Source organism: Chthonomonas sp. (genome assembly GCA_016788115.1).
GTDB lineage: Bacteria > Armatimonadota > Fimbriimonadia > Fimbriimonadales > Fimbriimonadaceae > UBA2391.
The window spans coordinates 287,638-343,359 of the sequence record JAEURR010000007.1 but is presented as its reverse complement, the minus strand read 5'-3'; the positions used below and the strand labels follow the sequence as shown (position 1 = coordinate 343,359).

General features: G+C 59.7%; 60 protein-coding genes and 2 tRNA genes (1 of these 62 only partly in view). 29 read left to right on the top strand and 33 right to left on the bottom strand.

The window, feature by feature from the left end:
• Positions 1–395 precede the first annotated feature (395 nt).
• Together JNM85_09155 and JNM85_09150 are read left to right on the top strand one after the other, a co-directional pair.
• Entirely contained in the window at positions 396–920 is a 525-nt protein-coding gene (locus JNM85_09155) for a hypothetical protein (GenBank protein ID MBL8088219.1), read from the top strand.
• A gap of 740 nt (positions 921–1,660) precedes the next feature.
• Entirely contained in the window at positions 1,661–1,963 is a 303-nt protein-coding gene (locus JNM85_09150; protein MBL8088218.1) for a hypothetical protein, read from the top strand.
• Positions 1,964–2,187: 224 nt separating this feature from the next.
• Here JNM85_09150 and JNM85_09145 read toward each other — a convergent pair whose 3' ends face one another.
• The 4 genes from JNM85_09145 to JNM85_09130 form a co-directional block, all read right to left on the bottom strand.
• Positions 2,188–2,550, bottom strand: coding sequence for a hypothetical protein (locus JNM85_09145; GenBank protein ID MBL8088217.1), 363 nt, complete (start codon positions 2,548–2,550; stop codon positions 2,188–2,190).
• Between the two features lie 208 nt (positions 2,551–2,758).
• Positions 2,759–2,833, bottom strand: a tRNA-Ala gene (locus JNM85_09140).
• A 78-nt stretch (positions 2,834–2,911) separates the two neighbouring features.
• The gene (locus tag JNM85_09135; GenBank protein ID MBL8088216.1) at positions 2,912–3,637 is read right to left on the bottom strand and encodes a hypothetical protein; all 726 of its coding nucleotides are present in this window, start codon (positions 3,635–3,637) and stop codon (positions 2,912–2,914) included.
• A gap of 168 nt (positions 3,638–3,805) precedes the next feature.
• Positions 3,806–4,399, bottom strand: a complete 594-nt coding sequence (locus tag JNM85_09130) for an alpha-ketoglutarate-dependent dioxygenase AlkB (protein MBL8088215.1) — start codon at positions 4,397–4,399, stop codon at positions 3,806–3,808.
• A 169-nt stretch (positions 4,400–4,568) separates the two neighbouring features.
• Here JNM85_09130 and JNM85_09125 point away from each other — a divergent pair, with 169 nt between their 5' ends.
• The gene (locus tag JNM85_09125) at positions 4,569–4,931 is read left to right on the top strand and encodes a hypothetical protein (GenBank protein MBL8088214.1); all 363 of its coding nucleotides are present in this window, start codon (positions 4,569–4,571) and stop codon (positions 4,929–4,931) included.
• Here JNM85_09125 and JNM85_09120 read toward each other — a convergent pair.
• The 6 genes from JNM85_09120 to JNM85_09095 all read right to left on the bottom strand — a co-directional run bounded on the left by JNM85_09120 (position 4,920) and on the right by JNM85_09095 (position 9,397).
• Positions 4,920–5,525, bottom strand: coding sequence for an aminoacyl-tRNA hydrolase (locus tag JNM85_09120; GenBank protein ID MBL8088213.1), 606 nt, complete (start codon positions 5,523–5,525; stop codon positions 4,920–4,922). The genes JNM85_09125 and JNM85_09120 overlap by 12 nt on opposite strands.
• On the bottom strand, positions 5,506–6,372 hold the full coding sequence (locus JNM85_09115) for an undecaprenyl-diphosphate phosphatase (GenBank protein ID MBL8088212.1): 867 nt from the start codon (positions 6,370–6,372) through the stop codon (positions 5,506–5,508). The genes JNM85_09120 and JNM85_09115 overlap by 20 nt, the downstream gene beginning before the upstream one ends.
• Entirely contained in the window at positions 6,339–7,493 is a 1,155-nt protein-coding gene (wecB, locus tag JNM85_09110; protein ID MBL8088211.1) for a UDP-N-acetylglucosamine 2-epimerase (non-hydrolyzing), read from the bottom strand. The genes JNM85_09115 and wecB overlap by 34 nt, the downstream gene beginning before the upstream one ends.
• A complete protein-coding gene (locus JNM85_09105; GenBank protein ID MBL8088210.1) occupies positions 7,486–8,526 on the bottom strand; it encodes an undecaprenyl/decaprenyl-phosphate alpha-N-acetylglucosaminyl 1-phosphate transferase in 1,041 nt (346 codons plus the stop codon). Before JNM85_09105 ends, wecB begins: the two co-directional genes overlap by 8 nt.
• Positions 8,523–8,963, bottom strand: a complete 441-nt coding sequence (locus JNM85_09100) for a dCMP deaminase family protein (protein ID MBL8088209.1) — start codon at positions 8,961–8,963, stop codon at positions 8,523–8,525. The genes JNM85_09105 and JNM85_09100 overlap by 4 nt, the downstream gene beginning before the upstream one ends.
• Before the next feature lie 68 nt (positions 8,964–9,031).
• Positions 9,032–9,397: a hypothetical protein gene (locus JNM85_09095; GenBank protein MBL8088208.1), complete on the bottom strand. Its 366-nt coding sequence runs from the start codon at positions 9,395–9,397 to the stop codon at positions 9,032–9,034.
• 165 nt (positions 9,398–9,562) lie between these two features.
• On the opposite strand from JNM85_09095, the gene JNM85_09090 reads away from it, so the two are divergent.
• From JNM85_09090 to JNM85_09075, 4 genes are all read left to right on the top strand, one after another.
• Positions 9,563–10,159, top strand: a complete 597-nt coding sequence (locus tag JNM85_09090; GenBank protein MBL8088207.1) for a sigma-70 family RNA polymerase sigma factor — start codon at positions 9,563–9,565, stop codon at positions 10,157–10,159.
• A 113-nt stretch (positions 10,160–10,272) separates the two neighbouring features.
• Entirely contained in the window at positions 10,273–10,458 is a 186-nt protein-coding gene (locus JNM85_09085; protein MBL8088206.1) for a YjfB family protein, read from the top strand.
• A 105-nt stretch (positions 10,459–10,563) separates the two neighbouring features.
• The gene (locus tag JNM85_09080; protein MBL8088205.1) at positions 10,564–11,718 is read left to right on the top strand and encodes a serine protease; all 1,155 of its coding nucleotides are present in this window, start codon (positions 10,564–10,566) and stop codon (positions 11,716–11,718) included.
• A 22-nt stretch (positions 11,719–11,740) separates the two neighbouring features.
• Positions 11,741–12,289, top strand: coding sequence for a GNAT family N-acetyltransferase (locus tag JNM85_09075; protein ID MBL8088204.1), 549 nt, complete (start codon positions 11,741–11,743; stop codon positions 12,287–12,289).
• A gap of 14 nt (positions 12,290–12,303) precedes the next feature.
• Here JNM85_09075 and JNM85_09070 read toward each other — a convergent pair.
• Together JNM85_09070 and JNM85_09065 are read right to left on the bottom strand one after the other, a co-directional pair.
• Positions 12,304–12,391: transfer RNA gene (locus JNM85_09070), tRNA-Ser, on the bottom strand.
• Positions 12,392–12,406: 15 nt separating this feature from the next.
• Positions 12,407–14,470, bottom strand: a complete 2,064-nt coding sequence (locus tag JNM85_09065) for a DUF255 domain-containing protein (GenBank protein ID MBL8088203.1) — start codon at positions 14,468–14,470, stop codon at positions 12,407–12,409.
• A gap of 35 nt (positions 14,471–14,505) precedes the next feature.
• Between JNM85_09065 and gatC the strand changes: the two genes are divergently transcribed.
• The 5 genes from gatC to JNM85_09040 are packed head-to-tail and all read left to right on the top strand — an operon-like array spanning position 14,506 to position 18,584.
• The gene (gene gatC / locus JNM85_09060; GenBank protein MBL8088202.1) at positions 14,506–14,796 is read left to right on the top strand and encodes an Asp-tRNA(Asn)/Glu-tRNA(Gln) amidotransferase subunit GatC; all 291 of its coding nucleotides are present in this window, start codon (positions 14,506–14,508) and stop codon (positions 14,794–14,796) included.
• A 10-nt stretch (positions 14,797–14,806) separates the two neighbouring features.
• A complete protein-coding gene (gene gatA, locus JNM85_09055; protein MBL8088201.1) occupies positions 14,807–16,255 on the top strand; it encodes an Asp-tRNA(Asn)/Glu-tRNA(Gln) amidotransferase subunit GatA in 1,449 nt (482 codons plus the stop codon).
• Between the two features lie 4 nt (positions 16,256–16,259).
• Positions 16,260–17,066, top strand: a complete 807-nt coding sequence (locus JNM85_09050; protein MBL8088200.1) for a hypothetical protein — start codon at positions 16,260–16,262, stop codon at positions 17,064–17,066.
• The gene (ispE, locus tag JNM85_09045; GenBank protein MBL8088199.1) at positions 17,056–17,868 is read left to right on the top strand and encodes a 4-(cytidine 5'-diphospho)-2-C-methyl-D-erythritol kinase; all 813 of its coding nucleotides are present in this window, start codon (positions 17,056–17,058) and stop codon (positions 17,866–17,868) included. The genes JNM85_09050 and ispE overlap by 11 nt, the downstream gene beginning before the upstream one ends.
• The gene (locus tag JNM85_09040; GenBank protein MBL8088198.1) at positions 17,856–18,584 is read left to right on the top strand and encodes an NTP transferase domain-containing protein; all 729 of its coding nucleotides are present in this window, start codon (positions 17,856–17,858) and stop codon (positions 18,582–18,584) included. The genes ispE and JNM85_09040 overlap by 13 nt, the downstream gene beginning before the upstream one ends.
• A gap of 294 nt (positions 18,585–18,878) precedes the next feature.
• Here JNM85_09040 and JNM85_09035 read toward each other — a convergent pair whose 3' ends face one another.
• From JNM85_09035 to JNM85_09025, 3 genes are read right to left on the bottom strand one after another with little or no spacing between them, the layout of a single operon-like run.
• Positions 18,879–19,088 carry a hypothetical protein gene (locus JNM85_09035; protein MBL8088197.1) on the bottom strand — a complete coding sequence of 70 codons (210 nt, stop codon included), beginning with the start codon at positions 19,086–19,088 and terminating at the stop codon, positions 18,879–18,881.
• An 8-nt stretch (positions 19,089–19,096) separates the two neighbouring features.
• A complete protein-coding gene (locus JNM85_09030; protein ID MBL8088196.1) occupies positions 19,097–19,417 on the bottom strand; it encodes a hypothetical protein in 321 nt (106 codons plus the stop codon).
• Positions 19,418–19,423: 6 nt separating this feature from the next.
• Positions 19,424–20,818, bottom strand: a complete 1,395-nt coding sequence (locus tag JNM85_09025) for a hypothetical protein (protein ID MBL8088195.1) — start codon at positions 20,816–20,818, stop codon at positions 19,424–19,426.
• Between the two features lie 100 nt (positions 20,819–20,918).
• Here JNM85_09025 and JNM85_09020 point away from each other — a divergent pair, with 100 nt between their 5' ends.
• Entirely contained in the window at positions 20,919–21,851 is a 933-nt protein-coding gene (locus tag JNM85_09020; GenBank protein MBL8088194.1) for an HD domain-containing protein, read from the top strand.
• Here the strand turns inward: JNM85_09020 and JNM85_09015 are convergent.
• The 5 genes from JNM85_09015 to JNM85_08995 all read right to left on the bottom strand — a co-directional run bounded on the left by JNM85_09015 (position 21,848) and on the right by JNM85_08995 (position 26,233).
• Positions 21,848–22,276: a winged helix DNA-binding protein gene (locus tag JNM85_09015; protein MBL8088193.1), complete on the bottom strand. Its 429-nt coding sequence runs from the start codon at positions 22,274–22,276 to the stop codon at positions 21,848–21,850. The genes JNM85_09020 and JNM85_09015 overlap by 4 nt on opposite strands.
• A 66-nt stretch (positions 22,277–22,342) precedes the next feature.
• A complete protein-coding gene (locus JNM85_09010; protein MBL8088192.1) occupies positions 22,343–22,558 on the bottom strand; it encodes a hypothetical protein in 216 nt (71 codons plus the stop codon).
• 106 nt (positions 22,559–22,664) lie between these two features.
• Positions 22,665–23,549: a hypothetical protein gene (locus JNM85_09005; GenBank protein MBL8088191.1), complete on the bottom strand. Its 885-nt coding sequence runs from the start codon at positions 23,547–23,549 to the stop codon at positions 22,665–22,667.
• Positions 23,542–24,270, bottom strand: coding sequence for an MTAP family purine nucleoside phosphorylase (locus JNM85_09000; GenBank protein MBL8088190.1), 729 nt, complete (start codon positions 24,268–24,270; stop codon positions 23,542–23,544). Before JNM85_09000 ends, JNM85_09005 begins: the two co-directional genes overlap by 8 nt.
• 16 nt (positions 24,271–24,286) lie before the next feature.
• On the bottom strand, positions 24,287–26,233 hold the full coding sequence (locus tag JNM85_08995) for a thioredoxin domain-containing protein (GenBank protein ID MBL8088189.1): 1,947 nt from the start codon (positions 26,231–26,233) through the stop codon (positions 24,287–24,289).
• 72 nt (positions 26,234–26,305) lie between these two features.
• Here JNM85_08995 and JNM85_08990 point away from each other — a divergent pair, with 72 nt between their 5' ends.
• Together JNM85_08990 and JNM85_08985 are read left to right on the top strand one after the other, a co-directional pair.
• The gene (locus JNM85_08990) at positions 26,306–27,838 is read left to right on the top strand and encodes a GAF domain-containing protein (GenBank protein ID MBL8088188.1); all 1,533 of its coding nucleotides are present in this window, start codon (positions 26,306–26,308) and stop codon (positions 27,836–27,838) included.
• The gene (locus JNM85_08985; GenBank protein MBL8088187.1) at positions 27,835–29,013 is read left to right on the top strand and encodes a sigma-54-dependent Fis family transcriptional regulator; all 1,179 of its coding nucleotides are present in this window, start codon (positions 27,835–27,837) and stop codon (positions 29,011–29,013) included. The genes JNM85_08990 and JNM85_08985 overlap by 4 nt, the downstream gene beginning before the upstream one ends.
• Positions 29,014–29,068: 55 nt before the next feature.
• Here JNM85_08985 and tig read toward each other — a convergent pair whose 3' ends face one another.
• From tig to JNM85_08945, 8 genes are all read right to left on the bottom strand, one after another.
• Positions 29,069–30,487, bottom strand: a complete 1,419-nt coding sequence (gene tig, locus JNM85_08980; GenBank protein MBL8088186.1) for a trigger factor — start codon at positions 30,485–30,487, stop codon at positions 29,069–29,071.
• A gap of 101 nt (positions 30,488–30,588) precedes the next feature.
• Positions 30,589–31,608 carry a TerC family protein gene (locus tag JNM85_08975; GenBank protein MBL8088185.1) on the bottom strand — a complete coding sequence of 340 codons (1,020 nt, stop codon included), beginning with the start codon at positions 31,606–31,608 and terminating at the stop codon, positions 30,589–30,591.
• An 83-nt stretch (positions 31,609–31,691) separates the two neighbouring features.
• Positions 31,692–32,000, bottom strand: coding sequence for a zf-TFIIB domain-containing protein (locus JNM85_08970; protein ID MBL8088184.1), 309 nt, complete (start codon positions 31,998–32,000; stop codon positions 31,692–31,694).
• Positions 32,001–32,017: 17 nt separating this feature from the next.
• Positions 32,018–32,863 (bottom strand): zinc metalloprotease HtpX, encoded by an 846-nt coding sequence (locus JNM85_08965; GenBank protein MBL8088183.1) that lies wholly within the window; start codon positions 32,861–32,863, stop codon positions 32,018–32,020.
• Between the two features lie 217 nt (positions 32,864–33,080).
• Complete coding sequence (locus JNM85_08960) at positions 33,081–33,989, bottom strand: TIGR01777 family oxidoreductase (GenBank protein ID MBL8088182.1); 909 nt, start codon at positions 33,987–33,989, stop codon at positions 33,081–33,083.
• The gene (locus JNM85_08955) at positions 33,986–34,588 is read right to left on the bottom strand and encodes a UbiX family flavin prenyltransferase (protein MBL8088181.1); all 603 of its coding nucleotides are present in this window, start codon (positions 34,586–34,588) and stop codon (positions 33,986–33,988) included. The genes JNM85_08960 and JNM85_08955 overlap by 4 nt, the downstream gene beginning before the upstream one ends.
• Before the next feature lie 107 nt (positions 34,589–34,695).
• Positions 34,696–35,283, bottom strand: coding sequence for a flagellar basal body-associated FliL family protein (locus JNM85_08950; protein MBL8088180.1), 588 nt, complete (start codon positions 35,281–35,283; stop codon positions 34,696–34,698).
• Between the two features lie 61 nt (positions 35,284–35,344).
• Positions 35,345–36,061, bottom strand: coding sequence for a hypothetical protein (locus tag JNM85_08945; protein ID MBL8088179.1), 717 nt, complete (start codon positions 36,059–36,061; stop codon positions 35,345–35,347).
• A gap of 47 nt (positions 36,062–36,108) precedes the next feature.
• On the opposite strand from JNM85_08945, the gene JNM85_08940 reads away from it, so the two are divergent.
• From JNM85_08940 to JNM85_08920, 5 genes are read left to right on the top strand one after another with little or no spacing between them, the layout of a single operon-like run.
• Positions 36,109–37,173 carry a hypothetical protein gene (locus JNM85_08940; protein ID MBL8088178.1) on the top strand — a complete coding sequence of 355 codons (1,065 nt, stop codon included), beginning with the start codon at positions 36,109–36,111 and terminating at the stop codon, positions 37,171–37,173.
• Entirely contained in the window at positions 37,133–38,071 is a 939-nt protein-coding gene (locus tag JNM85_08935) for a hypothetical protein (GenBank protein ID MBL8088177.1), read from the top strand. The genes JNM85_08940 and JNM85_08935 overlap by 41 nt, the downstream gene beginning before the upstream one ends.
• The gene (locus JNM85_08930; protein ID MBL8088176.1) at positions 38,068–39,246 is read left to right on the top strand and encodes a hypothetical protein; all 1,179 of its coding nucleotides are present in this window, start codon (positions 38,068–38,070) and stop codon (positions 39,244–39,246) included. The genes JNM85_08935 and JNM85_08930 overlap by 4 nt, the downstream gene beginning before the upstream one ends.
• A gap of 15 nt (positions 39,247–39,261) precedes the next feature.
• The gene (locus JNM85_08925) at positions 39,262–39,642 is read left to right on the top strand and encodes a hypothetical protein (GenBank protein MBL8088175.1); all 381 of its coding nucleotides are present in this window, start codon (positions 39,262–39,264) and stop codon (positions 39,640–39,642) included.
• Between the two features lie 14 nt (positions 39,643–39,656).
• Positions 39,657–41,480 (top strand): hypothetical protein, encoded by a 1,824-nt coding sequence (locus JNM85_08920; protein ID MBL8088174.1) that lies wholly within the window; start codon positions 39,657–39,659, stop codon positions 41,478–41,480.
• Here JNM85_08920 and JNM85_08915 read toward each other — a convergent pair.
• Positions 41,458–42,840 (bottom strand): VanW family protein, encoded by a 1,383-nt coding sequence (locus JNM85_08915; protein ID MBL8088173.1) that lies wholly within the window; start codon positions 42,838–42,840, stop codon positions 41,458–41,460. The genes JNM85_08920 and JNM85_08915 overlap by 23 nt on opposite strands.
• Before the next feature lie 146 nt (positions 42,841–42,986).
• On the opposite strand from JNM85_08915, the gene ilvE reads away from it, so the two are divergent.
• Both ilvE and JNM85_08905 read left to right on the top strand, forming a co-directional pair.
• Entirely contained in the window at positions 42,987–43,862 is an 876-nt protein-coding gene (ilvE, locus tag JNM85_08910; GenBank protein MBL8088172.1) for a branched-chain-amino-acid transaminase, read from the top strand.
• A gap of 237 nt (positions 43,863–44,099) precedes the next feature.
• Positions 44,100–44,891: a DUF4397 domain-containing protein gene (locus tag JNM85_08905; GenBank protein ID MBL8088171.1), complete on the top strand. Its 792-nt coding sequence runs from the start codon at positions 44,100–44,102 to the stop codon at positions 44,889–44,891.
• Here JNM85_08905 and JNM85_08900 read toward each other — a convergent pair.
• Together JNM85_08900 and JNM85_08895 are read right to left on the bottom strand one after the other, a co-directional pair.
• Complete coding sequence (locus tag JNM85_08900) at positions 44,888–45,970, bottom strand: DUF935 family protein (GenBank protein MBL8088170.1); 1,083 nt, start codon at positions 45,968–45,970, stop codon at positions 44,888–44,890. The two genes, JNM85_08905 and JNM85_08900, sit on opposite strands and share 4 nt — an antisense overlap.
• On the bottom strand, positions 45,967–47,244 hold the full coding sequence (locus JNM85_08895; GenBank protein ID MBL8088169.1) for a terminase family protein: 1,278 nt from the start codon (positions 47,242–47,244) through the stop codon (positions 45,967–45,969). Before JNM85_08895 ends, JNM85_08900 begins: the two co-directional genes overlap by 4 nt.
• 95 nt (positions 47,245–47,339) lie before the next feature.
• Here JNM85_08895 and JNM85_08890 point away from each other — a divergent pair, with 95 nt between their 5' ends.
• From JNM85_08890 to JNM85_08875, 4 genes are all read left to right on the top strand, one after another.
• Entirely contained in the window at positions 47,340–48,416 is a 1,077-nt protein-coding gene (locus JNM85_08890) for a fatty acid desaturase (GenBank protein MBL8088168.1), read from the top strand.
• A 27-nt stretch (positions 48,417–48,443) separates the two neighbouring features.
• Entirely contained in the window at positions 48,444–49,832 is a 1,389-nt protein-coding gene (gene miaB, locus JNM85_08885; protein MBL8088167.1) for a tRNA (N6-isopentenyl adenosine(37)-C2)-methylthiotransferase MiaB, read from the top strand.
• Between the two features lie 125 nt (positions 49,833–49,957).
• Positions 49,958–50,509: a hypothetical protein gene (locus JNM85_08880; protein ID MBL8088166.1), complete on the top strand. Its 552-nt coding sequence runs from the start codon at positions 49,958–49,960 to the stop codon at positions 50,507–50,509.
• Between the two features lie 88 nt (positions 50,510–50,597).
• On the top strand, positions 50,598–51,119 hold the full coding sequence (locus JNM85_08875) for an inorganic diphosphatase (GenBank protein MBL8088165.1): 522 nt from the start codon (positions 50,598–50,600) through the stop codon (positions 51,117–51,119).
• On the opposite strand, the gene hrcA is transcribed toward JNM85_08875, so the two are convergent.
• Both hrcA and JNM85_08865 read right to left on the bottom strand, forming a co-directional pair.
• Positions 51,116–52,144 carry a heat-inducible transcription repressor HrcA gene (hrcA, locus tag JNM85_08870; GenBank protein MBL8088164.1) on the bottom strand — a complete coding sequence of 343 codons (1,029 nt, stop codon included), beginning with the start codon at positions 52,142–52,144 and terminating at the stop codon, positions 51,116–51,118. The two genes, JNM85_08875 and hrcA, sit on opposite strands and share 4 nt — an antisense overlap.
• 6 nt (positions 52,145–52,150) lie before the next feature.
• Positions 52,151–53,533 carry an MBL fold metallo-hydrolase gene (locus JNM85_08865; protein ID MBL8088163.1) on the bottom strand — a complete coding sequence of 461 codons (1,383 nt, stop codon included), beginning with the start codon at positions 53,531–53,533 and terminating at the stop codon, positions 52,151–52,153.
• Positions 53,534–53,609: 76 nt separating this feature from the next.
• Between JNM85_08865 and JNM85_08860 the strand changes: the two genes are divergently transcribed.
• The 3 genes from JNM85_08860 to JNM85_08850 all read left to right on the top strand — a co-directional run.
• Positions 53,610–54,287, top strand: coding sequence for an aquaporin (locus tag JNM85_08860; GenBank protein ID MBL8088162.1), 678 nt, complete (start codon positions 53,610–53,612; stop codon positions 54,285–54,287).
• A gap of 78 nt (positions 54,288–54,365) precedes the next feature.
• Positions 54,366–54,614, top strand: coding sequence for a hypothetical protein (locus JNM85_08855; GenBank protein ID MBL8088161.1), 249 nt, complete (start codon positions 54,366–54,368; stop codon positions 54,612–54,614).
• Positions 54,611–55,722, top strand: the 5' portion of a protein-coding gene (locus JNM85_08850) for an FAD-dependent oxidoreductase (protein ID MBL8088160.1). It continues 172 nt past the right edge of the window; 1,112 of the gene's 1,284 nt are visible here — the first part of the coding sequence; its start codon is at positions 54,611–54,613; its stop codon lies off the right edge, out of view. The genes JNM85_08855 and JNM85_08850 overlap by 4 nt, the downstream gene beginning before the upstream one ends.

Here is a 55,722-nt window from a genome sequence, read left to right as displayed (position 1 = left end):
TTAAAGCTGATGCAGGAAGCGAAGCTAGCGGATACGGCGAGCGGAAAATGGATTCCTTTGTGCAGTAACGCCAAGAATCTGGCGGCATTCAAGTTCGCCGAGTGATCATTGACTCGGCTCCTGTTCATCTTGTACGTTTGGCTCGGGTTTGAGCCGACGGCGGGTCTAGATTGTCGAATCCTGAATCGAGAGTTTGAGCGGTTCTGCAAGATCGGCACGGGCAAATCCGGGGTGGAGATTCAGGGACGGTTTTCGCACTCAAACTTGAGTAGCCAACCGCATGGAACAAGGCGCAGGAGAGGAACTCCAAGCACAGCCAGGTACCATGTCAGCCGATGCCAGATTCGGGTTTGCACAGCTATTGGTAGCGGAGAATCGGCATTCCATTCGAGAGCATGATCCTCATATCGACCACTCATCAACCTGCGACGGATCTTGGTTTTCTGCTTCATAAGAACCCGGATCGGATTTTCGAGCGCGAAACGAATTTCGGGCGGGTACTAGCTGCCTATCCGGAAGCTTCTGCGACTCGGACAACGGTGGCCTTAGTCGCCAATGTTGATCCAGTGAAGTTGTCCAGAAAGAAAGGCAATGCAAGCGGCACGGCAGAGCAGTATGTCAACGACCGCCCCTATACAGCGAATAGTTTTTCTTCGGTTGCGTTGGTGGTAGCGTTTCGCACGGCGATGTCCGGGCAGAGTAAAGAACATCAGGCCCTTGCAGAACTGCCGATCCCCCTTGAAATTACAATCCCGGTCGTTCGATCGGCAAGCGGCAAAGAAGTGATGGACCTTACACGAGAATGGGGAAACGGCAAGCCTATGACAGTAATCGTAGATTACGGTTACGGTCCACATATGCCTGTACCTGGAACATTGAGAACGCCTATCTCATGGAGAGGGGGATCAATGAGGCAATGATTGGGCGGGCTATCGGACTTGGTACACTCCTTGGTGTTACTTTAACCATTGCCTTTTACGACCTTCCAACTTTATTTCATCAAGGAAATGCATTAGGTTATGCGTGGCCGATGTCGATGCCTGTTGGAGTGCAGTGGGTGGCTCGCCTTCTTGTTGTTGGAGAGGTCTTTATTTGGGTTCGGCAGAATAGCAGAGCAGGAGCTGTTTTCTGGATAGCGGCGGCGGCGGTTCACCTACTGGTTATAACTCTCGCATCGGCAGTAGGCAAGGACTTGGAGGGGTGGCCCATTAATCTGTCCCGCTTCGGTGAATCGTTCATCGGGACCGCTCCCCAAGGACTACTCCAACTCGGTTTAGTCGGAGCTATTGGGTGGGTGTTTAAAGTCACCAAGCTTACTGTTGCGAGGAGATATTTCTTGCCTAAACTGCGTAGGTAGCATCGGTTTTGCCAAAATGAAAGTGGTCTGCCCCCATTGTTGAAGACAGTCTAGGCTGAGACCTCCGGGGTTGACGAACGGGGTTCTACCTCAAGTTTGGTATGAAGGGAGGGCGTAGCCCGACTGGAAGTCCATTCCTCAAAGGACCACCTATGGCATATAGAAACGCTAGGCCGAATCGCCGATGAAGATCCGAGAATCTTGATTCGGACGCCATACCGCGAAGTTGATCTAACCGATGAAGCAGCCTGTGCCTCGGCCATCGCTTGGTGGGAAGATCTTACGAAGGGTGGAGGCGATGGGATGGTCGTTAAGCCAAAGAACTTCCTCGAGTTTCACAAAGGACGCCTGGTTCAGCCAGCGATCAAATGCAGGGGTACGGAGTATTTGCGGATCATTTATGGCCCCGACTATATGCGGCCCGAGAATTCTTCCCGACTGCGGAAACGAAGCCTAACCCGCAAGCGCTCGCTGGCAAGCCGGGAGTTTGTTCCAGGGCTGGAAGGACTTAGTCGCTTTGTGAATCGCGACTCACTTATAGAGGTTCATGAATGTGTTTTTGGAGTTTTAGCCCTGGAAAGCGAACCCGTTGACGCACGGCAATAAATTCGAGCAGAGCCGAGCTTTCCGTCATCTGTTCACTCTGCGTGAACAGGGGACGGCACTTCAAGTGTTCGCTGGAGAGTTGAACGCCCGAGGCTTCTGAAGTCAGGCAGGGGGGAGTTCTCCCATGTCCAAGTGTTGCGCGTCCAAAATCGAGAGGCGTCCTATCGCGACCAAGGTCTCATCGCTCGAAGTGTCGAACTGGGTGCTCTGGGAGCATTGAGGACTTACAAGAAGCTTTGATCAGTGTCAAAGCGCAAATGGAGACGGCCCAAATCACAGGGCAATGGCACGATGCTGATGATCTCGACCTTTCCGGCAACACAATCGATCAAGCACTCAAAGTCTTCTTCAACCGAATAGAGTGAAACCTTCCCGGACAGAGTCGTTCGCAGCTGGTCCACTTCATGCGCAAATCGATTTAGGTTGTCTATCGCGATGCTTGCCGATGAGTGAATGACCCCGATGCCAGTAGCCTCAAAATCCACCCGGCATGAAATTGCACCTACATCATCAGGTTGTAACTCTAAAGGAAGAATAGTGAGCGATACTGAATCTGAGCGGAGAATGATGGGAGTCGCCTTATCCATACAGAAACAGTACTCGCAGCGTTGAGCGTTGGCTACTTGTGAAAGATGCTTGTCGAAGTCTGCGCCCGGTACCAGCCCGACGCTAGGGCAGATGTAGCGCGGCGAGCGTCTGGGGAATAGGTGCCTTTTTGGGTGCTTATGATTCGGATTTTCACGAACCTGAATCTGGAATCTGAGTACTATTGCAGGTTCAAAAGGGGCAATTCTATGGTGGAGGCAAGGGGACTCGAACCCCTAACCCCCTGCTTGCAAAGCAGGTGCTCTCCCATTGAGCTATGCCCCCACGGTTGGTGCGGTTACCCGCGAGCGGTTAGGATACCACCGTTGGGCGGGGCGATGCTAGCCCGCCTCCAAGGTCGTCTTAGAACCGCAAGGTGACCCCGGCGGTGACATAGTTCAGCCACGCGAAGTTTCGGACTTTCGGTACGTCCGCGCCTCCTTCGAGAATGCGCACTCCCACAAACGCCTCGGACTTTGCGTTCAGGGGGCGGGTGAGTCGGAAGGTCGCATCAACGGCCCGGCCGGGACCTCCCGCGAGGCCATCCACTTCCAATTCGTAGTTCAGTCCGCGCGCCAGCGTGCCCGTCTTGTGCACGTGGAGCAGCGGGACGAATCCAACGTTCTTCTCGCTCGCCCCGGTCGCACCTTGGCTCAGCCGGATCTCGGCATCGCGGACCTTGAGAGTGCCACCCACGGACCAGCCCGATCTCCACGGCTTGCGGTAAGTCAGGCGGTAGCTATTGAACTGATAGAGCCCGTTTACATTTCCTGCAGCGAACGACTGACCCGCGAACTTAGCTGGGCCGGTGAGCGTCCCCGAGGTGGCACGACGCAGAGGTGCGAGCATCAGTTTCCATTCGCCATCATGATGGTCTCGGTAGGACAGCGCGACTCGGTAGGTGGGCTGCGCCTTGCGCCCGAGTAATCGTCCGAGGTCAATTTTTGAGCCGGTGGCCTTGGGCACCTGGGCGGTGTTGTAGCGAGTGGATACCCAACCCCCTTCCAGATCCAGGGTCCAACGGTCGGGCTCGGCGGCGGCCCACGCGGGAATCGCGACCAGGGTGGCTATGGCGAGAACGCGGTGCATGAAGCACTCTACGAGACGGAGGGCAGGGGGATCGCTGGGGCAAGGCGAATACAGTTTCGTAATCTGCGGTGAGTATCCAACGCCATCGCCCCCTCGCTGGCCACTCGCCTTGACCACCCTATCGAAGCGGCCGCTGCCGGAATCTCCACGACGGTACTCAAGGAACGGCTACGTGCCACGAACCCTGGTCACGGTTCGGAACGTGACGGAGACTCTTCGCTTCCGCTGCTTGCGTGCTCCGCTCAAGGCATCGGATTTGCGCTTGGCGATCTCGTGCCGCCATTCGTATCGGGCTGGTCCGGACATGATGCACACTGAGCGTTGCGGAAGCCAGATCTCGAAGGCGTCCCCCGATGCGACGTGGGTGAAGCGCATCGGATAGTCGTCGCCGAGCGACAGCGTTGCAAGCTGCGGTCCGAAGCACGGCTCGCAGTCGATATGGGCCGCGATGCCTTGACCGGGCAGGTACTCGTTGACGATGGCTTGGTCCGGGATGGACGCCATCCGCCCTTCGTCGTGCAAACGGACGGCGAGAACCTGAAGGAATTCGGGCAGGGGGCCGAGGTAAGCATGCTGGTCGACCGCCCGCGATCGATAGTCGTATCGCCAGCCGTAGTGTTGCACCCGGCGCGTCAGATCGGTGATCCACGATTGCGTGTCAATGGTATGCAACAACTCGGTCTGATGCTGCACGAAGTTCGGAACGAGGTCCAGCCCTTCAGCCGGGAGCGGGTCATCGAAGAGGGAGCGCATCGGTTTCATTTTGGTCCTGGTGAACCTCGGCTAGGCGCATGACACTTCATTCCCGAACCGTTCCATCTTCCCCCGCCGCATTGCTCTGTCCCTCCGGTTGACCAGCTTCCTTTGAACCCGAAATTTCTGAATCACTTCTGCGCATCGTCCCGTCCGTCCTGTTAGGGATACCGGGGACATGATTCGAATCGTAGGCGTACAGCGGAGCGATCAAGTAGAGGGCGAGTTTGTTCTCTTGCAGAACCAGGGTGCCATGCGGCAGCACTTGCGAGGGCATCTCGTGCTCAGCGAGTTGGCCTACGAGGGTCAGGCGGGGAGCCACCTCTTCAACGACGATGTCCACATCGGTCCCAGCCAGTTCGTGATGCTCAAGTCTGGCGCGGGGCGTTCGGGCTGGCGACAGTCCCGCGATGGACAACTCATGTACATCGCCTTTGCGGGTCAGTGTCAGCGGATCTGGGGTCCCGAGTGCCGGGCCGTGCATGTCTTGCACGTGCAGCACAGCTACTGCGAACGGCAGCGCGAACCGCTAGTGGTTTGAAGCAGTATTGACCTTCGTCAGAGCATGATTCATGCCTTGCTGGACAAGGATTTCGATCCCTTCGCAGAGGGTTTGCATCGCCTCGCGCAGCAGCGCACGTTCGTCCGGGGTGAAAGTGCTCAGCACGTGGTCCCGGCCCGAGTGATCACCTTTGCCGATACCGACTTTGATGCGTGCGTATCGATCCGTCCCCAGGCTGCTGATGATGCTGCGGTGGCCGTTGTGGCCGCCCGCGCCTCCGTGTGGCTTCATTCGAACACGGCCTGGGTCAAGGTCAAGGTCGTCGGTGATAACCACCAGACGGTCGGGGGTTAGATTGGTGTGGCGCAGCAGCGCGGCAACTGCCTGGCCACTGAGGTTCATATAAGTCATCGGCTTGGCGAGCATGATCGGGCTGCCACCAACGTTACCGACGCCAAAAACCGCTTGAAATCTACGGTCGGCGATCCGGATTTTGGCGCGCTCGGCGAGCTGGTCGATCGCCTCGAATCCTACGTTGTGACGGGTGCCGCTGTACTGCGGTCCAGGGTTGCCCAGTCCGACGATCAGCCACTCGGGCTGCGCGGCAGGCTCCTTAACGCGTCGTCGAAACACTAGGGACCTCTGGGGCGATTCCGGCGTTCGGGTCGAGCTTTCCAGCGCTGATGAGCGCGAGGAGCAAGATGCCGAGCGCGATGCGATAGGCCACGAAGATGCCGGTGGAGCGCCGTTGCAGGTAACCGATGAGCCACGCTATGCTGGCGTAACCGACGATGAACGAGACGATGGTGGCGACGACGATCGGGCCGAGCATCGGACCCGCGATGTCGTGGCGGATCTCCCACAGCTCCTTTAGCCCGGCGGCGAAGATGCTGGGAACGCTCAGTAGGAACGAGAAACGGGCCGCGGTGCCGCGGTCAAATCCGCTGAAGAGGCTTCCGCTGATGGTGCTACCGCTGCGGCTCGCACCTGGGATCAACGCGACGGCTTGCCACAACCCGACGATGATGCCGTCCTTGACGGTGACGTCCTCGATGCCGCGCCGCTGCTTGCCGAACCGCTCGGCGATAAGCATGACGATGCCCACGACGATTAGCATGACGGCAACTACGTTCAAGGAGCGTAGCGAACCCTTGATATCGTGCTGGAAGAGGAGTCCGCAGATGACAATCGGCAGGGTGCCAAAGAAGATGGCCCATCCCATCTTTCCTTCGACGGTGCGGCGCTGAGCCGGGTCGCCGATGGATCGGACCCAGGCCATGAGTGCCTTGCCCAGATCGTTTCTGAAGTAGATCAGCACCGCCAGGAGCGTGCCCAACTGGATGACAGCCGTGAACGCAGCACCAGGATCGGGCCAACCAAGCAGGGCAGGCACGACGCGCAAGTGCGCGGTGCTGCTGATCGGCAGCCATTCGGCGATGCCCTGAACTATGCCGTAGACGATGGCTTGGAAGAATCCCACATGGCCTCCGGTTCCGCGTCGATTCCCAGGAACCGAAGGACAAGATACCGAATTCGTTGTGCGGCACGCCCATCGCCATAGGGGCTCTGGGCCTGGGACATGGCGGCGTAAGCGGTAGGATCGGACAGGAGTTCCGAGCCGCTCCGAACAATGGTGTCGTAGTCTGCGCCCACGAGTTTGGCGACTCCAGCATCGACACCCTCGGGCCGCTCGGTCGTTTCGCGCAGCACCAGTACTGGTCGACCGAACGCGGGTGCCTCCTCTTGAACTCCGCCGGAGTCGGTGAGGATCAGGTGGGCGCGCTGCATGAGCTTCACAAAGTCGGCGTACTCGGGCGGCTCGATGAGCTGGGCGCGCGGGTGGGCTCCTAGCTCGTCGCGCAGAATCTCACGCACGGCGGGGTTGCGGTGCATGGCGGCGATCAGGAGCGTGTCGGGGAAAGCATCGAGGAGCGCGCGCGCAGCGCGCGCGATGGCCCGTTGGGGCGCACCCCAGTTTTCGCGACGATGGGTGGTGAGCAGGATGACCCGGCCTGGGTGGTCGTCGGCCCACTGCGCGGTGGAGCGCTCCGCGACCTGGCGTACGGCATCAATCCCCGTGTTCCCGGTGACGTGCAGTCCGGCAGTGATGCCCTCTTTGCGCAAATTGTCCGCGGATTCGGTGGTGGGAGCGAAGTGGAGGGCAGCGAACATCCCCACTGCGCGGCGGTTGAACTCCTCGGGGAACGGGCTCCAGATGGTTGGCGTGCGAAGACCCGCCTCGATATGGCCGAACGGTATCTGGCGGTAAAACGCTGCGAGGCCGGCGACGAAGGTGGTGGTGGTGTCGCCCTGAGCAAGCACGATCTGGGCTTCGTGCTCGGCGAGGTAGCGATCCAGCTGCGAGAGCGTTCGGGTGGTAATGTCGGCGAGCGTCTGGCCCGGTGTCATAACCGCGAAGTCCACGTTCGGGACGATGTCGAAGGTTTCTAGCGCTTGGGCGAGCATCTCTCGGTGCTGGCCGGTGGCGATGACGACGGTCTCGCAAACGTGCTGGTAGCGCCGAAGCTCTTGGATGACCGGCGCAGACTTGATCGTGTCCGGGCGGGTGCCCACGACGCAGACAATGCGTGGCTTAGCCAAGAGTTCTCACCGTGACGAGCAGGATCGCGCACAGCAGCATGGCGAGTGAGTACAGAATCCACACTGTTTGGCGCTGGTTCAGCCCGCGGCTCATCAGCGTATGGTGCAGGTGCCGTTTGTCGGCCTGCGTGATCGGCTGGCGGTGCAGGATGCGGCGGAAGACCACAAATGCGGCATCGAAGACGGGGACTCCGAAGACCAGGACAGGAATGATGAGTGCGACCGCCGCGGCGGTCTTGATCGCGCCGACAATCGTGAGCGAGGCGAGCATGAACCCGAGCAGTTGCGCGCCGCCTGTGCCCATGAAGATGCGTGCGGGATTGTAGTTGTGGCGCAGAAAACCGAGTGCGGCCCCGCCGGTGGCGGCGCAGACCAGCGCGACCCGCGGTTGTTCGCTAAAGACGGCGATGATCGCCAGAGTCGAGCTTGAGATCGCAGCGATGCCCGCTGCCAGGCCGTCGATCCCGTCGATGGTGTCCATCGTCTTGGTGATCAAGAAGATGTAGATGGCGGTCAGCGGGACGGTGGCCCAAGCGAAATCGACCCACGGCAAATCCTTGCCCCAGAACGGTTGGAACCCGTGGATTTGAACCTGACCCGCAGGCCCAATGAAGAACTGGACGGCGACGGCGAGGCCAATGATGTAGAGCAGTTGGACCTTGGCTGAGTATTTGTATAGGTCATCGAGCGCTCCCATGACCACGATGACCGCGCCGCACACTAGGATGCCCACGAGATAGACGGGGAACGGTTTGTGGGGATAGGCAAACGGGAGCACCGCGGCGAGCGACGCGAGGATGCCCGCGTAGATAGCGATGCCACCCCAGCGAGGGATCGGCTCGGTGTGGACCCGGCGGTCGTCAGCCTTGGGGTCATCAATGACTCCGCGGTCAATGGCGACTTTGCGCACGAGCGGCGTCAGGAACCAGGCGACGGTAGCCGCGATAACCAGAGCCAGGAACGGATAGCGAAAGCCGTCGAGAAACCGGTCGCGGGGTGTGGCAGCAGCCAGGAGTTGGACGAGGGAACTCACGAGAGCGCCACCTTGGTTAGCGTGTCGTCGCCGAATTGATAGAGCTCAAGGTTCGCATCGCGGAAGAGCTCGATAGAGAACTCATCGGGGTACTCGCCTTCGTAGATGACCTTTGTGATGCCCGCGTTAATGATCATTTTTGCGCAGGTGTTGCACGGTTGGCAGGTGACGTACATGGAAGCGCCTTCGCAAGCGATCCCGATCATGGCAGCTTGGAGCAGGGCGTTCTGCTCGGCGTGGAGCGAACGGATGCAGTGTCCGGCGCGCATGCAGCCCAGGGGCCAGTCGTGCAGGGGTCCTTCGGAAGGGCAGTGACCGAGGCCTCGTGGTGCGCCGTTGTAGCCGGTGGCGAGGATGCGTTTCTCGCGGACGATTACCGCACCGACCGATCGGCGCTGGCAGGTCGCTCGGGTCGCGACCAGATGCGCGATCTGCATAAAGTAGGAGTCCCAGGATGGCCGGTCCACGAGCACGCTCACATTATGGCGAACCTGGGTGTCGCCTGTCAGATATACGTGACGACTCGCCGAAAGATCTTTTCATTGACCGGCTTGCGGATGTGGGTGAAGACGAAATCGGGCCAGCCCGCCATGAAGTCCAACTCGTATTCGGGCTCGGGCGCGATGAGCACTAGGGGAACCTTGCTCGCAACCGGGTGGGCCATTTTGGCGGCTGCGAACTGCTCGTAGCCCGCAATCTTGTGGGGATCGGCCAAGGTCGTCACGAGGTCAACGAAGATCATGTCGGCACCGTCGCACGCGTCCAAACCGGCGTGCCAATCTGCGTGAATGACCACCTCCTCACCCAAACGGTATGCGTCCTTGGTGGTCTTGATGACTTCATTGTCGTCGGTGATGAATACGAGCTTCAACGGATCCTCCCTGATGCCCCCTTGCGGGAACAGCAGACGTGTACCCTCATCGAAGGCAATCGCGCGCCAGGTAAAAATACTAGTCATCGATAAATATCATCGTATCATCATAAATTTTTGCATTTAATCACTGATTCTTGATATATTAGAGAAAGAGGGACACTGATGACCAACTCTGCAAGCCTCGACCAGTCTGGAATCGTTATTCGATCTGAATCGGAATTTCGCCGATTCGAATCGTTGTACGAACGTACGCGTCGCCGAGCTTTCAGCATGGCCCTCCAACTCACGCGAAACCACGTCGAAGCGGAGGACCTGGTGCAGGACACGTACGTGAAGGCTTGGCGCGCCTTCGACTCGTACGCCGATGGCCGACCGTTCCTGAACTGGCTGCTCCGCATCATGCAGCGAGCTTTCCTGGACCTGCGCCGACGCGAAAATCCGATTCGCCGAGCCGAGTCGTTGAACTCCATGGTGAGCCCAGTCGACGGCGACGTGCAGGAGATCATCGTTGCCGACGATTCGGCGACTCCTGACCAAGACTACATTCTTCAGGAGTTCCGGGCCGAACTGCATCGCGCACTGGCCGATTTGCCCGATGTGTATCGCGATGCAATCACGATGTGCGATCTGGAAGAGCTGAGCTACGGCGAGATCGCCGAACGCCAGCGCACCACGATCGGTACCGTCCGTTCGCGCATCCACCGCGGCCGCAAGCTGCTTCGCACGGCAGTCCTGAAGCGCGGCATACAAATTCCATAACACACCTAGCGACTCAGTCGCAGCAGCAACGATAGACAGAAGACCAAGCACTCGGAGGTTCAGCCCCATCTGGACCTCCATTTTTTGTGTCAGGTACCGACATTCAAAGATGGATGAGAATCGATGGCGCGAATCAGGCAGCGATCCAGGCGCTGAGTCAGACGGGTAGCTCGGAAGAGCTCCGTCAGCGGCTCCAGGCCGCGGTCTTGAAGAAGTCTTTGGACATGCAGAAGGACCAAGCTGCAGAGCTTCTTCGACAGACCGAGGGAAGAGGCCAGGTTCTCGACATTCGCGTTTAGCGGTGCAATTCTGGCAATTCTGGCATGGGGAAACTGGCATGGATGCCGCTGTAAAGGATAGTGCTATGCCGCACCCTTTGCTGGTGCGAGCTCAGGAGAGACCCCATGATCCACCGAGCCCTGCTATCCGCAAGTCTGCTGTTCATTACCGTCGCGTCGGCTCAGGCCCTCAATGCCGAAGAGATCTACCGCAAGTCCAGCGGCTCAGTCATGACCCTGATCGTGAATGATGTCAAAGGTCAACGCGTCGGCAACGGCACAGGCTTCTTCATCTCCAGTGACGGACTGGCCTTGACGGCCTATCACGTCATCCGCGATGCGGCATCCATTCAAGCGCGGTTTGAGGACGGCACGGTCGCGACGGTCCAGGGAGTGATTGACACCGACGAGACGCGCGATCTTGCGCTGCTGAAGGTCACGGGCTCACGATTTTCTTTCTTGACACTGCGCGATGCTCTGCCATCGGTGGGGGCTGAGGCGTTCGTGATCGGAGCACCCAAGGGGCTGGAGTTCTCCATCACGTCGGGGATCGTGAATCAGGTGCGGCGCGAAGACGGCATGCAGACGATCCAATTCAGTGCGCCGGTCTCGCCGGGCAACAGTGGTTCGCCGCTGATCAACAGCGCAGGCGAAGCGGTGGGGGTCGTGAGCTACCAGCGGACGGACGGGCAGAACCTGAATTTCGCCGTCCCGACGACGTACGTTTCGCAACTCAACCGCCTGGGGGCAATCGCCAAGCTCCCGCTCAAGCACGCCGCCCAAACGGTCAGTGCTACAGAGAAGTGGAAGCCGACGGACTTTGCCGATACGGGGCTGACCTTGAGCTTGCCGAGACCACTTGGAGTCGTGGATACCACGCTGGACAAAGACCTCGAGGTCATTGCGACGTCATACCGCAGCTCGCGCATCAAGACCGACGAGCTCTCCCTTGCGATCACGTTTTTTGGGTTCAAGAAGGGACAATGCCCGACGGTGCACGACATCGCAGCCGAGATCCAATTGGACCGCAAGGCGGGTGCCATGCAACTGGACGGCTCGGTGGTGGAGAATCCAGCGCTCGTGGCGGTCGAAGTGCCTGGGGCCGACGAGGCGCAGAGCGTCATCACGACGAGCCGCATGGGCCGCGATGTCGAGATCGAATGCGCCACGGTGATCCGCAAGGGGACAAAGCTCTGGCTGGTCGTCGCCACCACTCAGGTCGATTCGCGGGCGGGGATGCAACAACTCGATACCATCTCCAAATCGCTGAAGATCAAGTAGCCGCCGTGGGGTAGAACGCGGCATGGCCGACGGGTTGGAGGGTGAGAGAATTAGGCTGGTGCCGCTCAGTCGCGAGCGTCACTTCGAGAACTGCCTTCGTTGGGTGAACGATCTGGACGTCACCGAGTGGCTGCTCATCAGCGACGAGCCGACCTCGCACGAGGCCGAATCGGAGTGGTTTGACCGGATGCTCGCGAGCGACGGGCGTGACATCATCTTCGGGGTCGAACTTCTGGACGGTACCCACATTGGCCAGTCCGCGCTCCATCAAGTGAGCAAGCAGAATCGGACCGCCCAATGCGGCACGCTCCTCGACAAAGCCTTTTGGGGCAAGGGGTTCGGTACCGAGGCGTCCCTGCTGCGGGCGCGATACGCGTTCGACGTGCTCGACCTGCGGATGCTCATCAGCGGTTATCTGGAAGGGAATGCCAGGACTCCGCGGATGCTTGCCAAGCAGGGCTTTGAGATCACGGGTCGGATCCCGCAAGAGCTCTGGAAACGCGGGGCATACCGCGATCACGTGCTGGCGGTGCTGACTGCAGAGAAGTTCCGCGAACTGCACGGCGGGTGAGCTCGGGGTCGGAGTGGCGGAGAGGGTGGGATTCGAACCCACGGTACCTTGCGATACACCGCATTTCGAGTGCGGCGCACTAGACCACTATGCGACCTCTCCGCCGGAGATTATGCCTCAAAGTGCGGGCGTGGCGCGAGTGGGGGTGAATGACTTCACCCGGACCCCGTTGGGATCGAACTCCACCTGATAGACGCCCGGCTTTTGCAACTTGGGGGCAGCCTCGCCCGCCGAATAGATGGGGATGACGTACTGCGTAGGGTGAGCACGATGCGCGGCGGCAATCGCGGCGGTATCGTTCGGTTGGACCACTGCCACCCAGGAGGGCTGCTCGTCCACCAGAGCGGAGCCAAAGAACCCGGAAACGCGATTCTGCAGTTCCGCGGCGATGGGAGCGAAGCGGTCGACCAGCGCATTGGCGGTCGCCACGAGGTTGACGGGCTCGGTCGGCGAAGGGATCTTCATGCAGCGCTCCGCCCGACCGTACAGTCCGCAGAGCCGAACTGCGGCGGCAATGCTCGATTCGCCCATGGAGTCGTGCAGCGCAACCGAAGGGACGTTTGGGATAGACGGCTCGCCAAAGGTCCAGAGCCCATCCTTGAGGACACCGCTCTGCTTGTCCAGGAACAGATTAATTGCTCGGCGCAGCACGCTCAGGCCATCGGATAAGGCGTCGATGCGACCCGTCACCGCATACTCCTGCCACCGTGCATCGGCGTAGGCCAAGTAGTCGGCCAGGCACGAATCGCCGCTGCCATTCTCGGGCAAGCGGTGCAGGACATCGTTTACACCGCTCTTGAACGCATCGAGTGAGACGGTGAGGCGCAGCGCTGCATTGAGCCGCTCTTTGTCATTGACGAGCGCGGCGGTCTCGATCATTCGGGCGAGGGCGGAGCCAGTGACGTCGAGGCGACCCTTCGAAGTGAGCATGGGGCTCGACCGATCACGCAGGTCGCGAAGTCGATCGCGGAACCGCCTGAATTCCGCACTGAAGACTTCCTCTGGGTGCGGGAGATACACCAGCATTTGCGGATTGTCTTCGACGCGCAGACCGAAGTGGGTGCGCAGCCACTCGCGCTCTTCGCCGCTGAAGTTCTCCCGCAGCACACGCACGGGAAACGAGGAGAGCTTCGAGCGACCCACGCGCGTGCCATCGCCCACGCGGAACCCGACGAAGCTGTCGCCCTCGTGCATTTCGTTCATCAGCCAATCGAACGTTAGTTTCGCGACTTCGATGTACTCTGGCTTGCCCAGGACTTGGCCGGCGATGGCGACGGTGAGCATCATCGCGGCGTTCTGTTGCGTAGACTTATCGACCTCGACCTGCCGCCAAGACCTATCATTGCACTCGCGGAAAAACCCGCCGTCGAGCCAGTCGGTCATCGGTGAGGCAATGCAGGGGCGCATGCTTGCGAGCAACTCTTCGGTGTAGCCTGTGAGCGCGAGGTACCGCCACGACATGGGGCGGAGGAGTTGGCGGTCGTCGCGGACGATCCCGCCGAATTTCGGATCGCGCATCGATTCGATGAACTTGGCGTGACCGTCGAAATCGAGCATGACCGGCGGGCGGTTCAGCATTTCGATGTCACTGGCCTGCAGATCGAACGGGGTCTGATCGGCCTTGAGCTTGTTCCATCGGACGCGCAGGTTATTGAGAGTCGTGACCGCCCAATTCGCTTCGGGAATCCGAAAAGCGTTGGCGATGAACATGCCGTCCAGAAGTGAGCCCGCGGGGTCTACAAACCAGACTTGAAACAGCGGGTCGAGGCCGCGGCTGGTACGCCTAAAGGGCATGAATGAAGTCGTCATCGCTGGATACTGGTCCGGGTCGATGCGAATCGCGATGAATTCAGCATTCATCGTGTCGATAAGATCGCGGTCAGTGAACCAGTAACGATCGGCGAATCGGTAGGCCGCGCTGGCGCGATCTCCGATGAGGATCATCATGAGGCGATTCGTGCGGCGCGCTTCGGCGATGGCTTGAGGGCCGAATTCCCTCCAGCGGATGCGTTCATCCGAAAGGCGCAGTCCTGGTTGGGTGGGGTCAAGTACTTCCACGCCGTCGGTCACGACTGGGGGGATCAGGGGCTTGAACTCACGTGCGGCCAGACCCATGAGCGTCACCACAGTGACGACTGCGGCGACCGCTGGGTACGACGCACGTGGACCCGTAGTCGGCATAGTTCGTATTATGCGCTTCGGATATACTGCGGCGTATGCCGATCTCGTTTGATGAGGTCCAGCACGTTGCGCGTCTCGCACGCCTGGATTTGACCGAAGAAGAGTTAAAGAGTTTTCAAGTTGAACTGAACGCTCTACTCGGCCATGCCCAAGACATTGCTGCGGTAGACGTGAGCGCTTTTGAGCCGAAACCCCATGCGGTGGCTTTGTACAACGTGCTCTCAGACGACGAGCCTCGCCACGGCCTGAGCCGAGAGGCAGCGCTGGCCAACGCACCCAAGAGCCGAGCAGGCCTCTTCGTTGTGCCCGCCATCATCGAGGATTGACCACGAACGCATGACCAACCTGACCGCCGCGGAACTTGCGGCCAAACTCCGTGCGAAAGAGGTTTCCGTCCGCGAAGTGGCCGAGTCGTATCTTCAGCGTATCGAATCAGAAGATTCCAAGTACTTCGCGTACCTGACTGTGGACCGTGATAAGACGCTCGCGGAAGCCGAAGCGGCTCAGAGCTTGATAGATGCTGGCGAGGGCGGTCCGCTGGCGGGAGTTCCCATCGCGCTCAAGGACAACATCTCGACCTTGGGAGTACGGACGACGTGTGCATCCAAGGTTCTGGAGAACTACATTCCGCCTTATGACGCGACGGTCGTGCAGCGGCTGAAGGCCCACGGATGCGTCGGGCTAGGCAAGACGAACTTGGACGAGTTTGCCATGGGGACCTCGTGCGAGAACTCCGCGTTCGGCCCGTCCAAGAATCCCTGGGATCCCACTCGGTCGCCCGGAGGGTCATCTGGCGGCTCGGCGGCGGCAGTCGCGGCAAACCTCGCTCCCATCAGCCTCGGTTCGGATACCGGGGGCTCGATTCGAATGCCCGCGTCTCTGTGCGGCCTAGTGGGTTACAAACCGACTTACGGACGCGTGTCGCGGTACGGGCTTGTGGCGTTCGCCTCTTCGCTGGACCAGATCGGTCCATTCGGCCGGACGGTCGAAGATTGCGCTCTACTCGCGCAAGCGATTTCCGGCAACGATCCGCTCGACAGTACCTCGCTCCCGGATTCGCAGATTCGAGTCGATGGGTTGAAGCACGGCAGCCTGAAGGGGTTGCGCGTGGCGCTGCCAGATGAGATGTTCAGCGATGACAGCCAGCCGGGCGTCCTCGCGGCAGTGAACGAAGCGATCGAGACTTTGGCGAAGGAAGGAGTGGAGTTCACTCGCGTCAAGATGCCCAGTATCCAGCTTGGAGTGACGACCTACTACATCATCGCCCCGAGCGAAGCGTCGTCCAACCTGGCGCGATTCGACGGCGTACGGTACGGCAACCATGTAGACGGTGCCGGGCACATTGGAGCGGTAGCCTCGACTCGCGGCAAGCTGTTTGGTCACGAAGTCAAGGCGCGCATCATGATGGGTACCTATGCCCTGTCCGCTGGGTACTACGATGCCTACTATCTACGAGCTCAGCAAGTGCGCGCGATGATGGCGTCCGAGTTTGAAGCGACTTTCCAGCAGTTCGACGCGATCATGTCTCCGTGCAGCCCGGTGGTGGCATTTAAGCTTGGCGAGTTGATGGCGGACCCCATGGCGCTGAAGCTGCTCGACACGTGTACGATCCCCGCCAACATGGGCGGATTCCCCGGCTTGTCGCTCAATTGTGGTTTTTCAGATGGCCTGCCGGTTGGCCTGCAAATCATGACGCCTGTGATGGCCGACGAGAAGTTGCTTCAGATCGCCTATGCGTGTGAGCGGGCCCTTCCGCATGCGGGAGCCCGGCCACAACTGGGGTGATCGCTTGAACGAGGTCGAAGCAAGAGATCGGCTCCTGTACCGAAAGCACCTCTTCGGAGCCGATAATTGGCTCCGCCCCGGCATCGCGTACGTGGCGTGCTCGGCGGTCATGGGAGGCTTGCTGCTCTCAGCAGGAATCCAGTTTGCTTGGGTGTTGTCTGCGGTCACATTCGCGCCGGCGCTGGGGTTTGTCTTGCATCATCGCGCCAAGCTGATGGCGAAGCGGGACGCGTTCATTCATCCGAGCCTAGGTCATTTGTGGCGCACTTGCGAGGAGCGGCTGAAATCAGTACAGGACGGAGCGGAGAGCCTGCGCAAGAGTCAGATCGCGGATCTGCAGGAGATGCCTGGCACCGTCGAGCGGGTGGCGTCGGCGTTGTACCTTGCGTTGCGACGCGCGGACATTGTCCTCAAGGAGATCGGCGACAGCGAAGGGAAGATGCAGCCCGTACCGGGCCGAACGGCCCTGCCATCGTCGCACGACGCGCAAACAGATCAGCTCTTCCAGATCGCGGACCGGAACTTGGCGGAGTACCGGCAACAGTACAGTGCGGTCCTGGCGATGGTCACCCGCACCGAGGCGCAGGCGAACGTGTTCATCACGACTCTGGATGGCCTGAGAATCAAGATGCTGGGGCACCGACTGGTGGGTCGAGAACCGGGCATGGTCAACGGCGACTTTTTGTCGGCGATGGGCGAGGCCAGAGCCCAACTCGATACTATCGACAAGGCCCTCGACGAACTCGATATGAACCCTTTTGCGGCGTTGACCAGCCCGCCCGCGACTGAGGAGGAGCACCTTGATACGTAATCTTCGGTGCCCCGCCAAGGTCAATACCTTTTTGTCGGTTGGACAACCCGATGCAAGCGGCTACCATCCGATTCGGTCGATCTTTCAGGCAGTAGGACTCTACGACACCTTGACGATCACGAGTGGCGTCGCACAAACGGAGATACTCTGTGACTGGCGGGGCCTGCCCGAGCGAAATACGCTGTCGAAGACGCTGCAGCTTGTGCGTGAGCTCGTCGATGTGCCGCCACTGCGCATCGAGCTACGCAAAGGGATCCCCGTCGAAAGCGGCTTGGGCGGCGGCAGTTCGGATGCGGCAGGATTGCTACGCGCGCTTCCTCAGTTTGTGGGCGAGTTGCCGTGGGGGCACGCCACAATGGTCGCCGAAGCGGTCGGGGCGGATGTGCCGTTCTTCCTGGTCGGAGGGCGAGCCCGAGCCGAGGGGTACGGCGAGAAGTTGACCGCGCTGGAGAATGTGCCGCGAGAGTGGCTGGTGATCGTCAAACCCGACGTCGGGGTCTCGAGCGCCCAAGCCTATGGACAGCTCGATGCAAAGCCGCGAGAGTGGCGTGCGTTTCCAGTGGATGATCGCGAGCTTTACAACGACTTTGAGCGGGTCGCGCCGTGCGCATGCCTGGAGATCGTGGACAGGATGCTCGGGTTGGGGGCAGATGGCGCGTTGCTGAGCGGGAGCGGGTCGGCGGTCTTCGGCAGATTCGCGACGGAAGAGGAAGCGCGGAAGGTCGCGATGCACATGGCGGGCGCGGGGAACGTGTTCGTAGCTCCGACGCTGAGCCGGGAGGAGAGCTTATGGATGTCGTAATTTTGGCGGGAGGCGAGGCCGAACACGCGCTGCAAATCCAGTACGGAATCAAGTTTCGCGCGAGCCTGCCGGCGAAAGGCAAAACGATGGTGGAGCTCGTGGCCGATGCGGTGCAGCATCTGGGCGAGCCGATCCTGGTGGGTGAGGCTCAGTTGGCAGGGGTGCGCCATGTCCCGGCGGGGAATAGCTTCATCCTGAGCCTGGCCAATGGCCTAGAGGCTGTGCAGACCGATCAGTTTATGATGGTCACCGCCGATTTGCCGTTCCTGGGCCGGGCGGCTGTGGACGACTTTGTGCGACGCTCGGATCCGACAGCAGCACTCAACTATCCGATCATTCCGGTCGCGCGGTGCGAATCGGAGTTTCCAGGGATGAAGCGGACGACTCTGCGTCTGGCGGAGGGGGTTTTCACGGGCGGCAATGTCGCGGTCGTCAACACGCAGAAGATGCGAAGGCTGTTGCCGAATCTAGAGCTCGCCTATGCCAACCGCAAGAGCCCGCTGAAGCTCGCGAGTCAGGTGGGGGCGAAGACGCTTTTCGCCCTGCTTTGGGGGCGGTTTGTTCCGTCCTCGTTGTCCATCCGAAAGCTTGAGCAGAACGTGTCAAAGATGCTGGGCGGGCCGGTGCGCGGAGTCATCACCGAGTACGCATCGATCGGCACGGATATCGACAACGCGGAGCAGTATCAACTTGCTCGGACATACGGCTGGCTCTGACCAGAGAACCCCGAGAAATCTGCTTAAGAAGTGGGGGCGGCATGCCAACGATTAAGGTATGCCACTCATGCCCCGCTCAATCGACCCAAAGCGCACGGAACGGTACCTTCTCGGCATCGCAGATGTGATGGACGCTTCGGTCTGGTGGCACGAGGATGAGCTTGTGGCGTGCGTCGCCGTTGCCGCTGACGGTCACCTGAATGGAAAAGCCCTCCAGCTACAGTGTCTGGAAGGCCTTGGTCTGCATCAGACCCCACGAAAGATAACGCTCATGGGGACAGTGGACGCCGAAGCTCATTCTTCGTCGTCGGGATCTTCTTCAAGCGCGTCCATTTTGCCCAGGTTCGCTGCTGCCGCGCGGGCAGCCTGACTCTCTTCCTGCGCTAGCTGGGAAATTGGCTTGATCTGGCGGTTCGGGCAATTGTTGCAAACGAACTCGACATTCACTGTCTGAAGCCAGTTAGGGACACGCTCAATCGTCTTTCCGCACGAACAGTTGACCATCTAAATTCTTACTCCTCGGTTTTCGGCCGCTCTTCTTCTACGCTGGGCTCATTGACTTTCGACGGCTCGGAGTGCTCATCGTCGTACTCCAGCGCCTCTGTGTAGTGGTGCACGGTCTGTCGGTGACTCAGCCAGCCATTGACCGCCATGAGAGCGGCTCCCAGCCAGTAGATCCAAACCAATCCGGATTCGTCCTTCTGGCCGGGATCACGAATCGCCTTTTCGCCGGATATCAACCCGATCACGCCTACCACCAGCAGGATGCCGGCGATCCAAAAGTAGGTGTTCTTCCATGCCGCAGGCTTGGCGAGAGGTTTCTGGGCTGACACAGTTCGCTATTGTACCGGATCGACGGTCTGAGAAGCTTGTGGCGGGGCGATCCGCACGGAGATGTCCTTGGCCCCGACTAGGCGATTTGACCCGTCCAGCGCCTCGACGCGAAGGACTCGCCGCCCGGGTTGGAAGCTGCCAGGTTCGAGGGTAACGGAAGCGACGGCGCGGGCACTTGCCGTGTGGATGACGTCTCCGTCCAGCAGGAATCGGATACGGCGCGTGTCGGTGCCCACCGGAAGCCGCGCGGTGACGAACGCGGGGCTTTCAAAGAGCATCCCCTTCGTCACGCGGATGTCGGCGTCGATGCTCGGTCGCACGGGAACGTCCGACGCGTTGGCGATGAAGTACGGCGACTTGATCGCTTCGCGGTAGGCATCGAGGACGGTGGGCAACTCTTGCACGAGATAGTTATTGTTCCTTCGGTGCGAAAGCAGCAGGTTGTTGCAGTTGAAATAATTGATCGCCTTGACGCGCGGATAGTCAGTGCGGATGGAACGGTAGAGCGAGGAGATGTTCTGTGCCGCCCACTCCGGATACGCCTTGTCTTCCAGCGGAGAATAGTGGGTCGTGGCGTACTCCCCGATCATGATGGGCTTGCGCTCTGAGAAGTTCTCGTACACGTACTTCAGCATGACTTGCGGGGTCACGTGCTTCGCGGGCTTCTTGGGGTTCTGATCAAAATAGGTGACGTTGTACATGTTCACGCCAACCCAATCGACCCAATTATCGCCAGGATAGTAGTCTTTGATGGGTCGGCGAGGCGTCGTGTATGGACACCAGACCATGGCGACTTTGGGCGCACGGCGGCGGAAGACTTCCGTCACCATCCGAAACTTCTCGATGTACTGTTTGGGGCTGCCATGATAGCGGACCCAAGGACCATTCATCTCGCTCGCAAAACGCAGAAAGATACGCGCACCGGTGGCGTTCAGCTTGTCCGCAAGGTTTTCTAAGTACGCATCGTCTTGGACCATGTCCAGGCCATCGTTCGGTTCGAGCGCGATGTGGACGAATCGGTCTTCCTCGGCGAGTCTGCGGATCCAGTCGCGCGGTGGCTCGTACCCGTACCCCAGATAGAAGAAGTACATCCCGTGCTTGCGCCCGACAGTTTGTTCGAAGGCCCGTGGGAGCTTTCGGGTGCGTCCGACCTCGTCGCGGAAGATATCTTTGATCGTCGGATCGAGATCGATATACGCCCCCAGAATGCACCCCTCTTTCGGCTCGTGCTTGGCGAGCTGGGTGCCAATTGTGTCTGCAGACATTGCCGTGACATCAATGTCCACGAACTCGCGTGAGACGGCGACGGCATTGGAGGATAAACAGCCTTGCCCAAGCACGATCAACGCGACCGTCGCGCTTGCGCAGATACACAGCCCGGGGATGCTCCATCGTGCCATGAGAGGGACTCTCAAGATACCCGGCGATGACGCTGGCTGAGCACGATTATGGGGACTAACTATGTGTTGTTGCGAAGCCGACATTTCTACTGGGCACGGTATGAAGTCGACGATAATTTTGGGTCTGCTGCGATCACGGACACCTGCGGGCATTGGAATGCTCATCACGCGGGTGTACGTCCTGTTTGGAGTGTTGCTGGTCCTGTCTGTCCAGTGGGCGATGGGTGCTACCGAGAAGGTCTCGCTCGTGGGCCTCATCTCGAGCTCATGGGCCGCGCTTTCGATCATCGCTGCCTCGAGCATGGGTCTGTACCATCTTGCCAAGGGCGTTGCGCAAGAGGTGTTTTCGCTCCATGAGGACATCATTGAGTCGCAGATGGAGATCCTCAATCGATTGACCATCGCCTCAGAATTCCGCGATGGCTCGACTCGGGCGCACACACTGCGTGTTGGGCACTACTGCCAGCTGATAGCGGCCGAACTAGGCATTGACCCGGCGCGAGGCAAGCTGCTCTATCTAGCGGCTCAGCTGCACGATATCGGAAAGGTCGGAATCCCCGATGCGGTCTTGCTGAAGCCCGGAGCGCTCAGCACAGAGGAGCGTCAGACCATGCAAACCCACGTGGAGATCGGTGGGCGACTGCTGAGTGGCGGCGGGACGAACCTGATGAAGATGTGCGAGGACGTGATCTGGTCGCACCACGAGCGATGGGACGGCAGTGGCTATCCCAACCAACTGCGAGGTGAAGAGATCCCGATCGAGGGCCGGATTGTGGCGGTCGCCGACGTCTTCGATGCACTGTGCAGCGCACGGCCTTACAAGAGCTCTTGGAGCATGGACGACGCGGCTGCGCGGATCGCGATCGAGTCGGGTACGCACTTCGACCCAGGCGTGGTCGAAGCGTTCGAGCGTGCGTTACCGAAGCTCAAGCTCATCGCCGCGAAGTCGACTGAGGACGATCGTCCCGACCTCGAGGTTTTGCCCGAAGTGACGCGAGCCGAGCTGATGCAGGCGATGCGCGAAGCGGCTTAGGCGGTCGGTTCGACCGAGTCGATGCACTGATCGAGCAGCTTGAGGAGTCCGGCAAGGTCCTTCTTGGAGAGGTCTGCGACCATCTTCTCCTCGACGACACTGGCTTCTTCCAGGACTGCGTTCAAGATCTTCTTGGCCCGTCCGGTCAGCGCGAGCAGCTTCACCCGACGGTCGCGACCGCTCGGGACCTGCTCCAGCAGGCCGCGCTTGGTATGGGCAGTAACCGCTTCGCTGAGCGTCGCAGGAGTGACTCCGAGACGGCGCGCGACATCGGCCTGGCTGGCCTCGTCACCTGCCCCGCGAACCGCACTCAACAGCTGGAATGTGGACCAGCCGATACCGAGCTTCTTCAGCTTGGGCTCCATGAACGCAGCTTGAAGGTCGTACAGCGCGGCAATCCGAGGCGTCAAATCGAGCGAAGCCATGCCTTTAGGTTACCTAACGGTTGTCCCATAATGAAAGTCGCCCCGCGAACGACTCCGCAGGGCGAATTACGCTAGGACGTCAAGGCTCGAGCTCATGATGGCCGACTGAGCGACCCGGATTGCTCGTGCATTCTGTTGTTCTATTTCTGCGAGCTTCCGTCTTCGGTCCTCGCTTATCTGGGCAGCTTCCTCGCTCACACGGCTCCGCTGCAGTGTCCTCTCTATGCGATACATCGAGATCAAGTTCGATGCGACCGCCCGGTTGAATGCCATGACGTTCATCGTCTTACCTCACGATTCTTTGATTCCTTAGTGGGGAGCGCGCGTGTCCCGGTAAGGTTGCGATTTTTAGCCGACCACCGGGTCAAACTTGGCGATAACGCTTGATCTAGGTAAGCGGTTGTGCGCCAGATCGGTAGTATTCACGGGCCTCGGGGTTCAGGTCGCTAATGCGAACCGGGCGTCCAGCAGCCAGCGTTGCCCGGACGAGTTGCGCCATGTTGCCTTCGGGCGAGACTTGGGCGAAGTCCACGCGCAATGAAAGCGCGGCGACGAGTCGGTCACGGTCTCGATTCGCATTGCGGTGGTAGTCTCGGAGCGGATTGACTGCCGAAAGCGCGAGGTCCGTCTTCGGGTCGAACTGGAACCGCCACAGCCGGGCGGCGCGGAACGGCTCGTCGGTCAGGTCCTTGCCCAGGGCTTGGAAGAAGCCGCGGTCCAAGACGATGATGCGAGGTGCGCCCCAGCGAAGCGGGACGATAGCGCTACGCTGGTACTCCGGAGTGTCGTGCCCGGCGACGAGCACTTCTCCTCGGAGCACACCCTCTTCGGCGGCCCGTTCGATCTGATCGAGGAATGCAGTAGGCGATTTGCGGGAGCTCATCACGGCAAACGTGGCCGATTCGATCAGCTTTGTGTTGCCGTAAAAGAACAGGATGCCGGGGGTCTCGGCGGTGAACTCCTCGATGCGTGCGGGGTAGTGCGCATCGACGGTAGTGGCGAAGCTGATTCCGGCGGTTCGAAGGTGGTCTAGGACCCGCGCGGCGGTGTCCATCGCCTCGGTTCGGGTGCTCACCCAAAGATCGGCGAGCTTGGGCGGCAGACCGTAGTCTTCGATGAGAACCTCGCGGGAAAGGGCGAGAAACTCTTTGGGCTCCCGACCGAGCAAGACGTTGCGGGTGACAATCCGGGAGAGGGTCTTGCCGCCGACGCCTTGGAGGAGCGCAAGCGCCAAGGTGAGCTGACGGCTGGAAGCGTCGGAGCTGCTACGCATCGACCACGTGATCGGCCGCTGCTGTGAGCAATCGCAGTACGTCGTCTCCCCGAGTTTTCATCACGTCTACGACTTCCGAGTGGTCCAGAACGTGGTCAGCGATGCCTGCGGCGAGGTTTGTCACGATGGCAAGGCAGGCGTATGGGATGCCCGCTTCGACCATCACTTCAGCTTCGGTACTTGCGGTCATGCCGACCACATCGCCTCCGAGCTTGGCCACAAGTAGCACCTCGGACGGCGTCTCGTAGCGCGGGCCGTCGAGGCCCATGTAGACGCCGTCGTCGATCACGTTGATGCCTTGGCCGTGCGCAACAGCGAGGATGTGGCTGCGCGCGCTCATCGGAGTCGAGAAATCAATATGTCGAACCTGTTGGTCGTACATCGTAACCTGACGATCGGTGTGGTCGATAAAATCTTTGCACGCGACCAGCGTTCCTGGCTGCCACTCGGGGCGGAGGCATCCGACAGCGGCGGTGGCGAAGCACGCTCTCACGCCGAGGCGGCGCGCCCCGTCGGCGATGGCACGGTAGTTGATGAGGTGCGGCGGCGTCTTGTGTCCTGCTGAGTGGCGCTGCACACAGAAGAGGTTCGCGCGACCGATTTTGCCCGCATAGCCACGCAGGAGCCCAAACTGGGTGGGTACGTGAACCGCTTGAAGGCCCAACGCAGGCAATCGGTCCCCAATGCCGGTCCCGCCGATGATCATGACGTCGCAGTGCATAGCTCTGGGTGAGATGCTACCTGTCACTTTCGACCAGTGGCACGATTTGGGGAGCAAGGCACTCGGTCTCCGTGCACCACTCGATGTGCAGGCGATCGCCTAGTCCATCGAAATGCAGGAACAGCTTGTTGCTGTTCTGCTCCCAGTGTGTGCATTGTGTTGCGGTCCCGTCGTCAAAGAGCATCGCTGATGCATCTCCTTTGTTGATTTGCATGTGATAGCCCGGAGGGATTGGAACGGTCACAATCGAGCGGCCGTTCTCTCGACGAACCGTTGCGGGCGTACGCGGCAAGAGGCCTAGCGCCGCGTGCCAGGTGGCGGTAGAGCCTGGCACCCGCGCCATCCAGGCGCTTGCGCCATCGATGAGCCTCGGCGCATGCTCAGGGCGGGCAAGTGCGTACCAAGCGGCGGCACTCGGAACTGCCTGGTCCAGCAGGTCACGCGCTCGACCGAACAGATCGCCGTGCGCCGAGGTCCATTTGCGGAAGGAGCGACCATCGGCATCCAGAAAGTCGCTGTGCGCCTGGGACTCCAAGCGGTCGGCGAACGCGCGGTTCTCCTCTTGATCATCGGAGAGCTGCGAAGAGGCGAGCTGCGCTGCTGAGTGCATGAAAAGAAGGTCGTCCAGGAACGGGGTTCCCTCTGGCTTGCCATCGACGATCTGGTGCGGAAACCGCTCAAACTGCCGCCATGTGCGGAGTGCTTGGAGAGCATCCTGACCCGCGCCGGCGCGGATCATCGCCTCGATCATCAGCCCGTTCGCGTTCGCCACGCACTTCGTGTCGACCATGGGCTGAGGGCGTATCGCACGGGCCTGAAGCAGGATCGCCAGGCAGTCCGAGAGCGGGTCTGCGGTGACGTCGGTGAGGTGAAGGACATTGAGCCCGGTCTTCTGGCGGGTCGCTTCGTCGAAGTAATTGCCCAGCTCCTCCATTCCGTAAGTGGCGATGAATGACTCCGCCCTGTCGCCAAGGAGCTTCCGAATCTCGTCGCAGCTCCACAGGTAGGTCAGCCCCTCTTCGCCCTCGGTGTCGGCGTCAACTGCGGTGTAGAACAGGCCCTCCGGTGAAGTCATCTCGCTCCGAACCCAGTTCAAAATGCCATCAACACAACGGGAACCATACGATTCGGTACACGAACTGTATTGCATCAAGAAAAGAGCATTGTCGCTCAGCATCTTCTCGAAATGGGGGAGTAGCCAGTAGCCGTCCGTGCTGTATCGGTGGAACCCGCCAGCGACGTGGTCGTGAATCCCCCCAGCAGCGATGCATCGTAAGGTGGTCTCCACCATTGGGTGCTCCCCGGCTCCAAGTCGCTGCAACGCCAGGATCGAGGAGTGCGGTGGGAACTTGGGAGCGCCACCGAACCCACCGTCTTCGGGGTCGAATGACTCGCTCAGGTCGGCCAGGAGCATCTGCAAGGGTTCCAAGGGGAGTGGTTCGCTCGGCGGCGCAGGGCGGTCCAAGACTTCGCGGAGCGATTTACCGAACTCGTCCGCAGCCTGTTGGATGCCCTCGGGCGAGTTCTCGCTGATGCTCACGATCTGTCGGCACAGGTCCAGGAATCCAGGGTGACCGCCTCGGCCCTCACGCGGGAAGTACGTCCCGGCGAAGAACGGTTGCTTGTCCGGCGTGAGAAAGAGCGTCATGGGCCAGCCGCCGCGTCCGGTGGAAAGCTGCACCGCAGTCATGTAGATTTCGTCAATGTCTGGGCGCTCTTCGCGGTCGACTTTGATGCTAACAAAGTGCTGGGTCAACACCTCGGCGACCGCCGGGTCTTCAAAGGACTCGTGCGCCATGACGTGGCACCAGTGGCAGGCGCTGTACCCAATGGATAGGAAAACAAGCTTATGTTCTTCTCGCGCGCGTGCGAAGGCGTCCTCGGACCACTCCACCCAATGGATCGGATTCGAGGCGTGTTGACGCAAATACGGCGAGGATGCGGAAGCCAGCTGATTCTTCATAGGGTTGTTGAAGTTTCTTTGCAGATATTCTCCTGCGGTCGTCCCGCATTTGTGCCGAGATGGAAAGAGAGTATGGGCGCAATTCGAGAAATTAAGGTCAACGACATCTACGATCTGCTAGATGTGGCATACGCCGAGGGGAACGTGAACTTGGATGCGTACCTTGTGCGGGTGCTCAAGAAGAGTGAGGAGTGGTTCGGTGCGTCCGGCATCTCCGTCTTCTTGCGTGAGGGCGAGACGGATCGGTACTTGCTGGCTGCTGCGGCAGGCCTACTGAGTACGGTTCCGAAGGACGCGACGATTGTCCGTGGAATGGGCATTGCGGGCCTGGCGATTCAGGATGCGCGCACCCGGCTTTTGGTGGATCCGCGGCAAGAGTCGGACCTCAATCAACAGAATATCCAGCGCCGCGATACGATCGGCAGTTCCCTGATCGTCCCGCTGATCACGCGCAACCAGGGGTGCATTGGAGTCCTGAACGTGGCCCGAGCGGCGGACGCTCCGACCTTTACTGAGAACGATCTGGAAGCGGCCGAGAGCCTTGGTCGCCAGATTGCGCTCGCGGTGAACAATGCCCGCGCAATCGTCGACGCGAACTCGCGACGACTCAGCTTACAGAACGCCATTGAGAGCGTCGGATTTGGCCTGATGATGATCCATGCGGACGGCTCGTTTGCCGACTACACCGCCGAAGTGGGGTCGATTCTTGGTGCCGAACCCTCTGACTACCCGAACTGGACCGAGTACTTCTCGCGCATCCAGGCCAATTTCCAAGTCCCGTTCCGGCACGCCATGGAGCGCGCCAAGAAGGGACTGAGCTATCGCTTCCGAGTGGCGGTTGACGAGCAGACCCGTGCGTTTGCGGTCGTCGTGAGCCCACTGCAGGGCGGCGGCGTCATTATCGCGTTGAACGACATCACCGAGCATGAGAAGGCACGCGAAACGGTCGAGCGGATCCACCGTCTGGCGGAGATCGGCCAGCTCACGGCGAGCATCGCTCACGAGATTCGCAACCCGCTTGCGGGCATCCAGAGTGCGGCGACCATGATCCTGGAAGATCCGCAGCTGGCCACAGAATTTGCCCGCATGATCGAGGGTGAAGCCACAAAACTGAACCTGCTTTGTAGCGAATTCCTTGATTTTGCCAAACCGATCAGCCTGGAATTCGAGCCGATGCAATTGGGAGACATCGCACGGCAAGTCTGCCAGCGCCACGTGGAGCAGTTTGAGGCGGCGCAAGTCAGCGTCAAACTGCAGATCTCACCGGATGAACCGGTGCTGTACGCCGATCCACTGCGGATCGAGCAAGTCGTGCGGAACCTCATCCTCAACGCGCTGCAGGCAAGTGAGCCGGGCAGCACGGTGACCCTCCAGGTCACGGCGCACGGTGTCCTCAGAGTCGTCGACGAGGGTCAAGGGATGGACAAGGAGACTCAAGATCGTCTCTTCACGCCGTTCTTCACGACCAAGCCCAACGGCACTGGTCTAGGCCTGAGTGTGGCCCGCAAGATCGTAGAAGCGCACAAGGCGCGGCTGAGCGTGGAGACCACCGAAGGTAAGGGAAGCACCTTTGCACTCGACTTCAACGTCTCGGAGGCGGCATGAGCCAGAAGCCGCGAATCCTGATCGTAGACGACGAGCCGAATATCCGACGCATCCTGGAAGTTGCCTTTGAAAAGGGTGGCTATCAGGCGAGTACTGCTCCCAACGCGCAAGCGGCACTAGAGGTTCTGGAATCCCAGGCCATGGACGTAGTCATCACCGACGTCACCATGCCGGGGATGAACGGATACAAACTCCAAGATCAGATCCAGGCCCGATGGCCAGAATTGCCGGTCATCATCTGTACAGCCTACGGCACCATTCAGGAGGCCGTGGCGGCGATCCGAAACGGCGCCTTTGAGTTCGTGACCAAGCCCTTTGATCTTGAAAACTTGAAGAAGATCGTAAAGAGCGCGCTTGAATCCGGCTCTGCGCCAAAAACACGAAGCAAAACTGCCAAGAAGGGCAAAACTGCTATCCACTTTGTAGCGGAATCGCCCGCGATGAAGCAGGTGCTGGAGACAATCGAGCAGGTTGCGGAGTCGAAGGCGACCGTGCTCGTCCTGGGCGAGAGCGGAACCGGAAAAGAAGTGATTTCGAAGCTGCTGCACGAAATGAGCTCTCGCGCAGCGGGACCTTTTATTGCCACCTCTTGCGCGGCTCTGCCCGAGACGCTCCTAGAGTCGGAGCTGTTTGGGTACGAGAAAGGCGCATTTACCGGCGCAAACGGCAGCAAGATGGGCCGATTTGAGGCCGCAAATGAAGGGACGCTGTTCCTGGATGAGATCGGTGAAGTCCCGCTCTCCATTCAGGCCAAGCTGCTGCGCGTCTTGCAGGAACGAGAATTTGAGCGACTCGGCAGCAACAAGCCAACGCGCGTCGATGTGCGGCTGATCACTGCGACAAACCGAAATCTCCAGCGTGAAGTCGATGCTGGCAACTTCCGGCTCGATCTGCTGTATCGATTGCAGGTGATCGAGATCAATTTGCCGCCTCTTCGCGAGCGTCAGGAGGACCTGATGCCGCTGGCATCGCACTTCCTTGCCCACTACGGCACCGAGAACGGTCATGCCTTCGAGGGCTTCACCGCTGATGCCGAGAAGGCGCTGCGCCACTATCCATGGCCAGGAAATGTCCGCGAGCTCAGCAATGTGATTGAGCGCGCAGTCGTGCTGACGCCCAAGGGTGTGCAGTATGTTGAGGCCAAGTACCTGCCGAAGAATGTGCAGGCAGCCTAGCCGCATACATAAAATTGCCCTGGTCCGGTTTGGGCCAGGGCAATTTTGCTTCTAGTTAGCTCTTCTTCTTGGCAGCCGTGCTCTTGGCGGGAGCTTTTACCGCAGGCGCGTCATCCTTGGGCTTCGCGGCGGCCTTGGCCTTCTTGGCACCACCGGTGCTGCCGACTTCCTTAATCTCGGCGTTGTCGTTCAAGAAGCCGACAACACGGTTGAAGACCGCTCGGATTTGCAACTCGGTGAAGTTCTTGTTCTTCTGCATGATCTCGGCGATCTGTGCAGGCGGAACTTGATACTCGTACGCCATTTGGACGAGTGCCGTGTTCAGATCCTCGTTCGTCAGCTGCATCTTCTCCTTGGCGAAGATCTCTTGGGCGACGACGGCGCGCTGGACCTGGGTCTTGGCTTCGTGCTGCCAATTCTGGACCATCTCTTCGAGCGTCATGCCATTTTCCTTGGCGTATTCCTCGATGGTCTTGCCGTTGCGTCGAGCCTCCTGGTCAAGTTCTCCCAGTCGCTGGTTGGCGACGCTCTCCCACATGGTGTCCGGCACGTGGACGGTGCTTCGGCGGAGGATCTCCTCGTGGAGCGCTTCGTTCACCATCTCCTGGCTGGCCTGCTCGCGCGCAGCGATCAGGCGCTCCTTCAGCTTCGCCTTGAGTTCGTTGAGGTTCTCAGCTTTCAGCTCCTTCAGGTTTTGGGCAAAGGCATCGTCCAGCTCGGGCAGGGCAACGCTCGCGAGCGTCTTCAGCGTGATTCGGACCTTGGCCTTCTTGCCTGCGAGGTCCTTGTCCTGGAAATCCGCGGGGAAGGTGAGGGTCTCGACCTTCATCTCTTCACCGGCCATGCCGTGGAGCGCCTTGTCGAGGGCGTCAAAGTTCTGCCCGATGACGCTGAGGATGTTGCGTCCCTCGCCCTCGTCGCCATCCTTCTTGATGTTGACGACGGCCATGTCTCCGTCCATCGCTCCGCGATCACGGACGACTTCGCGCTTGGCGCTGCGTTGTCGCAGTTCTTCCATGCGTTGGTCCACTTCCGCGTCGGTGACCTCGATGGTCGTGCGCTCAGCGGGGAGACCCTTGTAATCGCCCAACTCAACCACCGGCTTGAGCGGAACCTTGGCGAAAAACTCGCACTTGCTCTCGGCCTCATCGAGCGCGGTCAGTGTGACGGCCGGCGCATCGTGCGGTTGGATTTCCTCGGCGGTGAGGGCCTCACCGATGGCGGCTTTGACGATGAATTCTGCGGCTGCGCCGTTCACATCCTCTTGCGGTACGTACTTCTGCACGACGCTCTTGGGGGCGTGACCCGGTCGAAACCCGGGGATGCGGATCTGCTTGCTGAAGCCCTTGTAGGCACGAGCGAAGCCCGATTGGACTTGCTCTGACGTGCAAACTACGTCGAGCTTGATCGTGCAAGGGTTCAGTTCCTCGCGCTTGATGGTCATCTTGGTCACGGGTTTGGCGGCGGTTGGCATAAGAAAAACTCAGATTTCGAGTCGAAATGTGGGTTCGATTGTACCCTGATAAACGTCAAAAGCCCCCGGCACAGACGCCGGGGGCGGGTGCTCGGAGGGAGTTAGGCGACCGGGCTCGGCTGCTCGTCGAGCTCTGGCTTGGGTTCCACTGGCAGCCCATGGGCAGGGTTCTTGGGCGGGAACATCAGGCTGGCGATGACCGAAATCGCGAGAATTCCGATGATGATCAGCAGCGAGAGAGCGATGGGGAACTTGTAGTGGAAACCGTTGCCCACCATCTTGCCTCCCACGAAGACCAGGATCGCGGCCAGGCCGTAACCCAGGTAATGGAACATGTTCATCAACCCGGCCAGTGCAAAGAAGAGGGCGCGAAGACCGAGGATGGCAAAGACGTTCGAGGTGAAGACGATGAACGGATCCTTGGTGATCGCGAAGATGGCCGGGATCGAGTCGACCGCAAAGATGATGTCGGTGAGTTCGATGAAGAGCAGCGCAATGAAGAGCGGGGTGGCCCAAAGCTTGCCATTGATGCGCGTGAAGAAGTTTTGCCCCACGTACTCCTTGGTTACGGGCATGAGCTTCTTGAAGCCCTTGATGATCGGGTTCTTGTCGGGATCGATCTTCTTGTCCTTCAGGATCACCATCTTCACACCGGTGATGATCAAGAACGCACCGAAGACGAACAGCATCCAGTGGAAGTTCTGGAGCAGGGTCGCGCCAGCGGCGATGAAGATTGAACGGAAGATGAGCGCGCCGAGGATTCCGTAGAAAAGCACTCGGTGTTGGTAACGTGCGGGGACTTGGAAGTACGCGAAGACCATCAGGAAGACAAAGATGTTGTCCACACTGAGAGCCTTCTCAACGAGATAGCCCGCCAAGAACGCTTGCCCGGCTTCCGAGGCCGAGTAGTTTGACGCGGCGCCGATCTTGTCCCAGAAGAGGAAGATTCCCGCGTTGAAAACGAGTGCCAAAGCGATCCAGACGGCGCTCCACGTGAGCGCCTCCTTCATCTTCACCTCATGGGCTTCTTTGTGGAAGACCCCGAGGTCAAGCGCTAGCATCGCGACGACAAATGTGAGGAAAGCTCCCCAGATACCTATATGAATTCCAGCCAGTTCCATTGAATGTTAGTTGTGTTCCGAAAGTGGGGTGCCTGCGATTGTTCTCGCGGCACCCCGAGTGTTGTAGGGAAGGTCAGGTGTTCTCAGTCAAAGTCGAAAATCTCGCCGAGGAAGCTTTTCTTTCGGCGCTTCTTGTAGTAGTCACTGTCCCGATCGTAGCGATCCTTCTCGTAACGATCTCGATCGTAGCGATCGTCGTCGACCGCGCGCGGATCGGGGATGGGCGGAGCGACCGTCTTGGGGCCGCTCTCCATCTCCATTGCACGGTCAATGATTTTGTCGAGCTCTCCGCGGTCGAGCCAGACGCCACGGCACTGCGGGCAGTAGTCGATTTCGACGCCGTGCCGTTCGGACATCTGGAGCGGGGTGTTACAGTTCTTGGGGCAATTCATGGTGGTCTCCTGACGTGTTAGCCACGCAAAGCTTCGAGTCGGCGCACACGCTCTTCCATCGGCGGGTGCGTGCTGAAGAGCGACGCCATACCGCGCGTGAGCGAGCCGAATGGGTTGACGATGCACATGTGGGCAGCAGTCGGGCTCATATGGCCCGGCATTGCGTTGACACCCTTGTGTAGCTTGATCAATGCGTTCTGTAGCCCCCGACCGCTTCCTACGAGCTGAGCGGCCGTCTTGTCGGCCTCATACTCGCGGGCTCGGGAGATTCCGAGCTGGATGAGCATGGCCGACAGCGGGGCGACGATCATGAGCAATAGCCCAACGAGCGGGTTCCCCCCTTCCTCGTCGTTATTGCCTCCGCCAAACATGCTGGCGAACATGGCCATGTTCGCGATCGATGAGATCGCTCCCGCCATGGTGGCGACGATTGCACTGGTCAGCGTATCGCGGTGCTTGATGTGCGCGATCTCGTGAGCAATGACGCCCTCGACCTCCTCGCGATTGAGGATGTCCAGCAAACCCTGGTTGACCGCGACCACGCCGTTTGCCGGGTTGCGACCCGTGGCAAACGCGTTGGGCGAAGCGTCCGGCACCAGGTAAAGCCGTGGCGTGGGGATCCCCGCCCGCCGGCTCAGAGACTGCACCATCTCGTGCAACTCGGGAGCCTGCTGCGGGTCAATGGGGATCGCACGCGTCATCTTCAGCACGAGTTTGTCGCTGAACCAGTACGTGCCGATGTTCATGACCAGCGCAAGCACGACGGCGATGATGATGCCCGCCGAACCGCCCAGCGCATTGCCACACAGCACGAAGAGTGCGGTAATACCCGCCATCAAAATTCCGACTTTCAGATTGTTCATGTTCCGATTTCCGTGACCCTGGACTGTTTCGCAACAAAAAAGACCTTCACCGCAATCGATTGCGATGAAGGTCTTGCTTTTCAGATTGGACCGGCGCTTTCGCGCGTCTTGACGATCCAACCCCCACCGTAGTGGGTGCTACTCCCCTTCAGGGTTCTCTCTATTCAACGCAGAGTATTCCATGAAAGTTGCGAAAGTTTCAATATAAGTACAGTTTCTATGGGCTGGTGTGGAGATTGTCCAGGGCCTTTGCGAGGTCGGCGAAGTTGAATTCGAAGCCTGCGTCCAGTGCGGCCTTGGGCGAGATTCGCTGGCTGATGGTGACGAGCCCCGGGTCGGGAGTGCCGAGTAAGCGACTGGCAAGCGCGAGCGCGAAGACGGGCGCGGGAGGAGACCATGGGCGATTGGCCGCGTGCCGCATCGCGAACATCAGCTCGGACATCGTCACTGGCGTTGGAGCTGTGCCGTTCATGATTGGCGGCGCGCTTGGGCCCAATGCGAACTCAAACTGTCGGACCAGGTCGTCCAAGTGGATCCAACTGACGTAGTTTGTACCGGAACCGACGTGGCCACCGAGGAAGAGCTTCGTCAGCCTTTGCAACGCCGGATATGCGCCTCCGCCTTTGCCGAGCACAAACCCGATCCGAACGAATCGCAGAGTAGTCGGGGCGGGAACCGTGGTGCGCGCGGCGGCTTCCCATTGCTGACAAGTCTCTACTAAGAAGTCGTCGGACGGGCCGTGCGGGGCCAGCTCATCGACGGTTCTGCTCCCGGTGTCACCGTAGAACCCAACCGCGCTCGCGTTCACCCACACGTGCGGTGGTGCGTGGCAACGGCTGCAGGCTTCCCCCAGCACCTTCGTGGATTCGACGCGGCTGGCCACGATCTTACGACGCACGTCAGCGGTCCACCGCTGCGAAACTGGTTCGCCCACCAAGTTAAAAATCCCATCCGCACCGTCCAACTCGCTGGCCCAGGCACCCAAGTGTTGTGCATCCCACTGAAGGTCACCTTCGGATCGAGGTGTGCGGGTCAGAATCTGCACCTGCCACCCTTGGCCCCGGAGCGATGAAGCTATTGCTCGCCCGATAAATCCGCTCCCGCCGGCTAAGATCAGTCGGCTCACTCTGGATCCACCATCCAAGGTTTCATGAGCGTCTGCGGTACACCGAGCTGCTGGAGCACCCGTGCGACGACGGTATCGGCCAGCTCTTCGAGCGTTTTCGGTCGGGTGTACCAAGCCGGGCTGGCCGGGAGGACGGTTGCACCGGCCTCAGACAGGGTGGTGAGATTCCGGAGCATGATTGAGTTCCACGGCATCTCGCGAGGGACGACGATGAGGGGCCGCTTCTCTTTCAGGCACACATCGGCAGAACGGGTGACGAGGTCGTCGCTGATGCCATTGGCGATGCGCCCCGCCGTGCCCATGCTGCACGGGATGATGACCATGCCGTCGTGTTGGAAAGAGCCGGAGGCTGGGGGTGAATAGTAGTTCTTGTGGTCAAGCAGGATCAGGTTCTCGGGTTGCGAGCCGAGCCAGCCGGTGGCATCGAATGGGCGGCGGATTGGGGCCACGCCGAGTTCCGTGTGCGCGACGTCGATCGCCTGGTCGCTGAGCATCAAGTACACCTTGTTGTACACGCTGGTGACGTGACGCAGGAAGCGCTGTGCGTAGATTGCGCCGCTTGCTCCAGTGACCGCGACGACGAGGTTGTCGGTGGACATCACTTGAAGATACGTGATTTGATCCGTTCACGACCGCGACAAAAAAAGAGGGTCCCCTTTCAGGAACCCAAAACTCTGGATGACTCCATCCTGATTTCTCGCCAAGATCATTGTGTCGCGAAGCTTGTAAAGAAGACTTTAAGGATGGGGCCTTCGTCGGAATCCCATTCGGGATACTCTAATTCTTCAGGGTCTATGGGTCCCTTCAAAGTGGGCGCGGTCATCTGCACCGCCTCTTCGTCCTTCTTCTTTTTCTTCTTCTTGTCGCCGTGGGCGGCGTCGCTGCCCTCTAGCTTTTCAAGGGTCCAGTTGACATCGGACGCGATCTGGCGTCGAAGTCGGACGAGCCCGTCATCCTTGTTGATCTCCTCGATGCTGGTCTGTCGGAATCGAGCGTAGATCGAGTCGGTGATCGCGGCGGCCGCGTGCTCTATCTCTTCCTTCTTCGCGGTGTCCGTTGGAAGGAGGCTGATCTTGCAGCGCAGGTAGGTATCCCCGCCCGCCAAGTTCACGAGGAACTCGTCTTTGAGCTCAATCATGCTGGAGGTCTTTGCCAACTTGAGCTCAGGTGGACCTTCATCCTTCTTCTTGCCCTTGGTCATGAAGAAACCGCCGCCGCCGAGAATGGCGACAAGCGCGATGATGATGGGGAGTTTCCCCTTTTTCTTTGGAGCCTCTGCTTCAGGTGCTGACACGCGATAAATCCTCCGACTTTTGCTTATATCGTCGGAGGAACTTGCTCGAATCTGAAGGTGGTCAGTTCACAGAGAACAGGGAGTCCGCAAGAGGCTCGTTGACCGTCACTCGCTCGAACTCAAGGACACCCGCGACCTTGCCCGAAGCACTCTTGACCGTGTAGACGGTGGGGAAGTAGCCGCCGCCCTTCTGAGTGAAGTTGCCGTAGATCATCGTCGCCATCAACCGCTTGTCGCCGAATTGCGAGTACCACTCGCGCTTGGTGATGACTTTCTTGGATGGGCTGATCCAAACGCGGTGGCGCGTCGCGTCCTTCATGTTCGATTTGTAGAAGAGATCGTAGACTGCGTCACCGGTTTCGCGGTCCATGCGGACGAACGAGGCGGTGAAGAGATCCTGCATGAGCGCAGGGGTGAGAATGCCGAAATCGAACACGGTTTGGCGCTTGCCGGGTTCGGTGCTCACGTCGTCTTTGATGCTGATCTTGGCGCGCGGGGCGCGGACAAGCTTGGTGGTCCCGTTCACGATGAATAGGAACGAGGAGTCCTGCACTTTGGCTTCAAGCCGGAGTTTGTGCGGCTCTTTGACGCTCACGGTCATCGAGTCAAATCGGTAGGACATCCCAAAGTCCTTGTTGATGGTTGCGAGTTCCTTTTGGTTCGCGCTGACCTTTTTGGTGACAAAGGTCGCAGTCTTAAAGTTGGTTGGGAGCAGTTCGCTGATGGACCTGGGGGTCTGAGTCAGGAGAAGCGCTGCCGTGAGGGAGGTGATCAACATGGTTCTAGTATTCCTGAACGCCTGGGAGCAACGAAGTGTTACGGCCCATGTCGAACGGGTGTCAAGCGGGTAACTTCGGAACTGGGATGAAGGAGTCCAATTTTGAGGCGCTGCAACGGCGCTTGGCACGGGCGCGTCGTCGCATGGCGATGCGGCCGCTTGAGTCGGGCCAGCTGATGGACCTTTCCCTCGCTTTGTACCGCGCCATCGGCGTAGAGTTGCTGAAATTGAGCTTCGTCCCAGCGCTGCTCTGCCACTTGGTGATCGTCTTCATGCTTCAATTTTTGTTGCCGAATCTGGGTACGACACGGAGCGTGGACCCTTCTCAGCAGGCATTCGAGGTGGTCACTGCGCTCGTCATGATCGCGCTAGTGGGACTGCCCGCGCTCTTCATTTCGCTTGCGTACTCTGCGGGAGCCACATGCCACGCTGCGTTCTCTTACTTGCTAGGCCGAAAACTGGACCTGTGGGAGGCCGAGACGGCGGCGCGCGAGGGACTTTGGAATCTCGGGCTCGGGTACCTCCGGGCGTTCCTTCCGATCGTCGCCTTGCTTTGTGTTTCTGCGTTGCTGCTGTTCTGGAGCTCGACACTGCCGAGCGAAGGGCTTTGGGCAGGGTTCGTTGCCATCATCGCAATCGTCGCGATCACAGGGGGAATTTTGATCGTGCCCTTTGAATCGACCCGGTACGCTTTGCTGCCATGCGTCTGCGTCTTGGAAAGGCTTCGCGGCAAGGGGGCCGTCAACCGAGCAAGGGCTTTGCTCCAAAAGTCCGAGTTCCACCCGGCGGGCTACGCGACTTTTCTACATGCCTGGGCCTTTGTGGTCTTAACCGCGATGATCCTCTCGGTGACCGGTGAGATCATCTTCTCGTTGCTGGGCGATCAGGAACTGACGAAAGGCCTCATAACCGACCCGACCATCGCCACCGCGCTGGGCGAGGCAGTGTCCCAGATTCCCATGTTCGTGGCGCTATGGTTGATCCTCCCCGTATGGGGTGCAACCTGCGCGATCGTCTATCTGGATCGCAGGATCCGACTCGAAGGGTTCGATATTGAGGTGCTTTCAAACGATGCGCAGGACGCGGGTCGCAAAGTTCGTTTCGAGTTTTAGCCTGCTTGTCCTGGCGGTCGGGGGCTGGGCAAACATTCGTTATGCCGACCTGCTGCGAGACTTGGAGGCCGCTTCGACGCCCAAGGATGCGGCCGAGGTAATTCGGCAGGTCCGTCGCGATGATCGATTGGACCCGGTGGTCAATCAGCCTTCGGCAAGGAGATTGGTTGCAAAGCCAACCGAGAAGGATAAGACCGAGCTCACGAGGATTGTGCGTCGAATCGTCGCGCTGGAATCCGAGAGAAAACCCTCGACGTTTTCTGCCAACGCGCAGGCGCGAAGAATCAAGCATTCTGGTCGCTATCTGGACCCGGCTGAGGAGAGAAGGTCCAACTGGATTGCCAAAGCAGCCAGGAATGTCGCTGAGTTGATGAATCGGATCCCTCAGCCGGATCGTACGACGCAGGGCGCGCGCCCAAACATGGGGGGGCTAGGAGACATCATCGCCAACGCGATGTACGCCCTGCTGTTCCTTGCTGTCGCTGGGGGGCTCATTTTCGCGGCAAGGCAGATCAGAGTCGCGAAAATGCGCAAGTCACGTCTGGGCTCGTCGAATGGGGTCATGGAAATTGACGAGCCCGATCGGACTGCGGACGAGTGGATTCTGAATGCCGATGCTTTGGCCGCACAGGGCAAGTACCGGGAGGCGGTTCGCAGCCTGTATTTGGCGTGCCTTGTCAAGCTCGACGAAGCAGAGCTCGTGAAGCTGATCCGCAGCGAGACGAACTGGGAGCATTACCGACGACTGATGGACAACCCGCGTCGGCCCGCGGACTTTGAATTCCTTGGCGCGACGCAACGGTTCGATCAGATCTGGTACGGGAATTGGGTTCGGGGCATCGAGGATCTGCAGTTTTTCAAGGAGGTGTACGCTCGCGTATGCACTCTGAAGCCGTGAAACCGAACTCAGTGGTGAAGCGTGGCTTGCCAGCCTTCCTTTACAGCATGATTGGCGTCCTGGGGCTAGCGGCGATCTTCATGTGGTCGGGGCGCACTGACAGCAGGATTCACGCGAGCATCGCGAGCACCGCTCCTGGCGGTCTCGCCGCCTACGGTGAGTTACTCCGACAAGCGGGTTGGAAGGTTGTGAGCGTTAAGCCCCGGGCCCTCGCACCGAATTCGGGAGATCTCGTGATCGTGCCGCTGGAACGGACAGAACAAAGTCCTCAGTTGCGGGGAGACGTCGATAGCGGAGACTTTGTCGCGCGAGTCCGTGCCATGCGGTTGCGCGGCGTGAACGTGATGGCGGTTTCGTTCTCGTACGAGTTGACCCTCGATCGTTCAGACGATCTCGGGCAGAGAGCAGGCCTGGTTGGCCAGGACCGGGAGTTTGTGGTGACGCCATGGGACCAAGGAAGTAGTACCACCCCCTGGACAGCGCTATCAGACGAGAGCCGGAGCTATAGCTTTGAAGTCGTCTATCCCTTGCATCGGGAGTATCTCGATGCGCCTGTGTTCGTCGATCTCAGCCTTCCTGGTGTCGTCGTGGTTTCGGACCTAGGCGACCCATTGCTGAATCGGTACATCGACCGCGTCGACAATGCCCAGCTCGGTTACGAGCTGGTGCGCAAGTTCACCCGCCCAGGCGCGACGATCTGGTTTGTGGAGAATACGGACGTAGGGTCCCGAGACAATTTCTGGGCGGACGTCGGAAGTTGGGGTCCGGTGTTCTATTGGCAGTCAATCCTCTTCATAGGGGTCGTTGTCTACTCGTTGGGGCGACGCTTCGGCCCGCCCATTGAATACAAACGGATTGCAGCGGGTGGACGCGAGCTAGTCGATGCGGTAGGGAACCTGATGTGGCGTGCACGGAAGACGGACATGGCGCTTGGGTACCTGGCGGAGAACCTGGACCTGCGAGTGCGCCGCGCTCTGAACGTGTCGCTCCAGGCATCGCGCGATCAGCGCGATATGCGGGTTCCGGCCGAAGTACTGGAGCCACTGGCTGCGCTCGAGCGGGGCGTCTCGCAGCGCTGGTCATTGAACGATGCACGGGTTCTGGCGAAGAACGCACTTGCCGCAGTTGAGTCTTTGGAAGCCTCCATGAAAACCGGTCGGCGCACGGTCGTTTAGGATATAGTTCGGACCATGAATCGAGCACTTCCGGTATCCATCATGATGCTCGCCCTACTGGGTTCGGCCGCCGCGCAGAACACGACCGATCCTGCCGCCGCCAAGAAGCTTCGCGCTGCCCTGAGCCAGGCAGAGAAGTCGTATAAGGACACCAAGGCTAAATACACTAAAAACCCGAAAGACGCGACTGCGAAGAAGAAGTACGTCGATGCGACGGTTCACTTCGGTACGACGACTATGAATTCGCCGCTGCTGAGCCCGCGAGAGAAGTATCCGAAATCGTTGCGCCTATACCGCGAGGCGCTCAAGGTCGACCCCAAGAACAAAGAAGCGGCGAACAACATCAAGCTGATCGAGTCGATTTACAAGCAGATGGGTCGCCCGATCCCCAAGTGACGCTTGGCTGATCCATGGAACCTCAGCTCGACACCTTTTGGCGGTTCTCGAAGCGGTTCGCGCTCGCGCTCGCCATCGTTGCCGGATTGCCAACGCTCATCGGTTTCCTCCTGAATGGCGGACACTACCTGGGGATCCAGTACAACTTCGATGACCACATGGTGTATGCCGCTTGGATGCGCCAGGCGGCCGAAGGGAGAGTTCTCTTCGACAACCGTTTTGCCGTCGATACCCAGCCGGGCCTCACGTTCCACGCGTACTTCTTGATTCTGGGTTGGATTGCCAAGCTGACGGGGATTCCGCTGGCGATGTGGCTCGCGCGTGTAGTGCTCACTTATGTGCTGGTGCGGCTATTGGCGAAGTTCATTGCTGGCATCACGCAGTCGGACTATGCCGCCAAACTTGCGCTCAGCATTGCCTGCTTCGGCGGCGGCATCGGCTTCTTGGTATGGCACAACTTTGGCATCGTGATGACGCGGCCGACGGCGCAGCCAATCGCCGAGCTCATGCGCTCTCGGTTGCCGGTCGACGTCTGGCAACCGGAGATCTTCGTCTTCCCGTCGGTCCTCACAAACTCACTGTTTGTGGTGAGCTTGTGTCTGATGCTGGTCTTCCTGAGTGCACTGTTGCAGTCGCAGCACTCATGGAAACCGGTGATTCCCGGGGCGTTGGCGATGCTCGCGCTGATGAACATCCACAGCTACGATGTGCTTCTGCTGACCTTGGCCGCAGTGGCGTTCGTCGGAACCGCGATTGCGAGTCGGACATTCACCTGGGCTTGGACCGGCCGGGCAGCGATCATGGGTGCGGGGGCGATCCCGAGTGCCCTGTGGTTCCTGCACGTCCTGGCGAACGATACAGTTTTTCAGGCGCGCGCTGCGACCCCGACGTATGCCCCCGACTTTCGGGCATTGTTCGCGGGAGTCCTACCGGTGTGGATCTGCGCGGTGATCGGCATGGGGCGTGGTCAAGCGATGAGTCTCGCGCGGTGGATCGGGCTGGGGATCGTGACGCTCGGACCGCTCCTGCTCTTTGGACTCAGCACTCCGACCGGCGGTGACCAGGGGTACTGGATGGGAATGGTGGCTTGGGTCACGGTGTTTGGCTGTTCAGTGGTGGCGGCGACTCTGCTCGCCACCGATCGACTTGGCTGGAATCTGGTGGTGTCCTGGGCGTTGGTCGGAATGGTTGCGCCGTACTTCCCGGCACTGTTCCAAAGGAAGCTCGCCATGGGGTGGATGATCCCGCTTGGGATTCTGGCGGCACTGGGGATCGAGGCGATGGTTCAGCACCGGGACCAGCTCAAGCGCAACATGGCGACTCTGGTACTGATCCTGCTGATGGGCGGCTCAAGCGTCCGCTGGCTGGCGCGGGAGCAACTCCTATTCCGCACCAATGTCTCGAACACGACCGTCCACCCGGTCCGGTACAACGACGACGTCGTGCGCATCGTCCGTGCGTTGAAGGGTCGCCATGAACGCCTTGTCGTGCTCGCCCCACCCGGGATCCCCGCCGCCATCGAAGGGGAAGTGGACTCCTTTGGTCAGCCCGCGATGCCTGACTTGAACCCGCTGCTGAGCGGCCTCACGGGAGCGTACACATACGCGGGTCACTGGAGCGAGACCCCGGATTACGGTCGTCGTCGGAACCTGATCACTCAAGTCTTTTTGGGGCCTGCCAGTTTGGACGAGCGGCGTGCGCTCATCGAAGAGGCGGGGGCAGACTACTTGGTTGCGCCGACTCCCGAGGCGTACCCGGGCGTGGCAGACTTGCGGTCGTTGGGTGAGATCGAGGTGTCCGGACCGACGTTTGAACTTATTCGTCTGCGGCGCCCGTAGCGGGAGCTGAAGCAGGGGGGGCAGCCGGAACGGCGGGTGCGACACGAGCAGCGACCTTTCTTGTCCCGACGCGAATAACGCGCGGTGAGCCACCGTAAATGCTCTGGCCGAGCGACTCACGCTTGACCAGCTTGCCATTTTGGTACACGAGCCGGTACACAGTGACGCTTTGGCCGCCAGAGCCTTTCTCTTCGATGACGGTCTTGCCGAGCGGGAGAGAGGCGTCCCGAACTTGCCGGACGCCGTTGGCCCAGTACTTACGGGCGCCGGTCGCGAACTCGATCTTGAGGGTTGGGTCCTTGACACCCAGCAGTCGGACAGTGAGCTCGCCCGGCTTGTAGAATGTGGAGACTGCAATCGGGAAGTCTTTATCGTTTTTGAACTTGAAATCGGCGCTTCCCCAGTCCACGGTGGCGTCGCGACCGACGGGCACGTATGGCACTGGAAGCGAGTGACTGCGTCGCTGCAGAATCGGCATGTTTGCCAGCAGCGAGGCGTTGTATAGCGTCGTGCTCACTTGGCAGATGCCACCGCCGACACCGGTATCGTGCCGGCCGTTGACGAAGACGCCCGCTTCCTGGAATCCGTTCTTGATCGTTCGTTGCCCGACGGTCTCGTTGTAGCTAAAGCTCTCGCCCGGCATGATGATCGTCCCGTCGATCTTTGAACTTGCGAGGCGAATGTTGCTGGACCGCGGTCGGTTGCTTGCGGAAAACTTCGTGGTGAAGCTCGCCATGACATGCTGGATCTTCTTCAGTTCATCGTCCGGAATAGTCTTCGGTGCTTCTTTGACCGGCAGCGTGGACTCCTCTCCCGTCATCGTCGCCTTTACGAGGTTCTCAAGTAGGGCGTCCCGATCCAGCTCGATGGTCGAAACTTCCGGTTTGAGTTTGATCGCGCCGTTTGCAAAGGTCACCTTGGCCGGAGTAGCAGGCTCCCGATTCTGCTCGACGAACTTGGCGAGCGCGGTCACGCGTGCCTCGTCGAGGAGCCAGACAAACTCGGTCTTCGCATCGGCGTCCGAGAGCCCAACTTTGGTGGACAACTCTTCCGTGAACGTCGCGAGAGGGATCTTGCGGACCGAAGCTTCGGCGTCAAGCTTGAGTCCAAACTCGAACGGTTTGCGCGGCTGCAGAGTTGACCTGAGCCCCTTGGCGTTCAGCGTGATCGGGTCCATTTGCCGCGCACCCCACCAGGCTTTGACCTTGGTGATGGCGTCTTCGTAATTGAGTCCGCCTACAGCGACCTCGCCGACCTTCGAGTTCTCTGGCAGGACCGGCACGTGTTGCGCAGCGACGATCCCAAGCAGTGCAGTTGCACCCGCCAGGACACTCAAGGAGATCATTGCGAACTTTTTCATGGATACGATGCCAGTGCGTTAGAACCAAAAGTGCTTGAGCGGGTTCCCGGTCAATCTGTCGATTCCCGTACATTATATCGGGTTCGAGCCTGAACCCATGTAGCCATTTCTGGTGGGCCGCAGGCGGGGGCGGTACACTGGTGCTCATGCCCAAACTTGTCTGGCTCAACGGTACGGTGATGCCTTTGGAGAGCGCAGTCACCTCGGTCGCTGACCATGCTCACCTCTACGGGGACGGTTTGTTCGAGGGGATCCGGATCTACAATCGCCGGATTTTCAAGCTGGACGAGCACTTGGAGCGGCTGTACCACGGGTGCCGCTACCTCCAGTACGAGATGTCGATCTCGCAGCCCGAGATGCGGAAGATTATCCTCGATACATGTAAGCAGGCCGACTTGACGGATGGATATATCCGCTTGAACGTCACACGCGGTACAGGCTTAGGCCTGGATCCGAAGAACATTAATCGCGAACCAAACGTCATGGTGATGGTGAACGCGCTGGCGCTGTACAAGGCCGAAGACTATGAGCACGGTCTCGACGTCATCACCACGAGTTACCGGAAGATCTCGCCGGATTCACTGGATCCGCGCCTGAAGTGCATCGGCGGCTATGCCACGAACATTCTCGCTAAAGCCGAGGCGAACCGCGCTGGAGCGGGCGAAGGGCTGATGCTCAACCGCCAGGGCGAGGTGGCCGAATGCACCGGCGACAATGTTTTCATTGTCACCAAGGGCGTCATCCGAACGCCGCACCCGAGCTCGGGGATCCTGCAGGGGATCACGCGGGACACCGCGATCATGCTTGCGCGACAAGCAGGGTATGAGGTGGTTGAGGAGCGATTGACCCCGTTCGATTTGTATGCAGCTGAGGAAGCATTCTTGACCGGAACGGCAGCTGAGATCATCGGAATGGTGACGCTTGACACCCAGAAGATCGGCACCGGCAAGCCCGGCCCTATCACGCTGCAACTGACCGACCTGTTCCATGCGCACACGTCGACCGGCGTGCCATTCGATTGAAGACACGATCTGTACACCGTGTCGATGAGCTTGTCCAACAGGTCTCGGACAACCTGGTTGGGTCGGTCGTGAGTCGCGAACGATGCCCGGCGTGCGGTTGGACGCATACGAAGTATCGGCAGACGCACCTGCTCGGCTGTCCCCTGTGTTACGAAGTGTTCGGAATCGCGGGAAAGAGTGAATCCGCGAACGCTCCTGAAGCGTCCTAGAATCCGGTATCTTAGACGGAACGTGCAGATGAAGAAATGGTTGATTTTGGCGAGCGCGGTTTGTGCCACAAGCATGAGCCTTGTGGGATGCGGCGGCGGCGGAACTTCCAGCGGGAGCGCCTACGATCGCTTGCCAGCTCCAACCATTCGGATATTCAACCTCGTTCCGGACAACACTGCGGGGCTGAGTGTGGCGGTGGACGACAGCGTCATCGCGAGCAACATTGCCTTTCGCGGTGGCACAGCCGACTTCCAATCGATCAATGATACGTTTGAGACCGATGGCGCAACCGATATCTCGGTGAACGATGTCGCCACGGCTGCCGAACTGGACCGCATCAACGACGAGTTCCTGAACGACAGCGATAGTCTGATCGTAATGTTCGGCAAGCAAAACTATGGCGACGAAGACGAGAAGGCGCTCCAGATTCTGCGCATTCCCATCAGCCGCCGACCGGTCGCGGGCAAGGCACGCTTGCTCATCCTGAACGGCTACATCCCGTCGGTGGGCCGCGATCCACGTCAGATCAACTTCCAGACGGCAAACCCTGCGGATCCGCTCTCTTCCCTGAAGCCGCTGTTCCAAACGAATAACATCAACTTCGGCAAGTTCGAAGGCAACTCTGTGTTGGACATCGATGCAGGCACACGCCTCATGCAAGCTCGCGACTCCGATTCCGATTCGGTGGTCGTGGTGGCATCCAAGACGTTCACATTTGTAGCCGGAAAAATCTATCTCGCCATCGTGTCGGGCCAAGAGGACGCAGCTGACCCAGCCCGCCGCGCCCAGATTGACTTCGTCGAACTCACCACGCGCTAGTCGACGATTCCGGTGATGAACGCCTCGGGGCGAGTCGCCTCGAAGCGGAATCGAGGGATGTTCCCCGGCCCGAAATTCAGCTCGATCATTGGACGGATGATCTGCTCGGTCATGACCGCGTCGGCAAGCTCCTTGCGTATCGCCGCGATCTGCAGCAGCATGACCTGCAGGTGGACCTTGCCAAGCGCAAGAGAGCCCACGCGACGCCCCTCGTCCGTGGTCAGGGTTTGACCCAGAATTGAGCGGGCCATCTCGCGATTATGGAACTCCATCGCATCCAGGAACCCGCTGATGGCGTCCCTTTGGCCGCCGAGCGTCGAGAGTTCGATTTCATTAGGGAAGACGATGGCCGTGTTTTGGTGCAGCGTTTCGAGCGCGCTCAGGATGGACGATTGCTCGGCTTGCGGCAGTCCGCGCTGGTACTTGGCGAGTACGGTTGGGGACGCGTACCGCTCTAGGTGGAGTTTCCATGCGTTCAGCAACGCCTGCTTGGCGAGCCAGTGGCGATGAGCCGCGTCGAGATCGCTTTGCCCCTTCGGATGTCGATAGCTGGCGCGGTTGAAGTAGATCGCGAACTTGGACCGCGGGATCCGGCGTTCGTTGGTTCCGGGCAACCGCAAGCTCAGATGCTCCAGGCGACCGAACTCGTCGAATTCGAACCCGAACAGGCTAGGGTCCTTGGGTCGGACAGCCACGAGCTTGGCGTGGGTTCGCGTAGGCTCAAACACGAGTTCTTGGATGCTGGCTCCGCTGGCAAATGCGCCCATAGCTTGGTTGAGGATTGTGAGTGGAGAACCGTCCATGAGCTCGAACGACTCCGCCACGAACTCGGCATTGCGGGATGCCTCGGGGCTTGAGTTTGCCGACTCAATGGTGTAATCGGCGGCCACAACGGCGAGCCGTTTGATCGTCAAAGCGGTCTGGACCATGGAGTCGCGCTCCATGGCCGCGTACGTCTCGTACGAAATCTCGCCGGGAGGCAAGCCTTGGGCGGCGAGGGCTTGCCGTTGGTAGGTCGTCAGCGTCGGCGCGGACTCTCGTTCGACGCGGCGCGATCGTTTGCTGAACAGTTTCTTCATGCGGATTCTCCTTGGGGGTTGCGTGAAAATTTGCGTTCAGAACCCATCTGAACGCGCAGGTTGTATGGCTGGGGCATACGCGAGGTGGCGAGAGCAAGGGCGATCACGAGGTCGTCGTGGTAACCCGAGGCCGCGCCGAGTCGGACGTTTCCGGCGCGGGTCACCTTGCCTTCGAAGTGGAGAAGCTGCTTCATGAGCTCGGGGTGCGGCTCAGTCTTGAGGTGCCCTTGCTCAACCATCCAGGCCAGGGATTCGATCATCCGCTGCTTCTCCGGAGCCGTAAAGACGACCCCCTCTGGAGCGTGCCGCTCGCACTTCGTTTGGAGTGTCTCCAGTAGCGGATCGCCTACTCCAGTGGCGTCGCAGATCACGCGTGCGCCGGGATAGCGCTCGACGATGTCATGGACTCGCTGCAACTGCTCGTGCCACGAGAGCAGGTTCCAAGCCGAGGCTTCCAGGATGCGGCAAGCCTCGCGCGAACCAGCGCACACGACGACGGCGGTCGAGTCGGAGTATTTGGCCCAATCCACGCCGATGACGACCGGGTCGTCAGCTCGTCGGTCGATCCTCGGGACCACACATCGATCGAGCATCTCGGCTCGGAAGATCCTCCCGTTCGAGTCAATGAACTCCGCCTCGTACTCCACGCGGTAGACCCGTTCGCTGACGAGGCCCCGCTGGATCTCAAGAAATTCCGGACTGACGAGCGGATTTTGCGAGGTTGGTCCGTGCTGACAGGAAATGCCGTGCTGCCCAGCACGCCCTTGTTCATAGAACCGCCAGAAGTGGTTCATTCCTTGCGGGGTGCTTACGAGCGTGAGCCGACCGCCGGTGGTCGCCAGCATTGGCAGCGCGACCTGAGTGATGGTCTCTTCGGCCACGAAGGCGGCTTCGTCGATGATGATATCGGTGGCTTCGAGCCCTCGGAGGTAGTTTCCGGTCTTGCCCGATCGTGCGATGACTTTGTGTGCGCCGAGCGTGAGTCGGGGATAAGGAGTTCGTTTGGCCTTGGGATTGCCGAGCCCAACTTGCTCGGTCAGATCGACGAGGCGATCAAAGATCAAAGAGGCCTGGGCCGCGGTCGGGGCGAGCAGCAACGCGCGCATCGGTTTCGAGCCCAAGAGCCCGTCCAAAAGTTGTACTGCGCAGGCGTCCGACTTGCCCCATCGCCGCCCGCAGGCGAGCACGCGGAACTTGGCGGTCTCGGTCAAAAACTGGAGCTGGCCTGGGTGGGGGCGCCAGATCGGTTCAAGCAGAGCCAAGGTCGAATGCACGATCCATCCGGCTCGACGGCGCCGCGCCGTCAACCTCTGCGAATTTGGCCAATGGTCGCATTCGGACCAGCCAGACGCGCATAATGAGTCTACGCATGGCAACTCTCGCTCCCGAGCAGTCTTCATCCAAAGCAGAACGATCGATTCCGAACTACCGGCAGCAACTCCGCAAGGTCCTTCCCGATCACTACTTCAAGGCGGATTTCACCGCACTTCTGTGGCTGCCTTTCCACGCCGCGATCATCGCGGGGGGCTGGTGGCTGTTGGCGACTCACTTCTCGTGGTGGCTTGCGCCACTCGTCTCGATCGCGATTGGCCACAGCTTCGGTTGCATGGGCTTTGTCGCGCACGACATTTGTCATGGCGGAGCGGTCAAGAATCTGGCTGCTCGTGACCTGCTGGCCGGGATCGGGTTCAGCCCGTTCTGGATCAGCCCAAAACTGTGGCGACGTTGGCACAATGCCGAGCACCACGGTCACACGCAGGTTGAAGGGATCGATCCCGACCACCTGTTCACGATGGAGCATTACGAGAGGAGCCCCATCTTGCAGTGGCTCTACCGACTCAATCCGTTGCTCCGTAATTTGGTCATTTTCGGCTCGTTCACTTATCGCATGAACCAGCAAACCATGCGCATGTACTTCACGTACTGGCTGAGCAAAAAGGTTTCGAGCTACGAGAAACTCGTTATGTTCGCGCAGTTCGCGGTGATGACTTGCGCATGGATCGGCGTCTCGCTCATGTTCGGTGTCCAGGTGTTCGCATTTGGTTATCTGATCCCCTTGCTGATCGCCAACGCCATTGTCATCAGCTACATCGCGACCAACCACTTTTTGAATCCGCTCGCCGATGAGTCCGACGTGCTGGGTTCGTCGCTGACGGTCACGTTGCCCAAGGGCTTCGGTTGGCTGGATGCCATGCACTCGCACTTCGGCGCACACGTGGCGCACCACCTCTTCCCGCAGGCTTCTCCGCGTTACGTCCGGAAGATCGAGGACGAGGCAGCCAAGATGTTCCCTGATCGGTACTTCTCGATGGGGCTGTTCACAGCGCTGAAGATGCTGTGGAATACGCCGTGGGTGTACGACAATAAGACGGTCTTGCTGGATCCGGTCCGCGAGATCAAAGAGCCGACGCTCGGCCACGGTATGGAAGAGAAGATCAAGCGGTAACGCTGGGTATCCTCTGAGGAACCTGCCATGGCCGGTTCCTCACTCCTTCGACCCGATTCGCTCACCATGACGCCGCCCCGCGGGCAGCGTCGCGGCACCTACTTTGTCCAGACCTGGGGTTGCCAAATGAACGAAGAGGATAGTGAGCAGATGGAGCTCTACCTGCGAGAGATCGGGTTCGAAAAGGCGACTGACATCGCTTCCGCCCATGTGATCCTCCTCAATACTTGCTCGGTGCGAAAGAAGCCGGAAGACAAGGCGTTCAGCATGCTGGGTGAGCTCGCGCTTCTCAAGAACGCGCGCCCCGACGTGGTGATCGGAGTGTGCGGATGTATGGCGCAACTGCGGGCCAAAGAGATTCGCATGCGGGCACCCCATGTGGACTTCGTGGTCGGCACTGCGCAGGTGGCGCAAATCCCAGGCCTCGTCGAAGAGGCGCTGCAGAAGCGAAAGTTTGAACTGCGGCTCGATCTCCCGGAGCGCAAGGGGGCGGTGGTCACCGACATTCCGCAGCGCAACGTAGACCGCAAGACCAAGCTGAAGGCGTTCGTACCGATTCAGTACGGATGCGATAAGTTCTGCACCTTCTGCATCGTGCCGACCACGCGAGGTCGCGAGCGAAGCCGACCGACCCACGACATCGTCACCGAAGTCACGCGACTGGCGGAACTGGGCACCAAGGAAGTCACGCTACTCGGGCAGACGGTTAACAGCTACGGCAAGAACTTGGCCGAGGGGAATGTCCCGTTCGCCAAGCTGCTCTGGCTCCTGGGCGGCGTCCAAGGGTTGGAACGGATTCGGTACACGTCGCCTTATCCTCGCGATTTCCGAGCCGATCTGATTGAGACGATCCGCGATTGTCCCCAGGTGATGGAGCATGTGCACATGCCCCTGCAGAGCGGCGATGACGACGTCTTGAAAGCGATGCGGCGGCTTTACACGCGGGAGAGTTTCCTGGCGATCACCAACGCTTTGCGCGAGGCGATGCCGGACGTGGGGATGACCACGGACATCATCGTCGGGTTCCCAGGCGAGACAGAAACGCAATTCGAAGCGACGCTCGATATGGTTCGACGAGTCCGGTTCGACGGAGCGTACATGTTCATCTATTCGCCGCGCCCTGATACACCTGCGGCGGAGATGGAACAAATCCCGCTGGCGATCAAGAAGGACCGGCTGCGCAGGCTGGTCGAGTTGCAGAATCAGATCACGATCGAGAACAACACTGCCTGCGTGGGCATGACGTTTGAAGTCCTCATCGAGGGCGTTTCGCGAAAGAACGCGGGACGCTTGCAGGGTTACACGCGGTGTTTCCGGATGATGCACTTCGCCGGGGAACCGGGTCAGGTAGGCGAGCTGGTCCAAGTTCGGGCGACCTCGGCTCATCTTTGGGGATTGTCAGGCGAGATCGTCTGACCCTGGTAAACGTTTGTGCCTCAATCTTCGTAGGAATTGAAGGAACTTCCCAATGCGACCTCGCATTACTAAGGAGGTAGGTGACGGGGGCTCGCCCCTTAATCAACTTTTCCGGAGAACAAACTATGAAAAAGCTTATTACGATTGGAGCAACCATCGCCGTTATGGCCGTCATTGCAGTTGCGGCTGTGAAGAGCGGTCTTGACAAAGGTGACAGCATCTCGGCTTTCCACCCGCAGCACATCAGCGGCCCGCTCGCAAACTCGACCAGCTGCTTCCCCTGCACTTTCAAGCAGCGACCGCAGGTTCAAGTTTGGGTGAACGGCGACCAGCACAACAACATCCTCGCGATTGCTAAGGACCTGGACAACGCCATCGAGAAGTACTCGAAGACCGAGTTCAAGGCTATGGTTGTTTTCCTCTCAGATCCGGCAAAGGTAGACGCCACCAAGAGCATGGTCATGAAGGCCATGGAAGGCAAGAACCTCAACCGCATCGCCGTCGCTGTTTTGGCCAACAACCACAGCGCGGTCACGGACTATAAGATCAACCTGAAGGCGAAGAACACGGTGTTCGTGTACAAGAACTGGAAGGTCACCAACAAGATGGTCGACTTCAACGCAGACTCCAAGGGTCTCACCACGCTGAACGCAGCTATTGCTGAGATCGCGAAGTAACTCCCTCACCCTAACAATCGTCCCCGGCCCTCGCGAGAGGGCCGGGGCTTTTCTTTGTCCGCCGTTCCGGTACCCTTAAGAAATCAGAATGCACACACTCAGCATCGGACCGAACGCCCCCGAGATTGTCAACACTGTCGTGGAGATCCCGCGCGGGAGCACGAACAAGTACGAATGGGATCCTGAATCGGGCCTGTTCAAACTCGACCGAGTGCTCTTTTCGCCGCTGTTTTATCCGTTCGATTACGGCTTCATTCCGCAGACGCACTATCTTGACGGTGACCCTTTGGACGTGCTGGTCATGATTTGGCATCCAACATTCCCTGGCTGTCTCATCGAAGCCAAGCCCATCGGCGTTCTGGAGATGCGCGACGAGAAAGGGCCGGACGAAAAGATCCTATGCGTTGCAAAGAATGACCCGCGGTTCGGCTATCGGCAAAGTATCGATGAAATCTCCCCGCATACGCTGAAGGAAGTGATGCACTTCTTCGAGGTGTACAAGGACCTTGAGGACAAGAGCGTCACCGTCGTCGGCTGGCATGGTCGCGAATTGGCGGTGGATCTCATCGAGCGATACCGCACCGACCGAACGCCTGCGCCGATCGCTTAGGGCAGGATCTGGTCTAGCGTCTGGCTTAGCGCCTCGGCTGTGTATTGCAGCATCGGGATCGCGGCATCGTACTTCATGCGCGTGGGGCCGATCAGCGCGATAGTCCCAGCTGGATCGCCATGCACGGTAAACGTATGGCGAATCATTGTGAAGTTTCGCAGCGCCTCGGTTGGGTTCTCGCTGCCGATCGTGGCTGCGGGTTTGGGAGCGGCTGCCGCAAGCATGCTGGACACCGGGCCCTCGGTACTGTGGAGCTCGTTCAGGAGGCTTTGCACTGGCTCGGTTTCGCGTTGAAATTCAGGCTGCCCGAACAGGTACTCCTCGCCCTCGATCAGGACCTTCCCCTTGGAGAGATCGTGCGAGATGCCGCGTAGCGCTGCACTGACTGTGGCGATCAAGCGGTCAAGCGCATGGCTTCCAGTTGGCTCGGGCTTGAGCCGGGAGATCGCGGCGAGTGATTCGTTGGCGGTGGCGGCACCGAGCTTCTCATTGGCGATCCCCACGTCGCCGAGAGTGACCCCGGCTGGTACTTCGACCAAGCGGTTCTCAACATGACCGTTGCTGAGGACGACGACGATGAGCGCTCTTTCGCTGCTGAGGGCGCTGAGCAGCACGCTCCGCACGGTGAGCGCGGGGTGGCTGAGCGTCGTCGCTGCCGTCATCAGCCGGGTCATCCGGCTTAGCATCGCGGCGGTGTTCTGAAGCATCGTGTGGAGGACGAGCTTTTCTTTCGTGACGCTGTGGACCAGCGACTTGTCTTCCGAAGTCGGGTCTTGGAAGAGCACGATGTGGTCTACGAAGTACCGATAGCCTTGGTCGCTCGGCACGCGCCCGGCACTTGTGTGAGGTTGGGCCAGGTATCCCAGCTCGGATAGTTCTGCCAGCTCGTTGCGCACTGTGGCAGATCGCACTCCCAGGTCGTACTTCTGGGTCAGAAGTTCACTGCCGACGGGTTCTGCACCCGCGACGTACTCCACGACCACCGACTGCAGGATGAGCTGCTTCCGTTCGCTTAGCTCAGACATTCGCCCTCATTCTATCGCGAATTGCTGTCCTTGGTCGGGGATGTGGACCCCCGACCAGCCCAAGTCGGCCTCAATTTTGGCCTTGAAGATGTCTTGTACATCCGGTTCGCCGTGGACGATGAAGGCCTGCTTGGGTTGTTGCTTGAACCCACGAAGGAACCGGAAGAGTTCACTTTGACCCGCGTGGGCGGAGAGCGCCGAGAGCTTCTCGACGTTTGCCCGCACTGCGACCGGCTTGCCAAAGATGTGCACTTCGGGCGCGCCGTCCAGCAGGTCTCGACCGAGGGTCTCGACTGCCTGGTAACCGGTGAAGACGACGTCGGTACGCGGATCGCCCAGTCGCTGCATGAGGTGGTGGACCACTCGCCCTCCATTGGCCATGCCGCTACCAGCGATGATCAGCATTGGGCCGGATCGGGAGTTCAGCTCCTTGGACTGATTTCGATCGCGTACATACGTGAGGTGATCGGGCTCAATAGGGGTGTCGTCGGCTTGCAGCGACACCCGCATTTCGTCGTCCCACTCTTCTTGGCTCCGACCATACAACTGAGACGTGCTCGTGGCCATCGGGCTGTCGACGAAGACGGGCATGCGGCCAATGCGCCCCTCGAGTTCAAGCTTATTGAGGTAGTACAGAAGCTCCTGTGTCCGACCAATCGCGAAACTCGGGACGATGACGACCCGGCCTTCGGAGATCGCGCGGTTGATGATGGTCGCCAAGTGGTCTTCAGGGCTCTCATCGCTGTGGTCGCGGTCACCGTACGTGCTTTCGATCACGAGCACATCCGCGGCGTCGATCATCTCGGGATCTTTAATGATGGGTGTATCCCACCGGCCCAGGTCTCCGCTGAAGAGGAGGCGTTGGCCAGAACCCAGATACACGTCGGCGTAAGCCGACCCGAGGATGTGCCCAGCGAACATGTACCGGAACTGCATTTTCCCCGGTAGCTCGTGGAACTCGTGGTACGGAACGGTTCGGAAGAGCTTGAGCGCTTCGTAGGTGTCTTGCTCGGTGTACAGCGGTTCCGCGCGCTCGGTGATGCCGCGTTTGCGGGCGTGGTAGGCGTCTTCTTCTTGAATTCGGCCGCTGTCGGGGAGTGAAATCTGTGCGAGCCCCTTGGTCGCCTTGGTGCAGTAGATGGGTCCCTTGAATCCCATCTTGACCAAGCGCGGGATGTACCCGATGTGGTCCATGTGGGCGTGAGTAAGAACAATGCAGTCCACTTCGCGTGGGTCAAAGGCGAGCGGCTGAAGGTTACGCTCGCGAATCGCCTTCGGGCCTTGGAACATGCCGCAGTCGATCAGGACGCGTGCACCGTTTGATTCGAGCAGGTGCTTTGAGCCCGTGACTGTGCGGGCCGCGCCGTGGAACGTAATGCTTGATCGCATAGCCGAATTCTAACATGCCCAGAATTTTTGTGCGAATTCTCGGTGCATCCGCAGAAAAGTCCCCGTCTCCTAGGTTATGAACGTACGAGGGGCAGTCGTCGAGTTCATAGGGGTATTCGCGCTTTGTTTCTTGGGGATCGGCGCGGTCGCGGTGTCGGTTGGTAGCGGTGCCGACGTCGTCGGTCCTGCGCTCGCCCACGGCTTGGCCCTCACCGTCATGATCACGGCGCTCGCTGCCGTTGGCCCTGTTCACTTCAACCCGGCGGTCACCCTTGCACTGCTGGCAACCGGAAAGGTGAAGTCCAGCGACGCGGTGACTTACATTGTCGCGCAGGTCTTGGGTGGAATCGCAGGTACGGCGGCGGTGGCTTACGCCCATGGTTCCGCGGCGATGACGAACATCAAACATGGGATTCCCTCTCTTGGGGCAGGACTCGGAACGACTCAGGGGATCGTCATCGAAATGATCCTCACGATGTTCCTGATGCTCGTGGTTTACGGCGCGGCGGTCGATGGTCGCGCTCCGAAAGGACTCGCGGGCCTGATGATCGGCTCGGTCGTGACCGCCGATATTCTGATGGCGGGTCCACTCACCGGTGCATGCATGAACCCGGCTCGGTATCTCGGTCCCGCGGTCACGGGCGGGGATTTTAGTCAGATTGCAGTTTTTCTGACTGGACCCATCCTCGGAGCCCTCGTCGGTGCAGTATTGTATCGCTATGTGCTCGCAGGCGACCCGGAGGTCCCTGCCTAAGAACGGCTTTTTCTATCCTCTCCTCTCACTGGGTTAGCCGGGGCGAAAGCCCCGGCTTTTTTAGTTCAAAATGGGTGCATGCCGCCAGGCGTCGCAACCTACTTCTTTGCCATTGCCATTGCCGCCGCGATCCTCGCCGTCACGTGGATTCTCCGTGCGCGGTCGAAAGGACCGCGCGCGTACACCATGGCCGGTGCCTGCGGTGGCTTAGGGATTTCCGCGCTCTTCATGGGCATGGAGATGCCTCCGCCGGTCATTTCGATCGGGTTCCTTGTCATGGCGCTGTGTTTGGTCGGTGACATCATGATCCGCAGGGCTCGCTCATGAAGCACGTGGCGATTGTGGGGCTCGGTGCGGCGGGTTGCCGTGCAGCCATGCTCCTGAATCAGCCCGGAATCGAACTGCACCTCTTCGAGGCCCGAGACCGCGTCGGGGGGAGGCTCCACACCGTGCGGGCGGGTGTCGGTTTCTATGAGGCGGGTGGCGAGTGGATCGATGCGGACAATCCGAGGGTGCTGGAACTCTGCGAAGAACTGGGGATCGAGATCGAGCGCAGCGACCTTTGGCCGGGAGTGGTTGAGTATGCCGGAGAGCGGTGCCCGGAGGACCAACCTTGGCCCGACTGCGTTGCTTCACTGGACGGAGCCGATCTAGCGGCGGATACGCTTTGTCTCGATCTGGTTGAGCCCGCTTATGAAAATGTACTGAGCATGGACCTGGACGCGCAGTCTCTCTCAGGATTCCTCGACCGCGTGGCCGCAACTCCGCGTGGCAGGTGGTGGCTCGAAGCGACCATCCGCAGCGACGAAGGGGATGATTCGGCGCGCATAGGGTTGCTAGGCTGGCTCTGCGGACGCCTGAAGTACGAAGAGCGCGGGGAAGGGGACATGAGCGCATACCGGATCGGAGGCGGCGCGCAGACTCTCTGCGAACAGATGCTCGCCCGGGTCGACATCAAGCCCCGGATGGGAGAGGCGCTTCGCCGAGTGCTGCGCGATGGCGACCAAGTCGAGCTCGTGTTCGACGACTACGCCGGCACCTACGACCACGTGATCCTTACGCTGCCGCCGCCTGCGATCAAGGAACTTGTTTTTGAGCCCGCGTTGCACGAACTCAAAGAGGCCGCGCTCGACCTTTGCGGCATGAGTCGCGCCGTCAAAGTGAGCTTGATCTTCAATGAGGCGGCTCTGTCGCTACCCGGCTGGCCGCGACGAATGCTTGCCGACAAGACGTTCCAGCAGGTTTGGGACGCCAGTCGCGATGGATCTCCACCCGTGCTGAACTGCTACATCTGCGGTGATCGTGCCGATACATTGCGGACCTCAGTGGACCCCGTAGGCACTGTCCTTGGGGAGCTAGATGCCCTGTGCCCAGGCCTACGGGCCCAATGGCTCTCGGGTGAGCTGCACGATTGGGTCGGCGATCCTTGGGCGCA

Coding starts and splice junctions, on each gene's coding strand:
- JNM85_09155 (MBL8088219.1), top strand. CDS start 396: ATGATCCTCATATCGACCACTCATCAACCTGCGACGGATCTTGGTTTT.
- JNM85_09150 (MBL8088218.1), top strand. CDS start 1,661: ATGGTCGTTAAGCCAAAGAACTTCCTCGAGTTTCACAAAGGACGCCTG.
- JNM85_09145 (MBL8088217.1), bottom strand. CDS start 2,550: ATGGATAAGGCGACTCCCATCATTCTCCGCTCAGATTCAGTATCGCTC.
- JNM85_09135 (MBL8088216.1), bottom strand. CDS start 3,637: ATGCACCGCGTTCTCGCCATAGCCACCCTGGTCGCGATTCCCGCGTGG.
- JNM85_09130 (MBL8088215.1), bottom strand. CDS start 4,399: ATGAAACCGATGCGCTCCCTCTTCGATGACCCGCTCCCGGCTGAAGGG.
- JNM85_09125 (MBL8088214.1), top strand. CDS start 4,569: ATGATTCGAATCGTAGGCGTACAGCGGAGCGATCAAGTAGAGGGCGAG.
- JNM85_09100 (MBL8088209.1), bottom strand. CDS start 8,963: ATGCAGATCGCGCATCTGGTCGCGACCCGAGCGACCTGCCAGCGCCGA.
- JNM85_09090 (MBL8088207.1), top strand. CDS start 9,563: ATGACCAACTCTGCAAGCCTCGACCAGTCTGGAATCGTTATTCGATCT.
- JNM85_09085 (MBL8088206.1), top strand. CDS start 10,273: ATGAGAATCGATGGCGCGAATCAGGCAGCGATCCAGGCGCTGAGTCAG.
- JNM85_09080 (MBL8088205.1), top strand. CDS start 10,564: ATGATCCACCGAGCCCTGCTATCCGCAAGTCTGCTGTTCATTACCGTC.
- JNM85_09075 (MBL8088204.1), top strand. CDS start 11,741: ATGGCCGACGGGTTGGAGGGTGAGAGAATTAGGCTGGTGCCGCTCAGT.
- JNM85_09065 (MBL8088203.1), bottom strand. CDS start 14,470: ATGCCGACTACGGGTCCACGTGCGTCGTACCCAGCGGTCGCCGCAGTC.
- gatC (MBL8088202.1), top strand. CDS start 14,506: ATGCCGATCTCGTTTGATGAGGTCCAGCACGTTGCGCGTCTCGCACGC.
- gatA (MBL8088201.1), top strand. CDS start 14,807: ATGACCAACCTGACCGCCGCGGAACTTGCGGCCAAACTCCGTGCGAAA.
- JNM85_09040 (MBL8088198.1), top strand. CDS start 17,856: ATGGATGTCGTAATTTTGGCGGGAGGCGAGGCCGAACACGCGCTGCAA.
- JNM85_09035 (MBL8088197.1), bottom strand. CDS start 19,088: ATGGTCAACTGTTCGTGCGGAAAGACGATTGAGCGTGTCCCTAACTGG.
- JNM85_09025 (MBL8088195.1), bottom strand. CDS start 20,818: ATGGCACGATGGAGCATCCCCGGGCTGTGTATCTGCGCAAGCGCGACG.
- JNM85_09020 (MBL8088194.1), top strand. CDS start 20,919: ATGAAGTCGACGATAATTTTGGGTCTGCTGCGATCACGGACACCTGCG.
- JNM85_09015 (MBL8088193.1), bottom strand. CDS start 22,276: ATGGCTTCGCTCGATTTGACGCCTCGGATTGCCGCGCTGTACGACCTT.
- JNM85_09010 (MBL8088192.1), bottom strand. CDS start 22,558: ATGAACGTCATGGCATTCAACCGGGCGGTCGCATCGAACTTGATCTCG.
- JNM85_09005 (MBL8088191.1), bottom strand. CDS start 23,549: ATGCGTAGCAGCTCCGACGCTTCCAGCCGTCAGCTCACCTTGGCGCTT.
- JNM85_09000 (MBL8088190.1), bottom strand. CDS start 24,270: ATGCACTGCGACGTCATGATCATCGGCGGGACCGGCATTGGGGACCGA.
- JNM85_08995 (MBL8088189.1), bottom strand. CDS start 26,233: ATGAAGAATCAGCTGGCTTCCGCATCCTCGCCGTATTTGCGTCAACAC.
- JNM85_08990 (MBL8088188.1), top strand. CDS start 26,306: ATGGGCGCAATTCGAGAAATTAAGGTCAACGACATCTACGATCTGCTA.
- JNM85_08985 (MBL8088187.1), top strand. CDS start 27,835: ATGAGCCAGAAGCCGCGAATCCTGATCGTAGACGACGAGCCGAATATC.
- tig (MBL8088186.1), bottom strand. CDS start 30,487: ATGCCAACCGCCGCCAAACCCGTGACCAAGATGACCATCAAGCGCGAG.
- JNM85_08975 (MBL8088185.1), bottom strand. CDS start 31,608: ATGGAACTGGCTGGAATTCATATAGGTATCTGGGGAGCTTTCCTCACA.
- JNM85_08970 (MBL8088184.1), bottom strand. CDS start 32,000: ATGAATTGCCCCAAGAACTGTAACACCCCGCTCCAGATGTCCGAACGG.
- JNM85_08965 (MBL8088183.1), bottom strand. CDS start 32,863: ATGAACAATCTGAAAGTCGGAATTTTGATGGCGGGTATTACCGCACTC.
- JNM85_08955 (MBL8088181.1), bottom strand. CDS start 34,588: ATGTCCACCGACAACCTCGTCGTCGCGGTCACTGGAGCAAGCGGCGCA.
- JNM85_08945 (MBL8088179.1), bottom strand. CDS start 36,061: ATGTTGATCACCTCCCTCACGGCAGCGCTTCTCCTGACTCAGACCCCC.
- JNM85_08940 (MBL8088178.1), top strand. CDS start 36,109: ATGTCGAACGGGTGTCAAGCGGGTAACTTCGGAACTGGGATGAAGGAG.
- JNM85_08935 (MBL8088177.1), top strand. CDS start 37,133: ATGCGCAGGACGCGGGTCGCAAAGTTCGTTTCGAGTTTTAGCCTGCTT.
- JNM85_08925 (MBL8088175.1), top strand. CDS start 39,262: ATGAATCGAGCACTTCCGGTATCCATCATGATGCTCGCCCTACTGGGT.
- JNM85_08920 (MBL8088174.1), top strand. CDS start 39,657: ATGGAACCTCAGCTCGACACCTTTTGGCGGTTCTCGAAGCGGTTCGCG.
- JNM85_08915 (MBL8088173.1), bottom strand. CDS start 42,840: ATGAAAAAGTTCGCAATGATCTCCTTGAGTGTCCTGGCGGGTGCAACT.
- ilvE (MBL8088172.1), top strand. CDS start 42,987: ATGCCCAAACTTGTCTGGCTCAACGGTACGGTGATGCCTTTGGAGAGC.
- JNM85_08905 (MBL8088171.1), top strand. CDS start 44,100: ATGAAGAAATGGTTGATTTTGGCGAGCGCGGTTTGTGCCACAAGCATG.
- JNM85_08900 (MBL8088170.1), bottom strand. CDS start 45,970: ATGAAGAAACTGTTCAGCAAACGATCGCGCCGCGTCGAACGAGAGTCC.
- JNM85_08890 (MBL8088168.1), top strand. CDS start 47,340: ATGGCAACTCTCGCTCCCGAGCAGTCTTCATCCAAAGCAGAACGATCG.
- miaB (MBL8088167.1), top strand. CDS start 48,444: ATGGCCGGTTCCTCACTCCTTCGACCCGATTCGCTCACCATGACGCCG.
- JNM85_08880 (MBL8088166.1), top strand. CDS start 49,958: ATGAAAAAGCTTATTACGATTGGAGCAACCATCGCCGTTATGGCCGTC.
- JNM85_08875 (MBL8088165.1), top strand. CDS start 50,598: ATGCACACACTCAGCATCGGACCGAACGCCCCCGAGATTGTCAACACT.
- hrcA (MBL8088164.1), bottom strand. CDS start 52,144: ATGTCTGAGCTAAGCGAACGGAAGCAGCTCATCCTGCAGTCGGTGGTC.
- JNM85_08865 (MBL8088163.1), bottom strand. CDS start 53,533: ATGCGATCAAGCATTACGTTCCACGGCGCGGCCCGCACAGTCACGGGC.
- JNM85_08860 (MBL8088162.1), top strand. CDS start 53,610: ATGAACGTACGAGGGGCAGTCGTCGAGTTCATAGGGGTATTCGCGCTT.
- JNM85_08855 (MBL8088161.1), top strand. CDS start 54,366: ATGCCGCCAGGCGTCGCAACCTACTTCTTTGCCATTGCCATTGCCGCC.